Annotated in this window: 53 protein-coding genes and 3 pseudogenes (1 of these 56 running past the window's edge); 27 read left to right on the top strand and 29 right to left on the bottom strand. The window is 54.5% G+C overall.

Translation table 11 applies throughout. The features are described 5' to 3' along the window. The 7 genes from ACTCIA_RS02170 to ACTCIA_RS02140 form a co-directional block, all read right to left on the bottom strand. Positions 1-637: the start of a sigma-54 interaction domain-containing protein gene (locus ACTCIA_RS02170; RefSeq protein WP_463000165.1), read on the bottom strand. Its footprint begins 785 nt before the window's first position; 637 of the gene's 1,422 nt are visible here — the first part of the coding sequence; its start codon is at positions 635-637; the stop codon falls past the left edge of the window. A 20-nt stretch (positions 638-657) separates the two neighbouring features. Further along, a complete protein-coding gene (locus ACTCIA_RS02165) occupies positions 658-1,323 on the bottom strand; it encodes a class I SAM-dependent methyltransferase (RefSeq protein ID WP_463000164.1) in 666 nt (221 codons plus the stop codon). Positions 1,324-1,502: 179 nt separating this feature from the next. Next, positions 1,503-1,928, bottom strand: coding sequence for a hypothetical protein (locus tag ACTCIA_RS02160; RefSeq protein WP_463000163.1), 426 nt, complete (start codon positions 1,926-1,928; stop codon positions 1,503-1,505). Between the two features lie 28 nt (positions 1,929-1,956). Beyond that, on the bottom strand, positions 1,957-5,433 hold the full coding sequence (locus ACTCIA_RS02155) for an efflux RND transporter permease subunit (RefSeq protein ID WP_463000162.1): 3,477 nt from the start codon (positions 5,431-5,433) through the stop codon (positions 1,957-1,959). Between the two features lie 11 nt (positions 5,434-5,444). Next, positions 5,445-6,950, bottom strand: coding sequence for an efflux RND transporter periplasmic adaptor subunit (locus tag ACTCIA_RS02150; protein ID WP_463000161.1), 1,506 nt, complete (start codon positions 6,948-6,950; stop codon positions 5,445-5,447). Continuing rightward, complete coding sequence (locus tag ACTCIA_RS02145; protein WP_463000160.1) at positions 6,937-8,244, bottom strand: TolC family protein; 1,308 nt, start codon at positions 8,242-8,244, stop codon at positions 6,937-6,939. The genes ACTCIA_RS02150 and ACTCIA_RS02145 overlap by 14 nt, the downstream gene beginning before the upstream one ends. Before the next feature lie 396 nt (positions 8,245-8,640). Then, a complete protein-coding gene (locus ACTCIA_RS02140; RefSeq protein WP_463000159.1) occupies positions 8,641-8,871 on the bottom strand; it encodes a hypothetical protein in 231 nt (76 codons plus the stop codon). A 387-nt stretch (positions 8,872-9,258) separates the two neighbouring features. On the opposite strand from ACTCIA_RS02140, the gene ACTCIA_RS02135 reads away from it, so the two are divergent. From ACTCIA_RS02135 to ACTCIA_RS02125, 3 genes are all read left to right on the top strand, one after another. After that, on the top strand, positions 9,259-9,588 hold the full coding sequence (locus ACTCIA_RS02135) for a hypothetical protein (protein ID WP_463000158.1): 330 nt from the start codon (positions 9,259-9,261) through the stop codon (positions 9,586-9,588). A 110-nt stretch (positions 9,589-9,698) separates the two neighbouring features. Then, positions 9,699-11,390 carry a two-component system sensor histidine kinase NtrB gene (locus ACTCIA_RS02130; protein ID WP_463000157.1) on the top strand — a complete coding sequence of 564 codons (1,692 nt, stop codon included), beginning with the start codon at positions 9,699-9,701 and terminating at the stop codon, positions 11,388-11,390. Beyond that, positions 11,365-12,732, top strand: a complete 1,368-nt coding sequence (locus tag ACTCIA_RS02125; RefSeq protein ID WP_463000156.1) for a sigma-54-dependent transcriptional regulator — start codon at positions 11,365-11,367, stop codon at positions 12,730-12,732. Before ACTCIA_RS02130 ends, ACTCIA_RS02125 begins: the two co-directional genes overlap by 26 nt. 39 nt (positions 12,733-12,771) lie before the next feature. On the opposite strand, the gene ACTCIA_RS02120 is transcribed toward ACTCIA_RS02125, so the two are convergent. Then, a complete protein-coding gene (locus ACTCIA_RS02120; RefSeq protein WP_463000155.1) occupies positions 12,772-13,464 on the bottom strand; it encodes a Crp/Fnr family transcriptional regulator in 693 nt (230 codons plus the stop codon). A gap of 102 nt (positions 13,465-13,566) precedes the next feature. Here ACTCIA_RS02120 and ACTCIA_RS02115 point away from each other — a divergent pair, with 102 nt between their 5' ends. After that, complete coding sequence (locus ACTCIA_RS02115) at positions 13,567-14,388, top strand: 4Fe-4S dicluster domain-containing protein (RefSeq protein WP_463000154.1); 822 nt, start codon at positions 13,567-13,569, stop codon at positions 14,386-14,388. Positions 14,389-14,392: 4 nt separating this feature from the next. Continuing rightward, positions 14,393-15,424, top strand: a complete 1,032-nt coding sequence (locus ACTCIA_RS02110) for a uroporphyrinogen decarboxylase/cobalamine-independent methonine synthase family protein (protein ID WP_463000153.1) — start codon at positions 14,393-14,395, stop codon at positions 15,422-15,424. Positions 15,425-15,540: 116 nt separating this feature from the next. Here ACTCIA_RS02110 and ACTCIA_RS02105 read toward each other — a convergent pair whose 3' ends face one another. Both ACTCIA_RS02105 and ACTCIA_RS02100 read right to left on the bottom strand, forming a co-directional pair. Continuing rightward, positions 15,541-16,470: a nucleotidyl transferase AbiEii/AbiGii toxin family protein gene (locus ACTCIA_RS02105; protein ID WP_463000152.1), complete on the bottom strand. Its 930-nt coding sequence runs from the start codon at positions 16,468-16,470 to the stop codon at positions 15,541-15,543. Further along, positions 16,467-17,063, bottom strand: coding sequence for a type IV toxin-antitoxin system AbiEi family antitoxin domain-containing protein (locus ACTCIA_RS02100; protein WP_463000151.1), 597 nt, complete (start codon positions 17,061-17,063; stop codon positions 16,467-16,469). Before ACTCIA_RS02100 ends, ACTCIA_RS02105 begins: the two co-directional genes overlap by 4 nt. 329 nt (positions 17,064-17,392) lie before the next feature. Here ACTCIA_RS02100 and ACTCIA_RS02095 point away from each other — a divergent pair, with 329 nt between their 5' ends. The 7 genes and pseudogenes from ACTCIA_RS02095 to ACTCIA_RS02065 all read left to right on the top strand — a co-directional run. After that, entirely contained in the window at positions 17,393-18,169 is a 777-nt protein-coding gene (locus ACTCIA_RS02095) for a LamB/YcsF family protein (protein ID WP_463000150.1), read from the top strand. A gap of 22 nt (positions 18,170-18,191) precedes the next feature. Continuing rightward, positions 18,192-18,908, top strand: coding sequence for a 5-oxoprolinase subunit PxpB (gene pxpB / locus ACTCIA_RS02090; protein WP_463000149.1), 717 nt, complete (start codon positions 18,192-18,194; stop codon positions 18,906-18,908). Continuing rightward, complete coding sequence (locus tag ACTCIA_RS02085; protein WP_463000148.1) at positions 18,898-19,854, top strand: 5-oxoprolinase subunit C family protein; 957 nt, start codon at positions 18,898-18,900, stop codon at positions 19,852-19,854. Before pxpB ends, ACTCIA_RS02085 begins: the two co-directional genes overlap by 11 nt. Before the next feature lie 144 nt (positions 19,855-19,998). Then, positions 19,999-20,976: a TRAP transporter substrate-binding protein gene (locus ACTCIA_RS02080; protein ID WP_463000147.1), complete on the top strand. Its 978-nt coding sequence runs from the start codon at positions 19,999-20,001 to the stop codon at positions 20,974-20,976. 3 nt (positions 20,977-20,979) lie between these two features. Next, positions 20,980-21,459, top strand: a complete 480-nt coding sequence (locus ACTCIA_RS02075; RefSeq protein ID WP_463000146.1) for a TRAP transporter small permease subunit — start codon at positions 20,980-20,982, stop codon at positions 21,457-21,459. Then, on the top strand, positions 21,456-22,784 hold the full coding sequence (locus ACTCIA_RS02070) for a TRAP transporter large permease (RefSeq protein ID WP_463000145.1): 1,329 nt from the start codon (positions 21,456-21,458) through the stop codon (positions 22,782-22,784). The genes ACTCIA_RS02075 and ACTCIA_RS02070 overlap by 4 nt, the downstream gene beginning before the upstream one ends. Positions 22,785-22,970: 186 nt before the next feature. After that, positions 22,971-23,417 (top strand): annotated as a pseudogene (locus tag ACTCIA_RS02065) (MFS transporter); the annotation flags it as partial. Between the two features lie 159 nt (positions 23,418-23,576). Here the strand turns inward: ACTCIA_RS02065 and ACTCIA_RS02060 are convergent. The 6 genes and pseudogenes from ACTCIA_RS02060 to ACTCIA_RS02035 form a co-directional block, all read right to left on the bottom strand. Further along, entirely contained in the window at positions 23,577-24,725 is a 1,149-nt protein-coding gene (locus tag ACTCIA_RS02060; protein WP_463000144.1) for a response regulator, read from the bottom strand. Beyond that, on the bottom strand, positions 24,715-25,938 hold the full coding sequence (locus tag ACTCIA_RS02055) for an HDOD domain-containing protein (RefSeq protein WP_463000143.1): 1,224 nt from the start codon (positions 25,936-25,938) through the stop codon (positions 24,715-24,717). Before ACTCIA_RS02055 ends, ACTCIA_RS02060 begins: the two co-directional genes overlap by 11 nt. Positions 25,939-25,968: 30 nt before the next feature. Then, positions 25,969-27,570, bottom strand: coding sequence for a PAS domain-containing sensor histidine kinase (locus tag ACTCIA_RS02050; protein ID WP_463000142.1), 1,602 nt, complete (start codon positions 27,568-27,570; stop codon positions 25,969-25,971). Positions 27,571-27,773: 203 nt separating this feature from the next. Further along, positions 27,774-28,199, bottom strand: a complete 426-nt coding sequence (locus ACTCIA_RS02045; RefSeq protein WP_463000141.1) for a hypothetical protein — start codon at positions 28,197-28,199, stop codon at positions 27,774-27,776. 148 nt (positions 28,200-28,347) lie between these two features. After that, complete coding sequence (locus ACTCIA_RS02040) at positions 28,348-29,085, bottom strand: methyltransferase family protein (protein ID WP_463000140.1); 738 nt, start codon at positions 29,083-29,085, stop codon at positions 28,348-28,350. A 109-nt stretch (positions 29,086-29,194) separates the two neighbouring features. Further along, positions 29,195-29,296: pseudogene (locus tag ACTCIA_RS02035) on the bottom strand (methyl-accepting chemotaxis protein); the annotation flags it as partial. A gap of 105 nt (positions 29,297-29,401) precedes the next feature. On the opposite strand from ACTCIA_RS02035, the gene ACTCIA_RS02030 reads away from it, so the two are divergent. After that, positions 29,402-30,385, top strand: coding sequence for an ATP-binding protein (locus tag ACTCIA_RS02030; RefSeq protein WP_463000139.1), 984 nt, complete (start codon positions 29,402-29,404; stop codon positions 30,383-30,385). Between the two features lie 20 nt (positions 30,386-30,405). On the opposite strand, the gene ACTCIA_RS02025 is transcribed toward ACTCIA_RS02030, so the two are convergent. Beyond that, entirely contained in the window at positions 30,406-31,167 is a 762-nt protein-coding gene (locus ACTCIA_RS02025) for a 4Fe-4S binding protein (RefSeq protein WP_463000138.1), read from the bottom strand. A gap of 167 nt (positions 31,168-31,334) precedes the next feature. Here ACTCIA_RS02025 and ACTCIA_RS02020 point away from each other — a divergent pair, with 167 nt between their 5' ends. From ACTCIA_RS02020 to ACTCIA_RS01980, 9 genes are all read left to right on the top strand, one after another. Then, a complete protein-coding gene (locus ACTCIA_RS02020; RefSeq protein ID WP_463000137.1) occupies positions 31,335-32,450 on the top strand; it encodes a cobalamin B12-binding domain-containing protein in 1,116 nt (371 codons plus the stop codon). Continuing rightward, positions 32,426-33,388, top strand: a complete 963-nt coding sequence (locus ACTCIA_RS02015) for a GGDEF domain-containing protein (RefSeq protein WP_463000136.1) — start codon at positions 32,426-32,428, stop codon at positions 33,386-33,388. The genes ACTCIA_RS02020 and ACTCIA_RS02015 overlap by 25 nt, the downstream gene beginning before the upstream one ends. Before the next feature lie 246 nt (positions 33,389-33,634). Next, complete coding sequence (locus tag ACTCIA_RS02010) at positions 33,635-34,177, top strand: NapC/NirT family cytochrome c (RefSeq protein WP_463000135.1); 543 nt, start codon at positions 33,635-33,637, stop codon at positions 34,175-34,177. 57 nt (positions 34,178-34,234) lie between these two features. Beyond that, positions 34,235-35,632 (top strand): multiheme c-type cytochrome, encoded by a 1,398-nt coding sequence (locus tag ACTCIA_RS02005; RefSeq protein ID WP_463000134.1) that lies wholly within the window; start codon positions 34,235-34,237, stop codon positions 35,630-35,632. 235 nt (positions 35,633-35,867) lie between these two features. Then, entirely contained in the window at positions 35,868-37,499 is a 1,632-nt protein-coding gene (hcp, locus tag ACTCIA_RS02000) for a hydroxylamine reductase (protein WP_463000133.1), read from the top strand. Positions 37,500-37,620: 121 nt separating this feature from the next. Continuing rightward, positions 37,621-37,941, top strand: coding sequence for a cupin domain-containing protein (locus tag ACTCIA_RS01995; RefSeq protein ID WP_463000132.1), 321 nt, complete (start codon positions 37,621-37,623; stop codon positions 37,939-37,941). 12 nt (positions 37,942-37,953) lie between these two features. Beyond that, positions 37,954-38,925 carry a serine O-acetyltransferase EpsC gene (gene epsC, locus ACTCIA_RS01990; protein ID WP_463000131.1) on the top strand — a complete coding sequence of 324 codons (972 nt, stop codon included), beginning with the start codon at positions 37,954-37,956 and terminating at the stop codon, positions 38,923-38,925. Positions 38,926-38,947: 22 nt separating this feature from the next. Then, a complete protein-coding gene (gene cysK / locus ACTCIA_RS01985; protein ID WP_463000130.1) occupies positions 38,948-39,880 on the top strand; it encodes a cysteine synthase A in 933 nt (310 codons plus the stop codon). A gap of 26 nt (positions 39,881-39,906) precedes the next feature. Next, the gene (locus ACTCIA_RS01980) at positions 39,907-41,190 is read left to right on the top strand and encodes an O-acetylhomoserine aminocarboxypropyltransferase/cysteine synthase family protein (protein ID WP_463000129.1); all 1,284 of its coding nucleotides are present in this window, start codon (positions 39,907-39,909) and stop codon (positions 41,188-41,190) included. Positions 41,191-41,310: 120 nt separating this feature from the next. Here the strand turns inward: ACTCIA_RS01980 and ACTCIA_RS01975 are convergent, their stop codons facing one another. The 3 genes from ACTCIA_RS01975 to ACTCIA_RS01965 form a co-directional block, all read right to left on the bottom strand. Continuing rightward, complete coding sequence (locus ACTCIA_RS01975; RefSeq protein WP_463000128.1) at positions 41,311-41,469, bottom strand: hypothetical protein; 159 nt, start codon at positions 41,467-41,469, stop codon at positions 41,311-41,313. 22 nt (positions 41,470-41,491) lie between these two features. Further along, entirely contained in the window at positions 41,492-41,944 is a 453-nt protein-coding gene (locus tag ACTCIA_RS01970; protein ID WP_463000127.1) for a DUF4168 domain-containing protein, read from the bottom strand. 274 nt (positions 41,945-42,218) lie between these two features. After that, positions 42,219-43,589: an AmpG family muropeptide MFS transporter gene (locus ACTCIA_RS01965; RefSeq protein WP_463000126.1), complete on the bottom strand. Its 1,371-nt coding sequence runs from the start codon at positions 43,587-43,589 to the stop codon at positions 42,219-42,221. 190 nt (positions 43,590-43,779) lie between these two features. Between ACTCIA_RS01965 and ACTCIA_RS01960 the strand changes: the two genes are divergently transcribed. The 4 genes from ACTCIA_RS01960 to ACTCIA_RS01945 are packed head-to-tail and all read left to right on the top strand — an operon-like array spanning position 43,780 to position 48,015. After that, positions 43,780-44,376 (top strand): TorD/DmsD family molecular chaperone, encoded by a 597-nt coding sequence (locus tag ACTCIA_RS01960; protein WP_463000125.1) that lies wholly within the window; start codon positions 43,780-43,782, stop codon positions 44,374-44,376. Further along, positions 44,369-46,642: a molybdopterin-dependent oxidoreductase gene (locus tag ACTCIA_RS01955; protein ID WP_463000124.1), complete on the top strand. Its 2,274-nt coding sequence runs from the start codon at positions 44,369-44,371 to the stop codon at positions 46,640-46,642. The genes ACTCIA_RS01960 and ACTCIA_RS01955 overlap by 8 nt, the downstream gene beginning before the upstream one ends. Before the next feature lie 12 nt (positions 46,643-46,654). Further along, on the top strand, positions 46,655-47,221 hold the full coding sequence (locus ACTCIA_RS01950) for a 4Fe-4S dicluster domain-containing protein (protein WP_463000123.1): 567 nt from the start codon (positions 46,655-46,657) through the stop codon (positions 47,219-47,221). Continuing rightward, positions 47,218-48,015 carry a dimethyl sulfoxide reductase anchor subunit family protein gene (locus tag ACTCIA_RS01945; RefSeq protein WP_463000122.1) on the top strand — a complete coding sequence of 266 codons (798 nt, stop codon included), beginning with the start codon at positions 47,218-47,220 and terminating at the stop codon, positions 48,013-48,015. The genes ACTCIA_RS01950 and ACTCIA_RS01945 overlap by 4 nt, the downstream gene beginning before the upstream one ends. Before the next feature lie 40 nt (positions 48,016-48,055). Here the strand turns inward: ACTCIA_RS01945 and ACTCIA_RS01940 are convergent, their stop codons facing one another. Beyond that, on the bottom strand, positions 48,056-49,495 hold the full coding sequence (locus ACTCIA_RS01940) for a TrkH family potassium uptake protein (protein WP_463000121.1): 1,440 nt from the start codon (positions 49,493-49,495) through the stop codon (positions 48,056-48,058). 33 nt (positions 49,496-49,528) lie between these two features. Further along, complete coding sequence (locus tag ACTCIA_RS01935) at positions 49,529-50,299, bottom strand: MCP four helix bundle domain-containing protein (RefSeq protein WP_463000120.1); 771 nt, start codon at positions 50,297-50,299, stop codon at positions 49,529-49,531. A gap of 231 nt (positions 50,300-50,530) precedes the next feature. Between ACTCIA_RS01935 and ACTCIA_RS01930 the strand changes: the two genes are divergently transcribed. Beyond that, positions 50,531-51,556 carry a potassium channel family protein gene (locus tag ACTCIA_RS01930; RefSeq protein ID WP_463000119.1) on the top strand — a complete coding sequence of 342 codons (1,026 nt, stop codon included), beginning with the start codon at positions 50,531-50,533 and terminating at the stop codon, positions 51,554-51,556. A gap of 23 nt (positions 51,557-51,579) precedes the next feature. Here ACTCIA_RS01930 and ACTCIA_RS01925 read toward each other — a convergent pair whose 3' ends face one another. The 7 genes and pseudogenes from ACTCIA_RS01925 to ACTCIA_RS01895 all read right to left on the bottom strand — a co-directional run bounded on the left by ACTCIA_RS01925 (position 51,580) and on the right by ACTCIA_RS01895 (position 56,516). Continuing rightward, positions 51,580-51,744 (bottom strand): DUF3124 domain-containing protein, encoded by a 165-nt coding sequence (locus ACTCIA_RS01925; RefSeq protein ID WP_463000118.1) that lies wholly within the window; start codon positions 51,742-51,744, stop codon positions 51,580-51,582. 51 nt (positions 51,745-51,795) lie between these two features. Further along, on the bottom strand, positions 51,796-52,704 hold the full coding sequence (locus ACTCIA_RS01920) for a GGDEF domain-containing protein (protein ID WP_463000117.1): 909 nt from the start codon (positions 52,702-52,704) through the stop codon (positions 51,796-51,798). 63 nt (positions 52,705-52,767) lie between these two features. Further along, positions 52,768-54,090 carry an ATP-binding protein gene (locus ACTCIA_RS01915; RefSeq protein ID WP_463000116.1) on the bottom strand — a complete coding sequence of 441 codons (1,323 nt, stop codon included), beginning with the start codon at positions 54,088-54,090 and terminating at the stop codon, positions 52,768-52,770. A 24-nt stretch (positions 54,091-54,114) separates the two neighbouring features. Beyond that, positions 54,115-55,062, bottom strand: a pseudogene (locus tag ACTCIA_RS01910) (PAS domain-containing protein); the annotation flags it as partial. Positions 55,063-55,074: 12 nt separating this feature from the next. Further along, the gene (locus tag ACTCIA_RS01905) at positions 55,075-55,686 is read right to left on the bottom strand and encodes a PAS domain-containing protein (RefSeq protein WP_463000115.1); all 612 of its coding nucleotides are present in this window, start codon (positions 55,684-55,686) and stop codon (positions 55,075-55,077) included. A gap of 288 nt (positions 55,687-55,974) precedes the next feature. Continuing rightward, entirely contained in the window at positions 55,975-56,193 is a 219-nt protein-coding gene (locus ACTCIA_RS01900; RefSeq protein WP_463000114.1) for a hypothetical protein, read from the bottom strand. After that, on the bottom strand, positions 56,190-56,516 hold the full coding sequence (locus tag ACTCIA_RS01895) for a DUF4258 domain-containing protein (RefSeq protein ID WP_463000113.1): 327 nt from the start codon (positions 56,514-56,516) through the stop codon (positions 56,190-56,192). The genes ACTCIA_RS01900 and ACTCIA_RS01895 overlap by 4 nt, the downstream gene beginning before the upstream one ends. Positions 56,517-56,825 lie beyond the last annotated feature (309 nt).

Here is a 56,825-nt window from a genome sequence, read left to right as displayed (position 1 = left end):
ATTCAAGAAGGGTTTCCGGCAGGGCGCCGCAGTTGATTTTGACAAACGGCCCCCTGGCCCGGCCGGAATTTTCGTGGATGGCCCTGGCGGCCCGGTCTTTTCCCGTGCCGGTCTCCCCGGTAATCAGCACCGGGGAGTCATTTCCGGCGATCAGGGGCAGGGTGCGGAAGATGTTTTCCATATCCGGGCTGTTGCCGATCATTCCGGCAAAGCCAAATGCCGGATGCATTTGCGCTTGTGGCTGAGCCGTGCCCCGCAGGTCCTCGATGGCATCCACGTAACCCAGGCATTTGCCGGCGGGATCAAAAAGCCCGATCATGGTAATGCGCACGTCAATGCGCAGTCGCTCCCGGTTGATCAGATCGCTTTGCACGCACACCGGTCCGCTGGCCGGTGCGATTTTTGAAACCGGGCCGTCTTTGAGATAGGCCCGGGTTCGCACAATATTGTGACAGGCAATGTTTTTTGCTTCTTGTAGGCCATAGCCGGTAAGGGCGGAAGCCGCCCGGTTCATGTACCGGATTCGCCGCCGGGCATCGAGCAGGATCAGGGCGGTGGGAATCTCTTCCAGAATGGCTTCGGCGGTGACCGGATGGTCAAACAGCCCGGAAATCAGATGTGGGAAATGATCATCCAAAAATCAATGCTCCCGGCGCCCTATGCTTTATGTTTCAGGGTATGGATGATGATCTGTTTTTTTTCTCCCATGCCGGTAAAAGCCATGCCCTTGTGGGAAAGATCAAATTCCTTTTCCGCTTCCATCAGAAATTCCATCATGGACATCCGGGCGATATCATGGGCCAGATAGGCTGTTCCGCCGGATCTGAGCTTTTTTTTGAGAATTTCGATGACCGGGTGCACGTCGGATTTTCGGTATATCAGTTCCGAGCCGCAGATGATATCCCAGGTTTCATGGGTGTCGGGTTCATGCCAGTCAAGGGCCGAGACCCGCACGGTGTCAATTTCGTTGTGGGCCGCGTTTTTTTTCATCAGCGCCAGGGCGTCAGGCTGATTGTCAGTGATGGTGACCCGGTGGCCAAAGGCGCCGAGAAACAGTCCGGTAATGCCCATGCCCGCACCGATTTCCAGGATTTCCTGACGTTTATCCAGTCCTGTGTGAACCAGCCAGTCCGTGAGCACGATGCTGGCCTCCCAGATTTTCACCCAGAAGGGAAAATGCGCAATTTCCTGCCGGCCCTCTGCTTCGAGTTCGGCAATCAGGGGTTCAAGATTTTTAACGCACAGGATCTCCAGGCGCCGGCCCCCTATGGCAAGGGCCTTTGGCTCCAGTTCAATATTGGGGCGAAGCAGCAGTTGCGTCATAACAGTCTTTTTGTTTGTTTTGGCAGAAAACGGGCTTTGTGCGACCCATGGCCGCGGCCCGTGCCGCGTGAAATCATAAGTGTTGCTGATAAACTAATAATTCTAATCTAAAAAGTCGGCAGCGGTCAAGAACATTCCGAATGGCCCGGATCCGGACTGGTTGACAGGATCGTGCCGGTTCATTGAACAACGTGATCAAATGAATGGATCAGGGATTTGTCTCCTGCCACGGCTTTTGTCTTGATGGTGTATGTGCCGGGCGGATCAAGTGAGACATCAGCACCGTAGCCGTCTGCCATGCCCATGGCCATGACCTTTTGCTGTTTTCCGTCAGGACCCTGGATCAGAAACCCGGTCCTGGCTCCGGTAACCGCATCGCCGTTCTGGTCCCGGATAAAGACCATCAGATGGTGGGTGGCCTCGCTGTCGCTGCCGCGCTCCTTTAATGCCTGGCGCATGTCAATGAGTTCATAAGTCAGCTCATGGTTATCCACGGCTGCCTGGTGGATTGTTTCTCCATCGCTGCCGTGCTGGGCGGCCGCAGGCGCGATGACCAGACAGATCAGCATCATTGGCGCGATCATAAAATGCATCAGTTGTTTCATAACGTTTCTCCTTGTTGGCTTTGTGGTTTTATTGTTTTTCTTTGATTTCCCGGCGTTTCCAGATATCATAGACCGCCGGGATGATAATCAGGGTTAAAATGGTCGAGGAGATCAGCCCACCCACCATGGGCGCGGCGATTCTCTTCATGACCCGGACACCCGTTTCGGTGCCGAACATAATGGGCATCAGGCCGATTAAGGTGGTGGCCACGGTCATGAGCTTGGGCCGCACGCGTTCCACCGCCCCTTCGATGATCGCACCCTTGAGATGCTCTGTGGTTTGCATTTCTCCCCGGTTCGCCCATCTTTTGTGGGCCTCGTCAAGATAGACCAGCATCACCACACCGGTTTCCGCCGCCAGCCCGGCAAGGGCGATAAAGCCCACCACCACGGCCACTGAAACGTTATAGTCCAGCAGATAAAGCAGCCATACCCCCCCGACCAGGGCAAACGGCAGCGATGCCATGACCACCATGGCTTCGGTGATGTTTTTAAAATGAATATAGAGCAGCACGAAAATCAGCAGGATTGTCACGGGAACAATCAGGTTCAGGGTTTGCCTGGCCTTTTGCATGTATTCAAACTGCCCGGACCAGACCAGGGAATAGCCTGCCGGTTTGTCGATGTTTTCATCCACGATTTTGCGCGCCCGCTCAACATAGGTTCCCAGGTCCACGTCTGCGATGTCCACGTATATCCATGCGGTTCTTCTGGCGTTTTCGCTTTTGATCATGGGCGGCCCTTTGCGGATTTCAAGGTCGGCCAGCTGGGCAAGGGGCACCTGGGCTCCGGTTGGCGTGGCCACCAGCACCCGCCTGAGCTGCTGCATATCGTCTCTTAACTCCCGTTTGTAGCGCAGATTCACGGGATAGCGCTCCAGGCCCTCCACTGTATAGGTGATGTTCATGCCGCCCACCGCGGTCATGATCACTTCCTGGACATCATCGACAGTCAGGCCGTATCGGGCGATTTCATGACGCCTGATGTCAAAATCCAGGTAATTGCCGCCGGTTGTGCGCTCGGAATAGACCGACAGGGTTCCCGGAATATCGCGCACCACCTGTTCAATGCGGGTGCCCAGCTCGGATAGCACCTCCAGATCCGGGCCCATGAGCTTGATGCCCACAGGCGTCTTGATGCCGGTGGACAGCATGTCAATGCGGGTTTTAATGGGCATGGTCCAGGCATCGGTGAGCCCCGGAAACCGGATGGCATCGTTTAAGTCCGCTTTTAGCTCTTCGATGGTCATGTGCCGCTGTTCCGGCCAGATCCAGGCAAGCGGGGCTTTCAGCCAACCCGGCCAGGAAGAAAAAAAACGGTCTGTTTGTTTTTTGCGCCACTGGTGCACGATTTCGCCCTTTTTTTTCTCCGGCCAGATCAGGGTCAGGGGCCCCTTGAGCCAGTCGGGCCAGGATGAGAAAAAGCGCTGGACTTCCAGGGTTTCATATTCCACTTTGGGCCGCAGCATGATGGTGGTTTCAATCATGGTCAGCGGTGCCGGATCCGTGGCCGTATCGGCCCGGCCGATTTTGCCGTGCACGCTCTGGACTTCCGGGAAGCGTTTGATGATCTTGTCGGTCTGCTGGAGCAGTTCCCGGGCCTTGGTCACGGAAATGCCCGGCAGGGTGGTTGGCATGTAGAGCAGATCGCCTTCGTTTAAGGGGGGCATGAATTCGCTGCCCAGTTGTTTGGCCGGATAATATGTCACCGCGGTGATCAGCACGGCAATCAAAATCGTTGTCTTGCGCCAGTTGACCACCATTGCGATCATCGGCCTGTAGACGCGGATAAAAAGACGGCTCAGCGGATTTCTGTGTTCCGGCAGGATTTTCTGGGGCACAAGGCAGATCACGGCAAACACGGAAAGCGCGATTGCCGCAATTAGGCTCCAGCCCGGAAGGTCCACGCCTGCAATGCCGGCTGCAACAACTATCATCGGCGGACCCGCTGTGGCGGCAATCCAGATCTGGCGCCGGCGTTTTTTGGAAGTCTGCGGGTCAATGGGCCGCTCGGTGATAAAAAAGGTCATCAGCACCGGGATGATGGTGATCGCCAAAAGCGATGAGGCGGCCATGGCAAAGGTCTTGGTATAGGCCAGGGGTTTGAACATCCGGCCGGACTGCTCCTGTAAGGCAAATACCGGGACAAACGACACCGTGATAATCAGCAGGCTGTAAAACAGGGCCGGGCCGACCTCCTTGGAGGCCTCCAGGATGATTTCATTAAACGGCTTTTTGTCCCGGTCCCGCTCCAGGTGCTTGTGGGCGTTTTCCACCATGACCACCGAAGCGTCCACCATCACGCCGATGGCAATGGCAAGGCCGCCCAGGCTCATGATATTGGCGTTAATGCCCAGCGGATACATGACAAGAAACGACATCAGCACCCCCACGGGCAGGGTGAACAGGGCCACGAACGCGGATCTGAAGTGCAGGAGAAACAGCACGCAGATAATGGCCACCACCGTGATTTCTTCTACGAGCTTTTTCTGCAGTGCATGCACGGCCCGCTCGATCAACCCGGAGCGGTCGTATCCCATTTCTATGGTCACGCCCTCGGGAAGGGATTTTTCCAGCTCCGCCAGCCTGGTTTTTACCCTGTTGATGGTATCCAGGGCGTTTTCCCCGTAGCGCATCACCACGATGCCCCCGGCGGTCTCGCCCTCGCCGTTCCACTCCAGCACCCCCCGGCGCAGTTCAGGGCCGCGGTGGATATTGGCGATGTTTTTCAACAAAATCGGGGTGCCCCGGTCATCGACGCCAACGGCGATTTCTTCCATGTCGGCGATGGATTGGATATAGCCCTTGCCCCGCACCATGAATTCGGTTTCAGCCATTTCCACGAGCCGACCGCCCACATCATTGTTGGAGCGCTGGATGGCGCGTTTGACCCTGGAAAGGGGGAGATCGTAGGCAAGCAGCTTATTGGGGTCCACCTCCACCTGGTACTGGTTGACATAGCCGCCGATGCCCGCCACTTCGGCCACTCCCTGCACGGACATGAGCTCGTATCGCAAAAACCAGTCCTGGATGCTTCTGAGCTCGGCCAGGTTGTGTTCTCCGGTGTGGTCCTTGAGCACGTACTCGTATACCCAGCCCACGCCCGAGGCGTCCGGTCCCAGCTCCGGGGTTACGCCTTCGGGCAGATCGGATGCCGCGCCGTTTAGGTATTCGAGCACCCGGGACCGGGCCCAGTAAAGGTCGGTGCCGTCTTCGAAAATCACGTAGACAAAAGACAGGCCGAAAAAGGAATATCCCCGGACAGTTTTGGCGTACGGCACGCTGAGCATGGTGGAGGTCAGCGGGTAGGTGACCTGGTCTTCGACCACTTCAGGGCCCTGGCCGGGATATTCCGTCATAACGATAACCTGCACGTCGGACAGATCCGGTATGGCGTCCAGGGGGATGGACCGGATGGCCAGAATGCCGCCGGCAATCACAAAAAGGGTTGCCAGCACCACCATGAACTTGTTTTTTATGGACCATTCAATTATTTTTTCAATCATTCCGGGCCCCTTTATTCCAGATCCTCAAAAAATCCATTCCCGTTGTCCCCGTTTTCCAGTCCATCAAAAAAGCCCTCTTCGGTTTCCTTTTGTCCGGAATCCTGCTCTTTTTCCCCGGGCGCCGGTTCGGTCATTTTCCGGGAGGCCTCCCGGAGCTTGGATTCGGAGTCGAGCATGAACTGTCCGGAGACTACCACCTGTTCGTCCGGTGCCAGGCCTTCGAGCACCTGGATCCGGTCGTTGTCAAGGGGCATGCCTAGTTTTACCTCCCGGGGGGTGAATTTTCCGGCGTCACGCCGGACGAACACGACATCGCGCTGCCCGGAACGGATCACCGCGGATCTCGGTATGTGCAATCCGGTTTCATCGCTGCTGGTGGCGATTTTCACATCCCCGTACATATCGGGTTTCAAAAACATATCCGGGTTTTCAAATTCCAGCAGCACGACCACGTCCCGGGTCTTGCGCTGAAGATAGGGATAGATGTATGCCACCTGTCCGGTGTATTTCTCTTCGGGCAGGTAAGGCAGGGTCATTTCGGCTGTCTGGCCTTTCTCCACCCGGGCCAGTTCGTATTCGTAAATATGGGCTTCGACCCAGACGCTCGACAAATCGGCGATTTCATAAATCGTGGCCCCGGATTTGACGTAATCGCCTTCAAGTACGTTTTTTTTCGTCACCACCCCCGTGTACGGAGAGCTGATGGTCAGGGCGTGCTTGATGGTCCCCTTTCCGATGACCTCGTCGATCTCGGATTTGGCAATACCGTAGTAGGCCAGCCGGCTTCTGACGGATTCGAGCACTTTTCTGTTGGTTTCATCGGGCCGGCGGCTGTAGTTGCGCCGGGCTTCGAGCAGATCCTGCTGGGCGGTGATCAGCTCCGGTGAATAAAAATCAAACAGCGGATCACCCTTTTCTACCCGGGCGCCGGTGAAATCCACGTGCAGTTTTTCGATCCATCCGCTGAATTTCAGGTTGAGCCGGGCCATGTTGGTTTCATTGTAGGTCACGTGACCGTAGGTCCGGATGATGTGGGAAAGCGACCCCCGCTTTACGGCTGCCGTGCGGATCCCCATGTTTTGTTCCATGACCGGATCAATGGAGATATTCACACCCCCTACCAGCTGGTCTTCGTATACCGGCTCCAGATCCATGCCCATGGCACTTTTGCCGGGTTCGTCATAGATTTCCTGGGGGTTCATGGGCGCGCGCCAGTATGCGATTTCGCGCTCCCCGTCGTCTGCGTCGTCTTTTTCATCCACCGAGTCCTTTGGCACAAGCTCCATGCCGCAAATGGGACAATCCCCGGGCTCATCTGTGACCACCTGGGGATGCATGCTGCAGGTGTACTGGATGTCGTTGTCCTGCTGCACTTCCTGGTGCTCGTGGTCCGCAAAGGAAAGCAGGCCCGAATACCAGGCCAGGCCTGCCGCGGCCGCCAGGGTCAGCACGGCGGTGAGAAAAATGGCAAGAATCGCAATGCGTCCTGATTGCCCCCGGGCTTTATCTCTGGTCATAGGATTGTCCTTTGAATGCATGGGAATTGTCCTTCAATGTTTTGCCTGTCGCGGTCCCGCCGACCCAGGCTTCGAGTTCGGCGCGTTTCTGGTATATGTCATGAAAAAGGCGGCTGGCTTCCCGCCGGTATTTCAAAACCCGTATGCGGGCGTCGATCATCGTGTCAAATTCCACCCTGTCCACCTCATAGGCCTCTTTTGCCGATCTGGCCCACTGGCCCGCCTGGGGTATGAGTTCTTCGGTATAGAGACGGTATCTGCGCCGGGTGTCGTTTATTTCCGCGACCAGGGATTGGATCCGGTAGGGCAGCCGGTTTTGCAGATCCCGGTACCGGTTCTGGGCGGAAAACTGATTGCGCGATGCTGCGGCAACCTCGTTTGACTGTTTGCTTTTATGCCAAAGCGGGATATCCATTGCCACCGCGGCTGAGACGAAGTCCGGCAGGTCTCTTCCTGTGCGGTCTTCTTCGCGCTGGCCGTAGGTCAGCCGGATATTGAAGTCAGGATAATAATCCTTTTGCGCAAGCTGCTTTTGGGTCCTGGCGGTTTGGATCTGCGCCTGCATGCCTTGTAAGTCCGGGTTTTTCTCCAGTGCCGCCGCGGCCAGTTTTTCGGCTGAAATCACAAACCCGAGCCCGGACAGATCTGCGGGCGGGTCAATGGATGTGGGCTCGACCCTGTTGGTTAGTTCATGCAGGCGGTCTTCGATGGTGGTTCTGCGGTTTTCCAGCCTCACGGCCTCGTCTTTTAATCTGGACAGTTCAACTCCGGCCTGGAAAATATCCTGCTGCAGACCGTCTCCTACGGCATAGCGGCTTTCCGTGTCCCTTCTGATGCGTGCCACCAGATCGGTTAATTCGTCATTGATCCGCAGGCTTTCGACCACATACCCGAGCTCATACCAGGCCACAGCCACGTCCCGGGCCAGCTCCAGTCTGGCAGCCTCCAGCTCGGCCTTCTGCTGTCTGGCCTCTGCCGCAGCCGCCTCGGAGCGCAGATCCAGTTTGGACAGCCAGGGCACGGTCTGCTCCACGAAGATCTGTTTCTGGGTCATGGGTTCCTGGTCAAGTGTGAAGCTGTCTGTGGGAATGCTCTGAAGAGCAAATCCGATTTTCGGGTCCGGAAGTGCGCCTGCGGCCGGAATGCGCTTTTTGAGGGCTTCTGCCCGGTCTGCCTTGCTTTGCAGCAGGCGGTTGTTTTCCAGGGCCTCGTCGATGAGCTGCTGCAGTGCAGGTGGTGCCCATATGAACTGCTGGGCGGAAACCGTGCAGAAAAAACCCGAAAATAAAACCATGAAAACAGCAGCGGGTAAAACGGCTCTGCAGTTTGCCGGCAATAAATTTGTCATGATTCCTGTCCCGATATCTAAAGGTGTTGTTTGTATCTTCGTACGGGCAATAAAAGCCCTGTCTTTGCCTTATTCAACATTCGTGCCGTTTTTTCCCGGAGTGCAAAAAAAGGTCCGTTGACTCCGGTCTCGGTTAAAAAAAGCCTTATACTGCGCCTGGCGGCATGACCTGCACCCCTGCCGGAATCTCTCTTAAAATTGTAATGCTTCTATTATATAAAGCAAAAAGTTTGCATCGGATGTGAAAATAATGCGCACCTACGGCAAATCGGAACTTTTTTTCGCACTTATCAATCGCCCGTTTTTTGAAGAAAAATCATTTTTTTCTTTTTTATCAAGTCGTTATTTGTTTTTTTCCAGCTCTGGCACAATCATTGCTAAATCTGTGTAGCGTGTCACTGGAGAAAGAATCACAAGGATAAATTTTGATGGCATCGTAAAAAGCTTTTTACCGCGTCCGCTGTTGTTGCAGGAAGGAGGCCCTGCGGCCGGCGCCGGTTTTTTCGCTCCTGATCGTTTCCGGGTTTCTTCCATCCAGCCCCGGGCAATTTGAAATTTTACTCGCTCCGGCATTGGCTGAATTTATCCCGGAAACGCTCAATGTCGCTTCACAAACCGACCCCGCCCCCGGGCTTCCTTGGGAGGATTCTTTCCGGGCCAGCCCACGGGAACGGGAATGAAAACAACGCTTTTTAAGACGTCAATGTGTTGCTTCCGGACTCCCTTGGTGTGAAACCTTGCACACTGTCGGCCATGATGCCGGCCCGGGGGTGGTTTGCGAGTCGCATTGAGCGCGCAGGCGGTCAGCAGGGAGCAAACTTCCACCGGGCCGGCATCATGCGAAAATTATAGAACCAGGCACTATCAGCAACTTTTTTGAAGTTAAAACTTAACACTGCCTGTAAAAAGCTTTTTACAGGCCAATCAATTTAATTCAACGAGTAAAAGGAGGCTTTTGAAATGAAAAAAATCGTTACTTGCCTGTTTGTTCTGACCGTATTGGCACTGGCTGCAGGACCCGCAGCAGCAGAGGATCACGGCAATCACAGCCATTTTTCCGGACAGGACCGGCAGGACAATGCAGAACGGCAAAGAGGGGATGTTTATGGTGATGAAATGCACCAGCAACATGATGCATATGGGGATGAAATGCACCAGGGACATGATGAGTCCGGTATGACCCGCGATCACGACAATTATGAAAGAACCCGCCGCCCGGGTTATGGCGATGACCATCACGACAGGCAGCACGACACCCGCAGCGGCGGTTACCGGGGCGGCGGCTGCTGATTTTGCAAGCCTCGCTGTTGTGCTTAACTTTTACACAAACGAAAACGGCCCGGATCCGGACACGGGTCCGCGGCCGTCAAATCAAAACATAAGGGAGCAAGCCCGCGCAAATGCCGCAACCAGCAAAATTGTACCTGCCCGCCCTGGTCATCGTGGTGGTGATTCTGACCCTGCTTGTTTTCATCGGTTTTTCCACCTACTGGAATATCGATCGGGCCAGAAACAATGCCCTGGATTTTGTTCATCAGCAGGGGGTGGCCATCATGGAGGCCGTTGAAGCCGGAATCAGCGCGGTTAGCTATGAATCCCGCAATGAATCAAGGGCTGTAAATGAGCTGATATCCCGGACGGCCGATAACGACTCCGTGGCCTATATTTACCTTTCATTGCAGGACTCCGGCGCATTTATAAGCTCGCCTTCTTACAAAAAAAAGCGTTTCGGGCGCTGGATGCCCGAAACGCTTTCCGGCGGCATTGCAAGCCGGTTCCGGCGGCTTTCAGACAACACTCCCGTCTATGAGCTGGCCAAGTCCGTGCAGGGCGCTGTCCTTGTTGTCGGCCTTAAGATGTCCACCTTTGAAAACGCCCGGCAGGAGGATTTTCACCATGCCATTATAATGGTTTCGATTCTCGGGGCCCTGGGTGCGGGAGCCGTGTTTTTTATTTTTGTGATTCACCGCTATCACAGGATGAATCAGGTATTGCGCCGAACCGAGGCCTATACGAACCAGGTGGTGGAAAGCATGGCCAACGGGCTGCTCAGCATAGGCCCGGACGGGCGGGTGCTGTCCTGGAACACCCCGGGTCTTGAGCTGTTGGGGTTAAGCCACCAGGACCCGGGGGAGATCCGGCTTGACCGGGTGCTTGATTTCGAAAAAACCGGCATTTCCGAAACATTGTCAGAAGGCCGGCCGGTGATGGACCGGGAGATTTGGTTTTCGGGGTCAGACGGCGACAACATGCCCCTGGCCGTAAGTGTCACCCCCATTGGCACCGGAGACGAAAACGCCGCCGGAGCTGTTGTGATTCTGCGGGATCTGCGGGAGATCAAGCGGCTGGAGGAAAAAGTCCGGAGATCTGAGAAATTTGCGGCCCTGGGAAAGCTGGCGGCTTCGGTGGCCCATGAAATCCGCAATCCCTTAAGCTCCATCAGGGGATTTGCCAGATTTCTGAGCCATGCCTTGACAGATCGTCCCGCAGAGGTAGAGTATGCGGAAATAATGGTCCGGGAGGTTGACCGGATCAACCGGGTGGTAACAGATCTGCTCAATTTCGCACGGCCCCTTGTGCTCGAGCCCAAACCTGAAAACCCCGGGGATCTGGCCGAGCATGCCGTCCGTCTGGTTTCCGGAGATGCCGGGGCCCGGGGAATTGCGCTGCGTTTAAATACCCGGTCCGCGCCGGCATCGGTTGTGCTCGATGCCAACATGATGGCCCAGGTGCTGCTCAATCTGGTGCTAAATGCCATGGAAGCAGTGGAATCCGGCGATTTCGTGGAGGTCGGTGCTGCAGAGGTGCCGGAATCCGAAAGCATGGTATTCTGGGTGGAGGACAACGGACCGGGCATTTCGCCTGGGGATCTGAACAAAATTTTCGACCCGTTTTTTACCACCCGGGCAAAGGGGACGGGACTGGGCCTGGCCATTGTCCAGAAAATCGTGGAAAGCCATCAGGGAACGGTGCGGGTGCAAAGCCCGCCGGAAGGCCAATCCGGCGGCAGCCGCATTGAAGTGCACATACCCATGACTTTGGAACAAAGGGCGGAGAAAAGAGGCCATGAAGCCGCAAATACTGATAGTTGATGATGATGAATCCCACCGGCGGATGCTCGATGCGGTTTTGAGCGCAGAGGGCTATGCCGCTTCTCACGCCGCAGACGGCCAGCAGGCGGTTGCCGCGGTTGAAAAGCAATTCTACGATCTTGTGCTGCTCGACATCCGGATGAGCCGCATGGACGGCATAGAGGCCCTGCAACAGATAAGGCGCATCAGCCCGGGCATCGCCATTATCATTATGACCGCCTACGCATCCGTGGATACGGCTGTGGATGCCCTCAGATCCGGGGCTTACGATTACCTGACAAAGCCGCTGGACATCGATGAGCTAAAACACCTGGTTGAAAAAACCCTCCGGCATTTTCACCTTGAAAGGGAAAATCTTTACCTGAAACAGCGGCTCAACGACCGGTTTGATTATGCCAGTATAATCGGGCAGAGCCCGGCCATGACAAAAATGTTTGAAACCCTTTCCCTGGCGGCGCCTTCGGATGCAACCGTGTTGATTCTGGGGGAAAGCGGCACCGGAAAGGAGCTGGTGGCCAATGCCATACACCAGAACAGCCCCAGAAAGGAAAACCCTTTTATCAAGGTCAATTGCGCGGCCCTGCCAGAGACGCTTCTGGAAAGCGAGCTGTTCGGCCACGAAAAAGGCGCCTTTACCGGCGCGTCAAGTACCCGGCCGGGCCGCTTCCGTCAGGCGCACACAGGTACGGTTTTTCTCGACGAGATTGCGGAAATGAGCCCGGCAACCCAGGCCAAAATCCTGCGCGTCCTGCAGGAACAGGCTTTTGAGCCCCTGGGCGGCGGCAGCACCGTTGAGGTCGACATCCGGGTTATTGCGGCCACCAACCGGGTGCTGGAAGAAGAAATGGAGCAGGGCCGTTTCAGGGAGGATCTCTATTATCGCCTGAATGTCATTTCCGTGACCATTCCCGCACTCCGCGAGCGCAAGGATGACCTGCCGCTTTTGGCCGAACATTTTCTCGAAATTTACGCCCGGAAAAACCGCCGTATCATCAAGGGGTTTTCCCCCCGGGCCATTGACCTGCTCATGCGCTACTCCTGGCCGGGCAATGTGCGGGAGCTTGAAAACGCAGTGGAACGGGCGGTGATTCTTGCAAGAGGAGAAACCATTTCACCCGATGAACTGCCCCGGTCAATCCGTGCAATGGATCCCTGCGCCTCTGAAACGGCACCGGACAATGCCTCATGCGTTCCTGGCAGGGCTTTAAAGGATGTGGAAAAAGACATGATCCTAAGTACCCTGGAGCAGACCGGCGGCAATCGTACCAGGGCGGCCGATATCCTGGGCATCAGCCGGCGCGCCCTGCAGCTGAAGCTAAAGAAATATCAGATAAACAAATGAAAACCCCTGGATAACGGTTGCGGATCAAGCCTTTTTGGCTCAGGGCGGCTCCATCTTCCCGAACTCGGCCAGATCTTCCAGGCCTTGTCTGTCCAGCAAGCGGATGGTCCGGCCCTGGACCTCAACCAGGCCCTGCTCGCTCATCTTGCGCAGCATTCTGGAAAGGGTCTCCGGAATGGTGCCCAGAAAGCTGGCCAGGTGCCCTTTGGAAATGTTTAACCGGATCGTGTCCGCATTGTTCTGCTCCTCTGCCTGGAGCAGGAAATATCCGGCCAGGCGTGCCGGGACTTCCTTTAATGACAGGTTTTCCACCTGGATGGTGAAGTTTCTGAGCCTGCGTGCCAGCACGGCCAGCATGTTCATGGCAACAGAGGGGTTGCGGGCGATCAGTTCCCGGAAATCTTTTCGCGGGAAAAACAGTACACGGCTTTTTTTCATTGCTTCGGCGCTGGCCGGAAAGACCTTTCCCGAAAACACCGGCACTTCCCCAAATGGCTCGCCGGGTCCGAACATGTGCAGGATCTGCTCTTTTCCCTCGGTGGAGAGCTTATAGATTTTGACCATGCCTTCAGTGGGAACGTAAAACCCGTCTGCCGGATCACCCTCAGAGAAGATCAACTCGCCGGATGCCACGGATTTTTCCACGGCAATGGCCATCAGGGCCTCCATATCCTGCTCTGGCAGCCCTGAAAAAAGGATGGATTGGGACAATATTTCTTTTGACCGGCTCATGCATGCCTCCTATAACAGTTTTTGATTTAAATCAAGGAAACAGTCGGTTGCAAGTGGCAGGTTAAAAGGGATAAGGTTCAGGGTGAAAGAAAGGAGAAGGAGATGGAGTGGAGCAGCGAGGCCGGGGCCGTGATGAGAAAGGTTCCCTTTTTCGTGAAAAAGCGGGTCCGCAAAAAGGTGGAGGAATATGTGGCGGCTCAGGGGCGCGGCACAGTCACCGTGGATGACGTGTATGCGGTGAAAAAGGGGTATATGGAAAACATGGAAAAAGAGGTGGCCGGTTTTCGGGTGGAAAACTGCTTCGGCCCCGGCGGCTGCCCGAACCGCGCCGGGCCGGATGCGGATCTGGCCGGCCGCATTGAATCGCTTCTGGCCCAAGCGGATCTGCGGGGGTTTTTGAAAAAAACCGTTAACGGGCCCTTAAAATTTCATCACGAGTTCACCGTCACTTTGGCTGATTGCCCCAATGCCTGCTCCCGGCCCCAGATCCGGGATATCGGCATTATCGGTGCAGCCGTGCCCGGGCTCACGGACAACCCGTGCTCCATGTGCGGCCAGTGCGTGGAGATCTGCAAGGAAGATGCCGTCACCCTGGATGAAAACCGGCAGATGCCCCGAATTGATGCATCCCGGTGCCTGGACTGCGGTCAGTGCGCCGGTGTGTGCCCCACCCAGACCATCGAAACCCTACAAAAATGCTACAAGGTTTTGCTCGGGGGCAAACTGGGCCGTCATCCCCGGCTGGCCCGGCCCCTTCCGGGCTGCTACAGCGCAGATCAAGTCCTTGACATTGTCCGGAAATGTGTTGATTTTTATAAACAGCACAGCACCGGGGGGAAACGCTTTGCCCAACTGGCGGCTGACAACGGTCCGGAATTGATGGCCGCCTTGGCTGATCTGATCCACGATCAAAAGAAAGGATGAGGACATGCCCATTCCAGGAAACCTGCTGACAACCGCCATGGCGGTGATGCCCCACACGGATGCCGACCGGGCCCTTGAGGCGGCCATGTCGCTTGACATCCCCTTCTGGCCACAGCTTCCCCGGCTCAATTATTACGAGGACATGTATGTCCAGGCAGCCGAGCATTTTCCGGGCATTGTGCTGGATATGGAAAACCGGAAACTGTCTTTCTCCGGTGAAAAATTCGCAGAAGAACTCGGTGATGTCATGGCCCGGTTCGATGACCCGGAAGTCTTTGATGTCAGCCCGGATTATTCCGTGGTGTATCACAAGTTTCTGGAGATGGATTTATCAGACCGCCCGGCCATCCGCGGCCAGTTGGAGGGGCCGGTGAGTTTCGGGTTTAACGTGGCGGATGAAAACGACCGCTCCATATTGTTTGACGACTCGGTGCGCCCGTTTATGTTCGAGTTCATGGCCCGGCGGGTCAATGTGCAGTTAAACCGGCTCAAGGAAAAAAATCCAAACGCCTTCATGTATGTGGATGAGCCCGGCCTGCAGTTTCTGTTTTCGGCCATGTCCGGCTACGGCGATGTCCAGGCAAAGCAGGACATGGAGATGTTTTTCTCCCTTATTGACCGGCCCCGGGGGGTTCACTTGTGCGGCAACCCGGACTGGGATTTTCTGCTCAACTTAGACATTGATATCCTGTCTCTGGATGTCTACACCAACGGCGAGGTGTTTTCCTCCTATGCCAAATCCGTCCAGCGCTTCCTGGACCGGGGCGGAGTGCTGTGCTGGGGGCTTGTGCCCACCAATGTGGAGCCCTTTGAAAAGGAATCCGTGGACAGCCTGGAAAACATGCTCGAAAACCTCTGGAAAAGCCTTTACGCAAAGGGTGTTGACCGGGACCAACTGCTGGCCCAGAGCCTGCTGTCCCCGGCCACCTGCTGCCTGATCAATCCCGATATCGAAAAAACCGTGGAAAAGGGCTTTGCCGCGGTAAAGCACCTGTCTGAAAAACTGCGGGACAAATACGGGCTCACGGGGACATAGGGTCGGATTTGTCCGTATTGATTCTGATAATGCTCTTCACAGATCATCTCCAGGACTTCGAAAGGATTTGGCACGCACTGCAAAATAGACAAAGTTTTGAGGGGCTTCCGGGAGTGTTACTGATACGATTGAAGACACCACCCCTGATCAGGCATCCATACGTCTTCAAAAGAAGCATTGGATTGCAGGCTTTCGATGACAGGTGCGAGGAAGACAGCTATGTCGGCGATAACAGCAGGCAGGTCGCCAACCGGAATGTCGGGCTTTGATTTTTTGACAAAGGCTGTCCATTGGACTGTTTTCTGAGGGTCTTGGTAAAAAGCGGGCGTGAACGCAAAGGGTGTTGACGCCGGAATTGTTGTGCGCCGCCGGTCTAACGTATTATCCAGCGCTTTTCGCAAAACATTTCCATTGAACGAGAAGAGTCTGGATAGCAGCCAAATATCATAAAAGTCCTTCATCCGGCTGTTCGCCACGCCGAGTTTGATCACTGCTTCCACCTTTTCGGCCACCAGCGTATATCGAGGATAGGCTTTCAACCGCGGTGGGGGAGCTTCAAAAAGGGTTGGATATTCGATTTGTTCAGGGGCTGGTGTTATCGCATCCCCAAAGCCGATATCAACCTGAAGAGGAATCCGGGCCTGATTGAGCAAACCGATTAAGGTGATTCTTACGCCATCGTATTCCTGATCGTCGCGGATCTTCTCTGCATTCAAGGACTCCGGCAAATAGAACATGCCATCCCTCTGAAACTCGACGCGGCAGATGCCGCGGAACACTTCCGCAAGCTGTTCGACATCGGAATTGCCGAACCCCAGAAGATCCGCATCCCTGGTAACACGGTAACTTTGTCCTTTCCAGACCAGAAACAGGCTGGCCCCTTTCAGAATGAACCGATCATTGTGGGGCGAGGCGCTGAGCCGATAAAGGAATCGCTCCATACCGTAACGGGAGAGCAGAAGGTTGAAATCTTCCTTGTTGCTTTTGGCACGGTTCAGAAGCCGCTCAAAGATTGAATGGGCAATGTTTTTTTTGTTCTGGTTCATACGGTCGCTTCCAGGTATGGGCGCATGATTTTCGACACTCTATCGATTCCACCAGCTTCCACCAACTCATCCATGGTGACTTTACGTGATCGCCATGCCTCCTGGAGGGCTTCAATGGCCACATCAAGACCGACCTTGTTGCGGAATTTGAAGCAATCAGCAACCGTCTTTGCAGGGTTGTATATTTTAACCGCCACACCGTTTATGAGATGCTCCTGAACACCGAACGAATAGGCCGGTCCGGAAACATAGGTCAGGTTAATCGGTGGGTATGCTACATCCGGCCGCCAAGAGCCTCTCGGGATGGTCAGCCATATTTCATGGGGGATCTGGGTGGTAATTCCGTGGTAGTTCAGGGCGGAGATAAGACAAACAACGGCCTGAGGCACCCTTTTCGAAACCTCTGCCAGAGACGAGTTTTCAGTCACAGGAGCGTCCGGAAGGGTGTAGAGCCCCACAGCGATCTTCTCCAGAAGTCCCTCCTTGTGCATGCGATACAGGTAGTTTCGGGAAATACCCACCGCTTGAACATCCCTGGCCTGGATAATCCCTTTTTTTCTGGCAAGATCCAGTATCTGTTGTCGTCGGGTCATGGAAACTCCTTGTGCAAATCCTCTTCAAATATACATAAATAAATGGGATTTGCAACAAATATTTGGCCGGGATCCTGATGATTCCGATTAGATCAACACTGGCCACAAAAAGATCCGGTTGCGCCTCAAATAGTTTTTCATTACGCGAAGCGTTTTTTAGATCTGGGAAAACCGTGAGACAAATACGGGCTCACGGGTTGACTTGCCGGCACAATCGTGCCATGGCATCCAGAGTCAGGCAGACGGGCAGATATCCGGTCATTTCAATTGCATTTTCTGCAAGATACGATAGGGTAGCGCTTCAAAAAGGGCCATTCAAGGAGGATGATTTGCAGATAGATCTCAATTGTGATCTTGGCGAAGGATTCGGGATATACACTGCGGGGTTGGACGGCGATGTAATGCCCCATATCACTTCGGCCAACGTGGCCTGCGGCTGGCACGCAGGTGATCCGGTGGTCATGCAGGCCACTTTGGAGATGGCCGGGAAATTTAACATCATGGTTGGGGCTCATCCGGGATATCCCGATTTGATGGGCTTTGGCAGGCGTGATATGAATTGCAGCCCAAAAGAGCTGGAAAGCTATATCCTGTATCAGGTAGGGGCCCTGCAGGCGTTCTGCCGCAGCCGGAACCTGAAAATGCAGCACGTAAAACCCCACGGCGCCCTGTATCATGCGGTCCTGGCAGACCCCGAACTGGGCGGGGCCCTTGCCCGTGCGGTGCAAAAGGCTGATCCAGAACTGATTTTGCTCACGCTGTCCGGCCCTAAAGGAAATGTCATGGCCGAAATTTGCCAGGACCTGGGTCTGCGGGTGGCCAGAGAAGCTTTTCCTGACAGGGCCTACAACCCCGACGGCACCCTGGTGGGCAGAAATATGTCCGGAGCCGTGCTTGAAGATCCGCAGGAAGTCGCTGTGAGGGCGCTTTCCATGGCCAGGGACAAAATAGCACTGACGCCTGAAGGTGAAAGTGTCCGCATAGAAGCCCACACGCTTTGCGTACACGGAGACAGCCCGGCCGCAGTGGCCTCCGTGCACGCGATCCGTCATCTTTTGGAGGAAAACAATATCGGCCTGGTCCCTCTACAGGAACTGCTTAACTGATGCTTCAGGGAAATTTTTGCTCATGTCTTTGAAAATCAACAACCCGCGGATCAGCCATTGTGCGGACTGGGGGCTTCTGGTGGAATTCGGCGAGCGTATCGATCCGGAGTTAAACGCCTGGACCAGACTGGTGGCCGACCGCCTTCGGCAATGTCTTACAGACGGCGTCCTGGAGGTGGTTACGGCTTATTCATCTTTTCTGGTGATCTATGATCCGGCACTGCTTGATACAGCGGCGCTCAGAAAGACTGTTTTTGCCTGCTGCAGCGAAAAAAAAGAAGACGAAGCCTTTCAATTGTCATCCACTGCGGAAATACCCGTCTGCTACGAGCCGCAATACGCACCTGACATTGAAGATGTGGCCCGGCTAAACAACCTGACCGTGGAGGAGGTCATCGATATTCATTGCGGCACCGAGTATCTCATTTACATGCTTGGATTTGCTCCGGGATTTCCCTATCTGGGGGGTCTGGACCAGCGCCTCCACACACCCAGGCTCGACACCCCGCGCAAACTTTTGCCTGCCGGAGCAGTCGGCATCGCAGGCTCCCAGACGGGAATATATCCCCTGGCCAGCCCCGGGGGATGGCGTATCATCGGCAGAACGCCTTTGCAGCTGTTCGATGCCGGCCAAAACCCGCCTGTACCTTACTACGCACCGGGAGACAAGCTGAAATTCAAAAGAATAAGCAGCCGGGAATTTCAACGCATGGCCGGGGAGCAAAGCCATGGCAAATGATACCTTTTTGGTACTGGATCCCGGGGCTTTCACCACGATACAGGATTTGGGACGTTTCGGCTACCAGACGCTGGGGGTTCCCATTTCAGGCGCCATGGATTCCTACTCCGCAAGGGCGGCAAACATACTTGCCGGCAACAGCCCGACATCTGCGGTTCTGGAGATGACAATACGGGGCTGCACCCTGGCGGTAATGCGCAATGCCCGCGTGGCACTGACCGGCGCCATGGCCGAAATCAGGCACAACAGCATCCAAAGACCTTCCTGGAGCGCCTTTGAAGTGGAACCGGGTGATCTTTTGCGTATCAGCCAGGTCAGTCTTGGGTGCCGGATCTACATGGCTGTTGGCGGTGGATTTGAAGTGCCGCTGATCATGGGAAGCCGATCGACATGCACCCAGGCCGCACTCGGCGGGCTCAGGGGCCGGGCCCTGCAAAAGGGCGATTTTCTGCCTGCAGGACAGGCGGAAAATGTTCCCGGACAAAATGCAATTCCCGGGGAATTCATCCCGGAAATGGGGCAGGGCGCTGCACTCCACTGTGTGCCCGGCCCCCAGGATCATATGTTTCGGGACAAGGGCCGGGACCTTTTCACTTGCCCATACACTGTGACCCAAAGAGCCGACAGGCGCGGCATACGCCTGGAAGGCCCGCAAATTCAGCACTCGCACCAGTCGCCCGGCGCAATCGTGTCTGAGCCGATTTTGCCGGGCAACATCCAGGTCCCGGCAGACGGACAGCCCATCATTCTTCTGCGGGAACAGACAGCAGGCGGGTATCCCAAGATCGCAACCGTGGTTTCAACGGATTTGTCCAAACTGGGCCAGGTCATACCGGGCGACAGCATAACTTTTATCTCAGTTACGGCTCAACAAGCAAGGGACATGAATCTGGCGGAACAGGAGAAATTAAAGTTGCTGCAAAACAGTGTTTGGCAGAAATCTTGAAACACATTTAAACCACAGGCCGTGTCAGGACTTTACAAAAAAAACGATTTTGGCTAAATTCAGATTCATGTTAACAAGGGCCTGGTTTGAATAAAGGGCTTGGATGTACTGAACTCCATTCACCCGAAGATTAAGGAGTGCGCCATGTACAGGAAATTTTTCATATTAACCATTCTTCTGGGTTTCTTTTTTGCCCCGCAGGCAATCGCCCAAAACATGAAAATGAATCTCAACGCAGTTTATCCCGCCTCCAACTTCCATACCCGGGGTGCAGCGCAATTCGGCGGGCTGGTGGAACAATACACAGACGGCGACATAAAGATTACTGTGCATTCCGGCGGCAGTCTGGGATTTAAGGGAGAGGAACTGCTCAAGGCAGTAGGTGATGCCTCGGTTCCCATGTCAGACATCCTGATGGGCGTGGTCTCGGGCAGCGAGGAGATATTCGGCCTGAGTACTTACCCTCGCATCGTAACTTCTTATGAAGAGGCAAGAGCGCTTTATGAAGCAGCTCTTCCCTATTACCAGGACGCCTGCCGGAGATGGAACCAGAAACTTCTGTATGCAGCTCCCTGGCCGCCCAGCGGATTGTTCACAAAGGACCGGGTGGACTCCATAGAAGACATCGACGGACTGAAAACCAGGACCTATGACAAAAACGGGGCCAAATTTCTCAGAAAGGCCGGCGGCAGTCCCCAATCCATGCCCTGGGGCGAAGTCTATTCCGCTTTGAACACCGGCCTTATCGACTCTGTGCTCACTTCGGCAACCTCGGGCAAGGACGGCAAATTCTGGGAGGTCCTTGACCATTTCACAAAAATTAATTTCGCCTATCCCCTCAATATGGTCACAATAAACCTGGACTACTGGAATTCCATGAGTGAAGATCAGCAGGAAGCAATGCTGCGCGCTGCCCGGGAAACAGAAAAGGCCCAGTGGGAAGCCTCCAGGCAGAGCAACCGGGACTCCCTTAAAGCCATAGCGGAAAACGGCATTCAGATCACAGAGGTCAGCGAAGAATTCGGTGAGCAGCTCGACGAGATATCTGAAGAAATCTTTAAGGAATTTAAGGCCGAGGCCGGCAAGGAAACCAAAAAAGCCCTGGAATCCATAGGAATGTAGATATTGTCCAGAGTCAGCGCATTCATCGAAGGCCTCTGCAGGGCAGGGGCCTTTCTTTCTGCAATCTGCATGGCCGCCATCGTGATTCTGATCGTGGTGGAGATATTTCTGCGCATGTTTTTCGGATTTTCCACCATGGTCAGCAGCGAGTTCAGCGGGTATCTGCTGGTGGGCCTGGTGGCAATGAGCCTGGGCTACACGCTCCAGCACGAGGCGCATATCCGTATAACCCTGATTTGGGGGGTTTTGCCGCTGAAATGGAAAAACAGGGTCGATATTGCCGTGGCGGCCGTTTCGGCGGCTGTAACCGGTTTTGCCCTTTACCATTCAGTGCTGCTGGTCCAACAGACATACAGCCGGGGCATGACTGCAGACTCCATGTCTGAAACCCCCCTCTGGATACCGCAGACCGCAATACCTGTCGGCCTGTTTCTGTTTCTGCTCCAACTGGTAAACTTCATCCTCCGGAGGGTCAGGCAATGATCAGCAGTCCCCTGACCCTGGCACTGGTGCTTTTGCTGGTAATGTTTGGTTTTCTTCTTTCCAGCAAATGGATAGGGTTTTCCCTGATCAGCACCGGTATCATAGGGCTTGTTCTGTATGACGCCAATCTGCCCCCTGTTTTGTCCATATGGGATAAAGCGGGCACTCTGCTTGCCAACTCCATATGGAACAGCCTGAATTCCTGGGCGTTGAGTGCCCTGCCGCTTTTCATCCTCATGGGAGAGATCCTGTACCGGACCGCCATCTCCACCAAATTGCTAAACGGCCTGGTGCCATGGCTGACAAGAGTTCCGGGAAAACTCTATCATATCAATATTCTTGCCTGTTCCTTGTTTGCGGCAGTATCGGGTTCCAGCGCGGCCACCACTGCAACCGTGGGAAACATTACTTTAAGCGAACTCAAAGAGCGCGGCTATGACAAGAAACTGGCCCTGGGCTCCCTTGCAGGGGCCGGGACCATGGGGTTTTTGATCCCGCCCAGCCTTATCATGATTATTTACGGAGTCCTTTCAGACACCTCAATCGGCAAGCTTTTTATCGGCGGCATTATTCCCGGGCTGATGCTTGCTTTTTTCTACTCCGCCTACATCGCCCTGCAATGCCTGCTTCATCCGGAATATGTACCTGTTAAGCAGGACAATTACACCTGGGGCCAGAAGCTGAGGGCGCTAAAGGAAATTGTGCCGGTTTTTGCCCTTATATTCGTGGTGCTGGGCGGAATATACCTTGGCATGACAACCCCCACGGAGGCGGCTGCAATAGGCGTTGTCGGCTCCCTGGTGCTGGCATGGGGCTTTCGCAATCTGACCCTGAAAAATCTCATGGAATCGTTCATGGCTGCAGTCCGGACCACTGCCATGATCTGCTTTATTATCGCCGGAGCGGCTTTTCTGTCCCAGATGGTCGGATTCGTTGGTATTGCCAACGCACTGAGCCGCTATATCGTAAGCCTGGAACTTTCCCCCTATGTACTGATTCTGGTGGTTGGATTCATGTACATTCTGCTGGGCATGATACTCGACGGCATCTCCATTGTGGTCATGACCCTGCCCATTGTTCTTCCCATAGTTGTCAATGCGGGCTTTGACCCCCTGTGGTTCGGCATTTACCTGGTATTCATGGTGGAGCTGTCCCAGATTACGCCCCCGGTTGGGTTCAGCCTCTTTGTGATCAATCACATCTCCAGGGAAAACATGTACACCATACTAAAGGCCACCTTTCCTTTTTTTCTGATCATGATCCTCATGGTGGTTTTGATCACCATGTTCCCGGAAATTGTGTTCTTCCTCACAGACAGAGTATAATCTGAACTGAGCGATTTCCAATTTTGATGGCGTCGTAAAAAGTCCTAAAACGGATATCACCGTCAATCACTAAAGATGCAAGTTATTGATTTTACTTAACACTTAATCACTTAAAACTTAACACTGCCTGTAAAAAAGACTTTTTACAGGCTTATCAATTTTACCGCATCTACTGTGAAATAAACCATGCCTGACACCAAAATATTTTACGGCTGGTACATTGTCGGCGCCTGTTTTCTGCTCTGTTTTCTGTTTGCCGGGGCGGGGTTTTATTCCTTCAGCATTTTTATCGAGCCCATTGAAAAACAATTCGGCTGGGACCGGGCGGCCATATCCCTGACCATGTCCATTTACCTGGTCACAGGCGGTTTGATGGGCCCGGTCCACGGCCGGCTGATCGGCCGTTTCGGGCCCCGACGGGTCATGCTGGTCTGCGCTGTGGGGGCCGGGGCATGTTTTGTTCTGGTGAGCCTGACCCGGTGGCTGTGGTATTTTTACCTGGTTTACGCCCTGCTGGCGGCAACCGTGTGCGGCATGGGGGTGGTGCCGGTCTCCAGTCTGATTTCCAACTGGTTTGACCGCAGCCGGGGCACGGCCACCGGAATCGCCCTGGTGGGGATATCGGCCGGCGGCCTGCTGCTTGCGCCCATGGTGGGACTGGTGACCGCAGTCTGGGGCTGGCAGGCATCCTTAATGCCCTGTACCTCTTTGTTGCCGCCTACATGGTCGCCATTGCCGCATTTTTTGCAGCAGCCATTCCCGGGCGCACCGGCGGCCGGTCGCCTCTCTGATTTAAACGGGCCTGTGTACCGGAGCGTGCACGTGGATGGGCTCTGCCACGCCCTGCCCGGAGCGGGCGTAGTTGCCGAGCCGTTCAATGGTGGCATCCCCGACTTCCTGGCCCTTTGTGATCAGCAGGATACCCTTCAGGCTGCGCACCTCCTCGCGGATGATCATTCCCGGCTCAAGCTGTTTGACGCTGACCTGCCTGGGCTCGTAGGTCTCCCGGCGGCGGACGATTTTTTCCAGGGAATCCATTACTTGTGCCGGATAGCGCGTCGGGTCCGCCCTGAGCTTTTCCAGTGCTTTTTCCGGGTCTTTTTCCCGGCCCGCGTGCACGTCATAGTCACATACCGCCTTGAGGATTGCGGTTTCCATGTACAGGTCGGGCAATGACTCGCTGTCTTCAAAAATCTCAAGGGGCTTGTCCCTGTCCCGGATTATTCGGGCCACGTCCTGCATCCGGGGGATGTGGGAGATCAGGTTGTAGGCCACGTCTGCGTGTCTGGACAGAAGATCCTTTTGGGCCGGGTCGGTATCCCGGCTGGTGTACAGATCCGCCACGCTTGTGCCGGGCAGCACCGCAAACCCGATCTGGGAGAGCAAAGCCGCGGTTTCGATTTTCCACAGATCGCCCAGTTTCATGTCCACTGCGGTTTCCACGGCATGCCGTTTGATCCGCGAGGCCCGGCCAAAGGCCTCCGGCGCCACCATGGAAAGGATTTCTGTCATCATTTTGATACTGCCCCTGAGGGTTTGTTCGAGCAGTTCTTTTTCCGAGCGGACCAGGCGGTATTGTTCGATGCCGGCCCGGATCATCTCCATTAATTGCTCGGCGGGGCAGGGCTTTGTCATGAACCTGAAGACATGGCCGGCATTAACCGCCTTTATGGCGTTTTCAATGTCTGCGTTTCCGGTCAGGACCATGCGCACGGTTTCCGGTGCGGCCTGCCTGACCCGGGTTAAAAACTTGATTCCGTCGATAAGCGGCATACGGATATCGGACACCACCACTGCAAAGGGGCCGTTTTTGTTAACCGCTTTTAAGCCCTCCACCGGACCCAGGGCGGTTTCCGCCCGGATTTTGTTTCTAAGCTGGCGTCTGATACCGTCTAATACATTTTGCTCGTCATCGACAAACAATACCTTTTCATCCATCATTGCCGTTTTCCCCCGCCAGCATGTTTCTGCGGATTTCGTCATAGGCCTCAAGGTGTTCCAGCATTCCCGCTTCCCGGAGATAATCAGGGTTTAAGGCGGAGATCAGCTCGGAAATCTCCGTTTCCGCTTCATCGTATAGGGCAAAGGCGTTTGCCAGGTATACGGCCTGCAGGGTTCTGTTGGTGCTGTCGGGCAGATCTTCGGGCATGTGGTGGAAACCCACGGTTTCAACGATGTTGCCCGGCAGCCCCCATATTCCCAGAAGATAGGCGCCGATCTGGCAGTGGGTGGCGCCGAAAATCCGGATTTCGGCCTCATGCAGGGGGATTTGTTCCTGCCCTGCCATTGCCAGTGCCTCCTGGTAGGGGTCAATGAAATTGTCCATGAAAACCAGTTTTCCCACGTCATGGAGAAGGCCGGCCATGCAGGCATTGTCGATGGTGGTCTTGTCCATGTCTCCGTGGGCGGCGATCTGTCTGGCCAAAGTGCCGGTTCGCACGCTGTGATCCCATAATCTCTCGATGTCGAAAACTTCGAGTTTTTGCCTGTCGAATTTGGAAAAGATTTCCAGTGTCAGCACAAGTGAGGTCACCGTATCGAGTCCCAGCAGGTTGACCGCCTCGGCCGGGCTTTTGATGGTCCTGGGCAGGCTGAAAAAAGACGAATTGACAATCTGCAGGATTTTGGCCGTCATTGCCGGATCGCGGGAAATCATCTCCCCGATTTTTTTCATGGAAGCCTCTTCTTTTTCCAGTTCCCCGGTTATTTCGAAAAACATGTGGGGAAGGGTGGGAATGGCCTCCATGCTCGAGACAATGCTGCGCAGGGCGGGCTTTTCCAGAAGCTCCAAAAGGGCGCATGCGCGATTGATCTTTTTTTTGAGTTCTTCCGGGGAAACGGGCTTGGAAATATACTGGTGGGCCAGCTGTACCGAGCCCATTATCAGCTTTGCATCCGAATAGCCCGACAGGACCAGGCGCACGGTTTCCGGGTATCTTTCCCGGATATGGGCCAGCAGGACATCGCCGCTCATCTCCGGCATCCGCATGTCGGTGACAACAACGTCAAAGCCGGACTGCTCCATTGCCGCAAGTGCAGCAGCCCCGCTTTGAACAAACGCCATGTGCCATTCCCGCCGCATCCCGTGCAGCATTCTTTTAAGGCCCTGGAGCACGTTTGGCTCGTCATCCACGAAAAGAATGTTTTTTTTCATTTTCAAAAGGTCCTTTTTCCCCTTTGCGCCTTAGAAGGGCAGCCGCAGGACAAATGTGCTTCCCTTTCCGGGCTCGGACGTGCAGTAAAGGGTGCCGCCGTGTTTTTCAACAACCGTGGCATAAGAAAGCGACAGGCCCTGGCCTGTTCCCTTTCCCACTTCCTTGGTGGTGAAAAACGGGTCAAATATATAAGGCAGGTCCTTTTCGGGTATGCCTTTGCCGGTGTCAGATATGGCGATTTCAGCCGCATTCCCGGTGTTTCGGGTCCGGACGGTGATGGTGCCTTTGGCGCCGGTGTCGCCATTTATCGTATCGGCAATGGCATGGGCGGCGTTTATGATGATGTTTAAAAAAACCTGGTTGATCTCACCGGCAAAGCAGTTGACTGGCGGCAGGTTTTTGTCAAAGTCGGTTACGGCATCAGAGACGTACTTGTACTCATTGCGCGAGATGATCAGGGTGCTTTCCAGGGCCTTGTTGATATCAAGGGCCACTTTTTCCTCGCTTCCCGGGTGGGAGAAATCCTTCATGGATTTGACAATGCCTGAAACCCGGTTGACGCCCTGGAGGGTCTGCTCCACAGCGTCGGGCACTTCCCGGCGGAGAAATTCCAGGTCTGCATCCGCGATCGCTTCATTGATTCCGGCAATGCAGTCCCGGGGATCGCCGCCGTTAATGACTGTGTCTGCGAGATGTCCGTATTTTTCCAGTACATGGAAAATGTCTTCAAATGCCTGTTTCAAAAACTGGGTGTTGTCGCCCACGTACTGGATGGGCGTGTTGATCTCATGGGCGATTCCCGCGGCAAGCTGGCCTATGGATTCGAGTTTCTGGGCCTGGGCCAGCTGACTTTCCAGGTTTTTGCGGTCTGTTATGTCAGCACCCATGATCAGTATCCCTGAAGCGCGTTTCTTGTTGTTGTAAAACGGTGAAAACGTCAGGCCCAGAATCCCTTTGCGGCCGTCCTGGCGCGTGAATCCAAGATCGTTTAACCGGTAGGTCTGTCTTGTGTCCCGGCAGATGTTGATTCCCTCCTGGATCTGGCCGGTGTCCCAGTCAACGGGCAGCTCCATTATGGCCATGCCCGATGCCTCTGAGCTGAGAATGCCGAATGTCTCAGCAGCCTTGCGGTTCCACCGGATAACCCTGTCAGCGGTGTTGATTTCGATTAAAATCGAGGAAATGGCAGACAGCAGGGCTTCCATCTCGTTATGGGATTGCTGGAGGCTTTTTTCGGTTGCCTTGATTGGCGAGATGTCCACAAAGCTGATCAGCAGGTAGCGGGTCTGCCGGATATAAAAGGGTGAAATGGTTTTAAGGATATGTTTTTTTGTGCCATCCGGGCCCGGGATTGTCTGCTCGTGGTTTTTGATTTCAATTGTTTCGTCTGAAATCGGGCAATGCTGCCGGTTGCCCCTGCAGAAAATCTCCCGGCAGTGACGGCCCAGAAGATCCCGGCTTTGCGCTTCGAGAATTTCCAGGGCCGCGGGGTTGACTTCGGCAATCAGGCCGCTGCTGCCGTTGATGACAACAATGGCCGTATGCACGGAGTCTATCATTGTTTTGAGTTGTTTGCGGGAGCCGGCAAGGGATTTTTGTTCCTCCCGGCTGTTTTCCTGGTGCGTTTTCATTACAAAATCCCCTGCCAGTGGGTTGATAAGCCTGTAAAAAACTTTTTACAGGGGCACTCCGGCACATATTGCCCCTTATTGATGTAATCGGCATGTTTGCAAAAAGATTAAATGAAAGCCTGCGGGGAGATGAAAAAAAGGGCGGTGCCGGAAACAGGTGTCAGTCCGGCGACGCCCTTTTTGTGCTGGGGTTGTGAAGGGATTTATTTGTCAGGGAATTTCAGGGAAATCTTTTCTTTGTCGTCCTGCTTTTTGATTTTTGCCTCCAGATCCAGGCTGCTGTCGCGGACCCCGATACTGAGGGAAAGCTTGCCCTTGTCGTCTTCAATGTGGGTCATTTGACGCATGGCCTCGAAAATTCCCTCAATGACGTCGTCGCCCGGCGAGGGAAGATCAAAGTCTCTGAATTCTGCCACAAGGCGGTTTGTGCCGTCCTGGTTTTTTTCTATTTTGATCTTCTTGGCGTTTTCGTTGATGCCGTAAAGGATTGCCAGGGCAAGCCACTGAAGCGGCGCCTGTTCCTTGTCCGGTTCGTTTTTGACCGCACCGAGCTTGGTGAGATAATCCGTGCCGGCAAAGCAATCGATCTGTTCCTGCATTTTTTTCTGAAGATTTCGTTTGTCCTGCATTGGCGGGCCTCCTTTTGCGATAATATTTGCCTTGAAAAACACGCTTGCCGTATTCGTCTTCCATACTTGCAAGGTAATCGCTTGCCCGGTGCTGTCAAACCGGAGTGCAAAAGGGGCCCGGTGCAGTGTCTGCCGATTTGCGGGCAGGTCAACGCCGGGTCAGTGTTTTCCATGGAATCAGCATTGGTACCTGCCTTTGGTAATTTCGGTACTGCCCGCCGAAATCGCGCACCAGATCTTTTTCCTCAAGCCATGCTCCCGTGACGATCCATGCGCTCCAGAGCACGTTAAAAACCAGCCTGTCAGCGGAAACATCCGGGCATGACCAGATCATCAGGAGTGTGAAAAAATACAGGGGATGCCGGACATGTTTGTAAGGCCCCCGGATTGTAAGGGCTGCCGCCTTCTTTGGCCTGTTGCCGGTGTGGCGCAAAAGGGTTTTTGCGCCAAAGCTGTCAAATGAACCAAGGGTTTTTACCCCCCATGCAAATCCTGCAACCGAAGCCCAGAAAAGCAGCCGGCAGCCAAGCCGATACCAGCCTTCGGCGGAAATCAGAACATGCGGACTTGTCTGCCATCCGGCAAGCACAATAAAAAGGGCGATAGCTGATGACAGGCCATAGACGGCACCGTGGAAAGGCCGGGCCGCGTATTTGTCCAGCCGCGCCTTAAACCACCTTCGCTGCATGGTGCTGTGCTGGAGGAAAAATACCAGGCTCAGCCCGGCATCGGTGAATAAAACCGGCAAAGGCCCAAAGCCGAAGTCCCATACGGAAAAAGATCCCGCATAGACAAAGGCCCCGAACCAAAGCAGCGCCCCCGAGCCCAGCACAACAGAGGCATATGCCACGGCTACGGCCGTGTATTTGTTTCCATGTTCAGGCATTTGCCGCAGTATATCATATTTTTTTATTCTGTGTATATATCCTGATGGGTTAACGCCGGGACCCGGCCGCTGCTTTGCTGCCTTGACCGATATTGCTTATTTCCGGTTTTCCGGTCTCGCCTGCCCGGACGGTTTCCACTGCAGCATTGAGGGCCGGTAGATTGGTTTGAAAAGCAATGTCACCAATGGTTTTTATGATTTTGGAAGGCTCTGGTTTGGAAAGTGGCAAAAAAAATTTTTCCTGTTAATTTTTATGCTTACAGGTAAGCGCGCATTTTTGTGAGATAGAGCCAATATAGTTGTTGGAGATTAAAAGATGGCCGGTGAGCGCAGTTCTTCTTTTTTATCCCCGGGCCTGATCGAACCGCCGGGAAAGCCGCTTAAAATCGCCTTTGCGGCCTGCGGCGTTTTTTTTGCCGCAGGGGTGGCATATATTCTTTTTTCAAGCCATATTGCGGCCCTGGCGGCGCCGAGCGTATCAGAGCTGGAATCCATTGAAAAATTCAAGGGCCTGGTGTTTATCGTCTTTACCACTGTGCTGCTGTTTTGCATCATTTACGGCATGCTCGCCCGCCTTGACCGGCAGCACCGGTGGCTGCTCAATTTCGGAAACCGTCTGATCGCCGCAGAAAGGCAGGCATCGGCCCTGGTGCTGGCAGATTCCGTGGCGCATGAAATCAGCAGCCTGCTCATGACCCTGGAATACAACATTGAGGAACTGGCGGATGCGGCAGGAGAGCAAAAGCCCGGGGCCCTGAAAAAGGTCAATGACGCCCAGGACCGGCTGAAAAATCTGGCCCGAAAGCTGGCCCGGGCCAGCAGTCTGCAGGCCACAAAAGAGTATTTCAATCTTTTCGCCGCCGTAAGAGACGCCCTGACATTTGCAGGGAAACACCGCAGTCTGCGGTTTTGCGAAATCGACCTCAAAGGGCCCGAAGACCTGATGTTTATGGGCAACCTTTTTCTGGTCTATCAGATGGTTCTCAATCTGGTTTTAAATGCAGCCCAGGCCGCGGGTGAGCAGGGCCGCATCGAGGTGCGCCTGTTTGAGCAGGATGATTTTTTGGTAGCGGAAGTACACGACAACGGCCCCGGCATTGCCGCTGACATGCGCCAAACCGTCATGGAACCCTTTTATACCACACGCCAAGACGCAAGCGGCCTGGGCCTGCTTTCGGTCCAGGCATGTGCACGGGCCCACCAGGGTGATGTGGAAATCCGCGATTCAGATCTGGGCGGGGCCTGCTTTGCAGTATGGCTCAAAAAAGCCCCTGCGGTGATCGATGATCAAAAGCCGTAACCCCGCGTTGATGCGTTTTTTTATCCTGCCGCCGGTTTTCGGGGCCGGTTGTTGGGACAGGCCTTCAGGCATTCGTCACAGGCCAGCCAGTAGTCGTGGCCGGCGGTGTTGACCACCCGCTCGATGTATTTTAACGCATCAGCACCTTTCAGGGCCAGGGGATAGATGGCGTGCTTGACAGAGTGGGGCAGGCAGGTCATTTTCTGAAAATTTCCGTCCTCTGTAAACGCGCCCGCAGGGCATTTTTTTTGGCATGCAGTGCAGCCCTCCGGGCAGGGGTCTTTGTCAATGACCGGGTCGGCCGGCATTTCCGCGCTTGTGACCACCGCTGCCAGGCGCAGAAGCGAGCCGTATTCCGGGTGATACATCTGGCCGCTTCTGCCGAAGGCCCCCAGGCCGGCATTGACCGCCGCATGTTTCAAAGAAAGCAGCCCCCAGGGTTCGGCCCCGTGGAAAACCATTGGCGCGTAGCTGGGCACGGAAAATGCGGCATACGGCCCCCTGGATTCGATGAAGTTGCTCAAAGCCAGGCCGATTTCATCGAGCTGCCGGTACACGGTATGGTAGGAGCGGTGGATGCCGTAGAGATTGTAGTCCGGGGATGAAAGAATACCCCGGGAAATGGGGATTCCAAATACAATGACGGTTCGGGCGTCTTTGCAGATACGCGATGGGTGGTGTTTTTCCGGTGCGCTGTCAAAGCGCTGCACGGGTGCAAAGCCCACTGTCTGGACCTGCCGGCCCAGAAATTCCGTCACGTCCTGTTTTAAGCTGTCGTTCATTGTGCCTCCGGGTTGTTTTGCAGGCAAATGGATAAATCCTTCTTGATTCATTTGCCCGACGCTGTAAAATAGATTCGTCCAAACCAAGTCAAACGGGGTCTTTTGTCCATGCAGTTTATATTTTATTTGCAGGACCGCAAGGGGTTTTTTGCCGCCTGAGAGGGATTATGGATTCTGATCTGCAATATGAAATCGGACAACTGCCCGAAATTCCGGAAAAAGCCGCACTGTCCCATAAGCAGCATCTGGGCGAAATGGTGGAGAAGGTCAACAAGCGCATGAGCCGCCGGCCCGATCTCAATCTTTTGATCGGCAACAACCCGCTGAGCATGATGTTTGAGAATCACAAAAATCATGCCGTGTTTATGAGCAACGTGTTTATTCTGAATGAATACCCCCTGCTGCTCAACACCATTCCCTGGATGTACCGGGCATATCACGGCCACGGATTTTCCTTTGACTATTTTTCCGCGCATCTCCGGACCTGGCGCCAGGTTCTGGAAGAGACCCTGGCGCCGGAGGACGCCGCCTGTCTTGTGGCGGTATATGACTGGATCATCTCCAGGCACGGGCAATTTATCCGTCTCTCAGAGCAATCTGTTTCCGGTGCCCCTGAGCCTGCCCAACAATGGCAGCCGGTTTATCAGGCGTTTCTCCAAAGCCTGCTCAATGCAGACCGCCATGGGGCCATGGCCCTGGCCAGGGATGCTGTACCGGATCTGTCCGGACTCAATGCGTTTTATGTCAATGTTGTCCAGCCGGCCATGTATGCCGTGGGTTCCATGTGGGAGTCCGGAGAGTTGAGCGTTGCAAGGGAACATCTGGCCTCGGCCATTGTCAACCGGGTCATGTCCGCGCAGTATATCGAGCTCATGGAGTCGCCGGAAAATTTCAGGGCAAGGGCCGTGGTCACGGCCGGGGCCAATGAATTCCACGAAATCGGGGCCACAATGGTGGCAAACGCCCTGGAGGCGGATGGATGGGAAGTCTTTTTTCTGGGTGCCAACACACCGGTGTCAGAGCTTCTGGAGTATGTTTCAGCCCGGGAGTTTGACCTTGTGGCCATTTCCGCCACGATCCCGTTTAACCTCGAAGCCATTCAAAACATTATCCAGGGCATCAGAGCCTGGCCCCGGGACAAGCAGCCCAAAATCATGGTCGGGGGCCAGGCCTTTGCCGATTACCCGGAACTGGCCCGGAAATTCGGGGCTGACGGGTTTGCTGAAAATTCAAGCCAGGCCGTTGCCCTGGCGGAAAAATGGCTGAAAGCGGCCGGAAAATGACCCTTTTTGAAATAATCCAGCAGAATTCTGCAGCCGTACGTGTATTTTTCAATGTTGCCGGCAGCGTTCTTGCGGTGGTCACGGACAAAGATTATCGCATCACGGCCTGCAACGACAATCTTGCCAGAAACCTCCACCTTCCGGAAAGGCCCCTGGGCAGAGCCCTGGGCGATATCCTGTGCCCCCTTGAAGATGAATCCTTTTCACTGCTGGTATCCAGGCAGGACGACACCCTGCTGCCCCAGATTTTCAAGGTCTGTTACTCTGAGATTCTCTACAAATGCTATTGCTTTGGTCTGGAAAACGGGTTTCTCGTCTTCGGGGATCGTCTGGGGGGCACTGACAACGAAGTGCTGCAGAGCATGTCGCTTCTCAACAACGAACTGTCCGGGCTGAGCCGGGAGCTTGCCCAAAAAAACCGGGAGCTTGAAAAAGCCAACCGGAAAATCAGGGAGCTTTCCCGTACAGATTCCCTCACAGGCCTTGCCAACCGCCGCTATTTCCAGGAGCGCTACGAGCATGCATTTTCCCTGGCCAGGCGCCATAATGCGCCGCTGTCAGTTGTCATGCTGGACCTGGATCACTTCAAGTACGTAAACGACACCTACGGCCATGATGCCGGAGACACTGTTTTGAAACACTTCGGCCAGCTGGTGCGGCAAAACTGCCGGCACGAGGATTTTGCCGCCAGGTTCGGCGGCGAGGAATTTATCATGTATCTTTCCCATACAACGGCAGAAGAGGCCCTGGAACTTGCCGAACGGGTAAGACAGATCGTCGCCCAAGCCGACATGCTGGAAAACCGGCACCAGGTCACTGTCAGCATCGGGGTTGCCCATATATCCGAAGCCGATTCCCCCGAAGCCCTGATCAAAAGAGCGGACCAGGCCCTGTATGCGGCAAAGAAGGCCGGCCGCAACAGGGCCTGGGCCCTGTAGATATCCGGCCGGGAAGAAACAGCATGGCCGGGAAAAACCCTTCCGCAATAAGGCCGATGCGGTAAAAAAAGTTTATTTTTCCGTCCATGGGCTGCTTTTTCCGGGTTTGTGGCGGCACCGTTTTGATAAAACGGCTTTAAAAAAATTGACAAGTATTGAAAGGGCCGGTATCTTTTTCTGAAATAAAATAACAGCACCCGTTCCGGCCGTTTACTTTAAAAGACCGCACCTGCGCACAGGAGGCTTATGAAAAGGAAACGACCCTATCTCAAGGCTTTTCTGCTGGTGGCCGTAGGCATTGTTATCGCTTTTCCGATTTTTTCAATGACCTACTATACAATGGTCCGCACCTCAACCCCGCAGTTCTGTGCTTCCTGCCACGAAATCGAATACGCCTACAATACGTGGAAAACCTCCACCCACGTCAATAACGCCCAGGGCTTTGTGGCCGACTGTATGGACTGCCATCTGCCGGCGCCCCACGATACTGTTGATTTTTTCTACAAAAAAACACTGCACGGCATCAAGGACATTATCGTTCATTTTACCATGGATGAATACGACCGGGAAAAAAACCGGCAAAAGGCCTATGATTCCTTTGACAATGCCCAGTGCCAGAAATGCCATCGCAATATTTTGTATATCCCGGACAAACGCGGGGCCATGCTGGCCCACCGTTCGGTGATACACGCGCTTCCCGGCCGGGAAAAACGATGCGTGGACTGTCATAAGGACCTGGTGCACAACCCCACCGAGGTCTACCGCTACAAACAATATGAGCTGAATTGATCAACGTGTGCATAAATATGAATCATCACCTTTTTTTGACACGCATGGAGGGCGGGTATGAAAAAGTTATTATTCGGCGCAATGATCAGTGTCATGTTATTTTTACTGGCCTTGCCTGCCATTGTATCATCGCAGGACGACCAGGACATGGCAAAGCAAAAGGAATTCCGCATTGAGCGCTCCATTTCAGAGCCCGGCATGGCCTGCATCCAGTGCCACAAGCAGGAACATCCCGGCATTTTCGGCGACTGGGCCAACAGCCGGCACGCCAACGCCAACATCACCTGCATTGACTGCCACCGGGCCGAGGAAACCGATGCGGACGTGAACCGGGACCATTTCAAGCAGTATGAAAAATCCGATTCCAAATGGGGCCGGAAACGATACCGGGTGCCCGTGTCCGGCGTGGTTTCGCCAAAGGACTGCTCCCGGTGCCACCCCGACGAGGCCGAGCAGTACAAGCGCAGCAAGCATGCCAACACCCTTGAGATCATCTGGAAAATCGATCCGTGGTTAAACAAGGGCATGAACAGCGATTTTGAGCGGGCTTCCGGGTGTTTTTACTGCCACGGTACTGTCCTGGAAACCGATGAGGAAGGCAACCTCACCCCGGAAACCTGGCCCAATGTGGGCGTTGGACGCATAAATCCCGACGGCAGCAAGGGAAGCTGCAGCTCCTGCCACACCCGGCACCGATTTGCCTTAATGGAGGCCAGAAAGCCCCAGGCCTGCGGCCAGTGCCATCTGGGTCCGGATCACCCCCAGATCGAAATCTACACAGAGTCCAAGCACGGCGCCATTTACGACAGCTTCGGCGATGAGTACAACTGGGACGCAGCCCCGGGCACCTGGTCTCCGGGCGTGGATTACCGGGCACCCACATGTGCATCCTGCCACATGAGCGGCGCCGGCACCACACGCACTACCCATGACGTCACAGAACGTCTGTCCTGGGAAATTCAGGCCCCGCTAACCGTCCGCCCGTCTGATTTCAAAGCGTTTCCCGCCAAAACCAACTGGGAAGTGGAGCGCAAGAAAATGAAGGAGATCTGCCTGCAGTGCCATGGCGACAACTGGGTGGACGACCATTACGCCACATTTGACAAGGTGGTGGAGGAATACAACGAGGTTTATTTCAAGCCGGCCATGGACCTGATGAACGAGCTTTATGAAAAGGGACTGGTGGATGATGAAAAGATGTTTGATGAAAAAATAGAGGTTGAATACTACGAGCTGTGGCATCACGAAGGCCGCCGGGCCCGCATGGGCGCGGCAATGATGGCCCCGGATTATACCTGGTGGCACGGCTTCTACGAGGTCAAAAAACGGTATAATTCCTTTATGAAGGAAGGCCGGGAGTTGATCGAGCATAACAAAAAGGCCGAAAAGGCTACGGATTTTCCCAACGCCACGGGAAGAACCACAAAACCGGAGGCCATTTTCGGCAGCCAGTAACCCCCGGGTGTGCCGGATTTGAAAATTGATCCGGCATTTTTTGCAAATTCAAAGCCTCGGTTTTATCTTTGTTAACAAGGATAGAACCGAGGCTTTGTTTTTTGGATAAAAAATTTTTCCTGTCTTGACCTAAGTCAAGGTCTGCATTTTCCTGCCGGGCTATAACAGGGCCAAAACATAGACAACGTTTTTACGAACCAAAACCAAAAGACAACCCCAGCAAAGGAGGCATTCCATGTTTTGTTTTCAGTGTGAGCAAACGGCAAAAGGCGAGGGCTGCGAAAAGATCGGTGTCTGCGGAAAGCAGCCCGATGTGGCCGAACTTCAGGACGTTTTGATCTACGCGGTCAAGGGCCTGGCCCAGGTGGCCAACGAGGGCCGCAAGGTCGGCGTAAAAGATCCCAAAATCGATCATTTCGCCTGCGAGGCCATGTTCTCCACCCTCACCAACGTGGATTTCGACCCTCCGCGGTTTGTGGAGCTTATCAAACAGTGCGTCAATCACCGCGATGAACTGAAGAAAAAGGTGGAGGCAGCCGGGGGATGGACCGATTACACCAGCGGGCCGGCAACGTTCGTACCGGCAGAAACCACAGAGGAACTGGTTGCCCAGGGAGAAAATTTCGGCCCTGAGGCCGATGTCAAGGTCAGAGACCAGGACATTCATTCCTTAAAGGAGACCCTGACATACGGCATCAAGGGTATTGCCGCCTATGCCGATCACGCCGCGATTCTGGGCAAGACAGACGACCGGATTTTTGATTTCATCTACGAGGGTCTGGCAGCCACCCTGGACGAGAATCTGGGGGTCAACGACCTGCTGGGACTGGTTCTCAAGTGCGGCGAGACCAACCTTTTGACCATGGAACTGCTTGATGCGGCCAACACCGGGGCTTACGGCAACCCCGAGCCCACGGAAGTGCCCCTGGGCGCCAAAAAGGGCAAGGCCCTGCTGGTTTCCGGTCATGATCTCAAAGACCTTGAAACCATCCTCAAGCAGACCGAGGGAAAGGGTATTAACGTTTATACCCACGGCGAGATGCTGCCCTGCCACGGATATCCGCAACTCAAGAAATACGGGCATTTCTACGGTCATTACGGTACGGCCTGGCAGAACCAGAAAAAGGAGTTTGCCGAGTTTCCGGGCGCCATTGTCATGACCACCAACTGCATCCAGAAGCCCCAGGAGGTCTACCAGGACAATATTTTCACCACCGGCCTTGTGGGCTGGCCCGGGGTAACCCATATTGCGGACAAGGATTTCACCCCGGCCATTGAAAAGGCGCTTTCCCTGCCGGGATTTGAGGCAGACGCCGATCGCGGATCGGTCATGGTGGGCTTTGGTCACAACGCGGTGCTCGGTGTGGCCGACAAGGTCATCGAAGGGGTGAAAAACAAAGACATCCGCCATTTCTTCGTGGTGGCGGGCTGCGACGGGGCAAAACCGGGCCGCAACTACTACACCGAGTTTGTGGAAAAGGCCCCGGAAGACACCATGGTGCTGACCTTTGCCTGCGGCAAGTTCAGATTTTTTGACAAAAAGCTGGGTGCCATCGGCGGCATTCCGCGTCTGCTCGACCTCGGTCAGTGCAATGATGCCTATTCGGCCATCAAGATTGCATCGGCCCTGGCAGATGCCTTTGACTGCGGGGTAAACGATCTGCCGCTTTCCATCATATGCTCCTGGTATGAGCAGAAGGCCGTGGCCATCCTGCTGACACTGCTTTACCTGGGCATCCAGGACATCCGGCTCGGGCCCAGTCTGCCGGCTTTTGTCTCGTCAAATGTGCTCAATGTGCTTGTGGACAAATTCGACATCAAGCCCATCAGCACCCCGGACGAGGATCTGAAGGCCATTCTGGGATAAGCCGTACCAAAGAACAGGGTTGTCCTCCCGCAACCCGGTGCGGGCACCGGACGGGATCCGGGCCCGCACCCCCCGGGGGGATTTTGCAGACATACCAACGGCATTGGCGAAAGGAGCCGACATGCTCAAAAAAGTTGAAGTGTTTAAGGAAAACGATTTTTCCGAAAAATCATTGAAGAAATTTCTGGTGCATGATTCGCCTTATTTCAAGGTGATCAATTTCAATTTCAAGGCCGGCCAGGAACTGCCCGTACATTCCCATGATATCGACGGGCAGTTGAGCATCACCGTGCTCGAAGGCACAGGCGAGTTTCTGGGCGCAGAAGATGCCGGCATGCCAGCGGCCCCGGGCGACGTTCTGATCTCCGATATCAGCGAGCCCCACGGCATCCGCGCGGAAACCGACATGCGGGTGCTGGTTACCATTGCCCCGCCCATATGAAAAAGGCAGATAATGGAAAGTGATACCCGGCATCCCAAAGCTATGACCTGCAAGGACGAGGTGCGCGACTACTCCGGATACAGACAAAAACTGCCCGGGGTGGTGGAGGACATCCTTGCGGGCTGCGGCCAGGAGCAGTCCTATACCCATATCGATTACGAGCCTGCTCCTTCTGAGGCAGAAGTCATTGATATCCTACAAAACCTGCGGGAAATGCTGTTTCCCGGTTTTTTCAGCCGGGAAAAAATCGATCCGGTGAATCTCAAATACAACATGGGCCGGCAGGTGACCCTGTTATATGACATGTTGGCCGAGCAGATCACGCGGGCTGTTCGCTATGAATGCTTCAAGTTTGACCTGGAATGCAGCGACTGCCGGAAGCGCGGATATGAAACCGCCCTGGCGTTTCTCAAATCCGTGCCGGATTTGCAGCATCAGCTGGCAAAGGATGTTGTCGCGGCATACAAGGGTGACCCGGCTGCCAAGAGCTACGATGAAATTATTTTTAGTTATCCCGGCATGTTTGCCATCATGGTCTACCGCATTGCCCACTGCCTCCATGCCCTGTCTGTTCCCCTGGTTCCCAGGATCATGACCGAGCACTCCCACCGGATTACCGGCATTGACATTCATCCGGGCGCGGTCATCGGTGAAAGCTTCACCATTGATCACGGCACCGGTGTTGTGGTGGGCGAAACCGCCCGGATCGGCGATAACGTGCGGATTTACCAGGGGGTTACCATCGGGGCCCTTTCGGTGCCCCGCAGCAAGGCCGATGAAATGCGGGAAACCAAGCGCCATCCCACCATTGAAAACGACGTGGTCATTTATTCCGGGGCCACGATCCTGGGCGGGGACACCATTATCGGCGCCCGTTCAGTGATCGGCGGCAATGTCTGGATCACCGAGCCGGTTCCCGCCGACACCACGGTGCTTCTGGAATCGCCGCGCCTGATTTACCGGAAAAACCCGCTAAGGGTTTGATGCCATAAAGGAAGCGCAAAAAATGCCCCTGTTTGCCGATATCTCCGAGACCATGGGAAACACGCCCCTGGTGCGGCTAAATAGCTTGTCTGAATCCGGCCCGGCATCTGCCGGGGCTGAAGTCTATGCCAAGCTTGAATTTTTCAACCCCCTGGGAAGTGTGAAGGACCGGATTGGAGCGGCCATGCTGGATGCGGCCGCACGAGAGGGAAAAATCGGGCCGGGATCACTGATTGTGGAGCCCACCAGCGGCAACACCGGCATTGCCCTTGCCTTTGTATGCGCGGTTCGGGGCTACCGGCTGTGTCTGACCATGCCCGAGACCATGAGCATCGAGCGGCGCAAGCTGCTTTCACATCTGGGTGCGGAGCTGGTGCTCACCCAGGCGGAATACGGCATGAAAGGCGCCATTCAGGCGGCCGGGGAAATGGTGGCCACCTATGAAAATGCCTTTATGCCCGATCAGTTTTCCAACCCGGCCAATCCGGAAATCCATCGCAAAACAACCGCAGAAGAAATCTGGCACGACACGGGCGGTCAGGTGGATGTCCTGGTGGCCGGCGTGGGCACAGGCGGCACGATCACAGGCGTGGCAGGGCTGTTAAAGCAAAGAAATCCGCAATTTTATGCCGTGGCCGTGGAGCCGGCCGACTCGCCGGTGCTTTCCGGCGGAGCTTCGGGATCCCATAAGATCCAGGGTATCGGCGCCGGGTTTGTCCCGGAAATCCTTGACCCGGGCCTGATCAACGAGGTAATCACGGTGACAAATGATCAGGCCTTTGAAACAGCCAGGGCCCTTGCCAGCCGGGAAGGCATCCTTTGCGGGATTTCCTCTGGTGCGGCGGCCTGGGCGGCCCTGGAACTGGCCGGGCGGCCGGAGTTTGCCAAAAAGCGCATTGTCACCATTTTGCCCAGCACCGGCGAACGCTATATCAGTACTGAATTGTTCCTCTAAACCCGAAAAAGTGCAAAAGAGGGGATATGTCTGACCAGAAACGTTTTGAAACCATCTGCCTGCATGCCGGCCAGGTCCCGGACCCGACCACGGGCGCCCGGGCCGTGCCCGTGCACCGGACCACCTCGTATGTGTTTGAAAACTCGGATCATGCGGCCCGGCTGTTTTCCTACCAGGAGCCGGGCAATATTTACACGCGCATCATGAATCCCACCCAGGATGTCATGGAAAAACGCATGGCCGCCATGGAAGGCGGGGGCGCGGCCCTGGCCCTGGCCTCGGGCACGTCTGCAATTTTTTATTCCATTATCAATATCTGCTCTGCCGGCCATGAGATTGTTTCCGCCAACAATCTCTATGGCGGCACCTACACCATGTTTGACAGCATCCTGCCCCAGATGGGCATCCGCACCCGGTTTGCCGATGCCCGCAACCCGGAGAGTTTTGAGGCGGCCATCAATGAAAACACCAGGGCCCTGTTTGCCGAAACCATCGGCAATCCCGCCCTGGAGTTTACTGATATCACGGCCGTGGCCAGAATCGCCCAGAAACACCGCCTTCCGCTGATCATTGACAATACCTTTACAACACCGTATCTGCTCCGCCCCATTGAGCACGGGGCCAATGTGGTGGTCAATTCGGCCACCAAATGGATCGGCGGCCACGGCACGGGCATCGGGGGTGTGGTGATTGACGGGGCCAATTTTGACTGGACAGATCCCAAGTTTGAGATGTTTAATACCCCGGATCCGAGCAATTTCAATTTGCGGTTTGCATCTGATCTCGGGGAAAACAATCCCATTGCCTTTGTCATGCGCATGCGGCTGGTAGCTCTTCGCAATCTTGGGGCCTGTATTTCGCCGGACAATGCCTGGATTTTTCTCCAGGGCATGGAGACACTTCCCCTTCGCATGCAGCGGCACTGCGAAAACGCCATGGCCGTGGCCAAATATTTAAAGACGCATCCGCAGGTGAGCTGGGTGCGCTATCCGGGCCTTGCAGATGATCCCGCATATCCGGTGGCCTCACGCTACCTGGAAAACGGCTTCGGCGCCATGGTGGTATTCGGCATCAAGGGCGGAAGGGATGCGGGAAAGCGGTTTATTGACAGCCTGAAACTGTTTTCCCACCTGGCCAATGTGGGCGATGCCAAGAGCCTGGCCCTGCATCCGGCCAGTACCACCCATTCCCAGTTAACAGACGCCCAGCAGATCGAAGCCGGGGTCAGCCCGGACATGATCCGGCTGTCTGTGGGAATTGAGCACATTGATGACATTGCCGCGGACCTGGACCGGGCCCTGCACGCTTAATTGATTTTCGCAAATGGCCGGCTGATGTCAATTTGCAAAAAAACCGGGGTCCGGATGCCTGCCGGCACCCGGACCCCGGACTCGGAGGGGGGAAATGATGATGATGAAACAGCTGCTGGTTTAGAAGGACTCCTCTTCTCCACCGGGCTGCTGGCCCGGCGCCTGCTGCTGTTGCTGGTCATAACCGCCGCCCTGGCCCGACTCTTCGGGTGCTTCACAACCAAGGCTGAAACCCATGGTAAACAGCACCAGGAGAATAAGGGTGATGTATTTCTTCATACTCTGCCTCCTTTGGTAAGTGTTACATCATGTCTTCGACTTTTTCCCGCAGGTCGGAATCGCGCTGCATGGCCATACTGATCTCGTTGTATTTCTGCACGCTGAGATCGTTTTTCTCAATCACATCCATGATTTTTTCCCGATACTTGCTTTGCAGGTCCCGGGCCTGGTTTTCATCATTGGCTTCCTGCAGCTCAGAGGAGTAATCAGACTGCAGATCGCGGACTTCCTTGTGGGCCTCGGCGAATTTTTCAACGGTTTTGTCTTCAAAATCCGCCTTCTGTCCGGGCTGCTGGCCGTACTGGCCCTGTCCCTGCTGGCCCTGCTGGCTCTGCTGACCCTTCTGGCCGCCGTAGCCGCTGCCGCCGTCCTGCTGGGCCATGGCCGGGGTAACCGCCAGGGTAAAGCACCCGATGAGCAGGGGGCACAGGATTTTCCAGAAATTGGTCCTGAAAGTCGTTGTTCTGGTTTGCATTGTTGCATACCTCCTTGTTGCTGAGATTCATGATTGCGATGGAGTGAAATATCCAGATTTCGCAATATTCGTCTCTGCTACAGCAGGATGCATGCCAGGTGGGATAAAAATTTGAATTTAAGTATAACTATTTGAATGTATGAAAAATTTTTTTGAAGCGGGCGGGCCGGTGTCCCGGAGAAAAAGGTGTTTAAAAACGTCACATGTTCTTCTTTGTCACGTGCACTTTGTCAGCAGGGTCTGTCCGGGGCGTTTAGCGGGCGGGCTGCCAAAGTCAGTCCGCAATGCCCGGCCTGGGCCTGTGATCCGGGTGGGCGATTTTGATCAGCACCAGTGCCAGGACAATGGCCGGAATGCCCATGACAGCGGTGATCAGAAAAAAGCCGGCCCAGCCGGTGTGCTGTGCCAGCACACCTGTAAATCCCCCGGCAAATTGGCCGGGAAGGGTCATCAATGAGCTGAGCAGGGCGTACTGGGTGGCGGTGTAGGCGCTGTTGGTCAGGCTGGACAGATAGGCCAGAAACACTGAAATGGCCAGACCGCCGGTGATGTTGTCGGCAATAATGGCAACGGCCAGCCCATGGATCTCCGGGCCGGTGACGGCCAGCCAGGCAAAAAGCAGGTTGGTGGCCGGGGCCATGAAGGCGGTAAACAAAAGCATGGCAGCAATGCCGAAGCGCGCGGTCAAAAGGCCGCCCGCGGCCGCGCCCAAAAGGGTCATGGCCAGGCCGAAAGCCGCTGCCACGTTTGCGATCTGGGTTTTGTCAAATCCGAGATCCAGGTAAAAGGGATTGGCCATGACCCCCATAAAAATGTCGCTGATGCGGAACAGGGCCACAAAAACCAGTATGGCGGCAGAGGCCCTGCCGTAGCGCTTGAAAAAATCGGCAAACGGGCAGATCACCGCGCTGATGAGCCACGCGGTGACCCGTCGCCGGATCCCGGTATCCCGGGTGGTTTCCAGGTAGCGGATGACGGTTTCCTCCAGCGCCCGGGTTTTGCCGTTGATACTGACCTCGGGCTCGCCGGTGACCAGGGTGGTGATGATTCCCACGGCCATCAACACCCCCATGACGGCATATGCCAGTGACCAGCTTCCCACAGCTGCAATATGGAGCACCCCGGCCCCGGCCACAAGCAGGGCGATTCGGTAGCCGGTGACGTAAGCCGCAGCCATGGCCGCCTGCAGATGCCTGGCCACGGCTTCGACCCGGTAGGCGTCAACAGCCACGTCCTGGGTGGCTGATCCCAGCGCGGCAATCACTGCCCAGACGGCCACCAGCCAAAGCTGATCCACGGGGTCGGCGGCCGCCATGCCCAGAAAAGACAGGCCCACAGCCGTCTGTGCCGCCAGCATCCAGGCCCTGCGGCGGCCCAGCACCCGGGTCAGCCAGGGCAGGGGGGCCCGATCCACCACAGGGGCCCAGAAAACCTTTATGGAATGGGCGATGCCCACCCAGGAAAGAAACCCGATGGCTGCCAGTTCCACGCCCAGATCCCGCAGCCAGGCGGTAAACGTGCCGCCCACCAGCAGCAGGGGCAGGCCTGCTGAAAACCCGAGAAACAGCATTCCCGTCACCCGCGGATGCAGATATACCCGCCAGCCGCGGAAAGGGTCGGGAGAATTTGGAAAATCCTGTGTCAAGACGGTTTTATCTCTTGGTTGATTATGGCCAGCCCAATCTCTATGGTGTGGATTTGTCAGCTTACGACAAGTCCTGATTCCATGTCAATGGGGGCTTGGTGGTCCATGCAAGGGCCGGGTTTCTCCTTGCTGTTTCACCGGCAATGGTTAAATTTTTATAAAACAATCAATCTTTAATCACGGAACACAAATGAACCCTGACCCGATCACAAACCCTCTTGGCCCGGCCCTGCGGGATTTTTTTATCTCTTCTGATGCCTCCGGGCACAAGCGCGCATACCTGCAAATCAGTGAAGCCCTGCAAAACCCTCTGCCCCGGGTCAACGACTGGCGACAGGTTGAATATGCTTTTACCCGACTGTTTGTGGGGCCAAAATCACTGGAGGCCCCGCCCTTTGCCTCGGTGTACCTGGAAAACGAACCGCTTGTCATGGGGCCCACCACCATGATGGTCCGATCGGTCTATGAAATGATGGGCCTGGTCTCGCCCTGGAAAAACGCGCTGCCGGAAGATCATGTCAGTCTGGAGCTGGATGCGGCCCTGGTCTTGGAAAAGGCGGCAGAGCAGGGCGGGTCCGCCGAACTCGACGAGCTGCGGCAATTTTTCGTGTGCCGGCACATGGCCGCCTGGATACCCGCATTTGTCAAACGTGTCAGCCGGGCAGAGTCCGCGCATCCGGCCATTGTCCGGGCCGCAGCGCTGGCCGGCCAATGGGTGGAAAACCAGGCCGTGCTTATCAATACGCAGAGAAATCAACACCTGAAACAGGGAGGATGGAATGGATAAACGGGATGCAGACAGCGTAAAACAGGCCATCGGATGTCCCATGTCGCGCAGGAAATTTTTCCGGTGCCTGGCTGCGGCGGGCGCGCTGGCCGCGATGCCGGGCGGCCTGCTGAGGCCTTTTGACGCCAAAGCCGGGAAAATTATCTACGAGGGCGACTATGAAATATACCGCAACGCCTGCCCGCGCAACTGCTATGACACCTGCTCCATTAAAAGCTATGTAAAAGACGGCGTGCTGCAGTTCATAGAAGGTGCTCAGGCATCGACCTTCACCGACGGCGGCCTGTGCGTCAAGGGCTATGCCTACACGCGCCGGCCCTACAGTCCGGACCGGATCAAGTATCCAATGATCCAGGACGGCCGGGGCTCGGGCAACTGGCGGCGCATTTCCTGGGACGAGGCCATGGACATGATCGCCAAAAAGCTCGTGGAGATCAATGACAAGGACGACTCCATGCTCGGCCTGGGTCTGACCAAGTATTCCGGCAACTTCGGGATCACCAACTACGCAGTGGAGGGCATGATGACCTCCCTTGGCTACACCACGCGCCTTGTGGGAACACCGTGCTGGCCCGCGGGCATTGATGCCCAGAATTACGACCTGGGCGATATGTGGTGCAATGATCCGGAGGACATGGTCAACTCGCGCTATATCATCCTGTGGGGCGCCAATCCGGCCTGGAACTCCGTGCATACCATGAAATACATTTACGCGGCACAGGACCGGGGCGCCAAGGTGGTCTGCATCGACCCGGTGTTCACTCAGACCGCGGCCAAGGCCGACGTTTACTGGCAGGTTGACACCTCCATGGACGGCGCTCTGGCTTTGGGCATGGCCAAACACATCCTGGACAAGGGACTTTTTGACAAAGCCTGGGTGGATGCAAATTCCGTGGGCTTTGACGAGTTTGCCGATTATTTGCGAAATGAGATCTCGGTGCAGTGGGCCGCGGAAAAATCAGGCATTCCCCGGCAGCAGATTGTTGAGGTTGCAGAAGAATTTGCCACAGCAAAGCCGGCCACCATATGGATCGGCTACGGCCTGCAGCGCCATGTCAACGGCGGGGCCACGGTACGCTCCATTGACGCGCTGGCCGCCATGACCGGAAATGTCGGCAAGACCGGCGGCGGTGCCCGTTACGGCCATATGCGCACCTGGGGCTTTAACTACCACGCCCTGCTCCAGAAGCGCCCCGAGGGCGCAAAGGGGTTTCTGGGGGGCAAAGGCCCCAAGGGCGACTTTGACTTTTCAGGCGATGAGGAGGCCGAATACACGGATCGGGCATTGAACATCAACAAGACCGCGGAGATGCTTCTGACAGCCGATGATCCGCCCATCCGGGTGCTCTGGATTTCGTGCAAGAACGTGCTTTCCCAGGACTTTGACCGGCCCAAAATGCTTGAGGCCTTCAAGAAGCCCGAACTCATCGTCAGTGTGGAGCAGTTTTTCACCCAGACAGTGGAACTCTCGGATATCGTGCTGCCGGTGACCACGTTGTTCGAAGAACACACCATCAACGCAAGCTACTGGCATTACTGGCTTTCTGTCAACGAGCAGGCCATAAAGCCCATGTATGAGGCCAAGTCCAACACCGAGATCGCGGCCGCGCTTTCCGCGCGCATGAACAAACTCAAGCCCGGCTCCTGCACTTTCCCCACGAAAGTCGATACCCGGCAGTGGATGATCAAGGAGTTTAACCAGGACATTTACGACCTGTTTGGCATCGATTCCTGGGAGGACCTGAAAAAGGGCCCGGCCAAGGCCAAAATGCATCCGGCCTCCTGGCATGACCTGGAATTCGGCACGCCTTCGAAAAAATACGAATTCAGGTCCGATCTCTGCGCACAACACGGCCACCAGGCCCTGCCCAAATTCAAGGCGGCCCGAAAACCCTATGACAAGCTGCGGCTGCTCACGCCGCACACCAAGTTCGGTATTCACTCCCAGTTTATTAATATTGACTGGATGGAGGATTTTAACAAAAAGCCGTATTGCTACCTGCATCCTTTGGCCGCACGTGAGCGGGGAATCGGCGACGGTGATCAGGTCCGGGTTTTCAACAAGGTCGGGGAGGTGGAACTCGAGGTCAAACTTACGCAAAATGTGCCCGCAGACGTGGTCATGATGTATGAGGCCTGGTTTCGAAACAATGCCTACAACTGCCAGAACGTGGTGGACGACACCTCATCGGATATGGGCAAATACAAGACCGGCGCACCCGGTGTGGCCATACACGACCAGTTCGCAGATGTGGAAAAGGTATAAGGAGGGGCGATCATGAAAAAACAGCTTGCATTCTATATTGACGCCAAACGCTGCATCGGCTGCTTTACCTGCGCCATGGCCTGCAAGAATCAGTATCACCAGGAAAGCGGCGTGATCTGGCGCGATGTTTACGAACTCAAGGAAGAGATCTACCCCCACCGGGAGCGGGCGTTTTATTCCCTGGCCTGCAACCACTGCGAAAATCCGACATGTCTTAACGTCTGCCCGGTTGTGGCCTATTACAAACGCGAGGCCGACGGCGTGGTCGTCCACGAGCAGGAGAAATGCATCGGCTGCGGCAACTGCATCCGCTCCTGTCCCTACGGTGCCCCGCGGTATAACCCGGTGCTCAAAAGGGCGGAAAAATGCAGCTTCTGCTGGCAGCGGCTCGATGACGACCGCAAGCCGGCCTGCGTTTTGAGCTGTCCCACAGATGCGCTGCAGATCGTGGACCTGGCCGAATTCGACGAGGCCAACGCGGTGCAGTACCCGGCCGGATTTCCGCGCTATCCTTCCCTGAATCCGTCCGTGCGGTTTCGCCTGCCGGCCATGCCCAAAATGATAAGGAGGAAATTATGAGCCAGATGGAACTGCCCCTGGTCATATTTACGGTTTTGAGCCAGACCGCAGTGGGCCTTGTGGCCATCAGCGCCATACGCCAGCACGCCGCAGACGGCCCGGCCGGCAGTGTCCGGCCGGAGTGGATGACAGCCGCGCTTTTGCTCATTGCAGGGCTTGTGGCATCATTGTTTCACCTGGGCCACCCCCTGGGCGCGCCTTTGGCGATCAAGCACCTGGGCAGGGCCTGGCTTTCCAGGGAGGCCCTGGGAATAGGGGTGTTCACGGCCCTGGTGATTGTCGGGTTTCTAACCGCCAGGGGCAGGGTCAATGCCGGGCTGTCATTTGCCGCAGCCGCCGTCGGGCTGATCGCCCTGTTTTTTACGGGCATGACCTATTCGCCGCCGGGTTTTCCCGCGTTAAACAATGTCCTGCCGTTTGTGTTTTTCCTGCTCACCGCTGCCATGGTGGGGGCGGGCTTTGCCGCGTATTTCACGCCTGCAGAAAAAATGCCCATGATCACCCGGATTCTGGCCGTAAGCCTCATTGTCGGGCTCGTGGTCTACCTGGTGGTGCCGTTTCTCTGGCTTTCGGGCGGCACGGTGATGCGCCAGACCGGCCTGAACTACATTTCCTCGCCGCTGTACTGGGCCAGGATCATCGTGGGCCTTGTTGTACCGCTTATGGCCATATGGCGGATGAGAACCGTTGCCGCCTGGGTGCCGGTTCTTGTGCTGGCCGGAGAAATCATGGGGCGCATTGCCTTTTTTTTGCTTGCCGTGCATGCCTCGGCAAACATGGGCGGTATTTACTAGAAATAATGCCCGGAGAATCCGGGGCAACCGCCAATAACTTCTACCGGATCATGCGGTAGAACAGAAACATCAGCAGGCCGAAGATTTCCAGGCGGCCCAGCAGCATGACAAGGGTGAGTGTCCACTTGGCGGCATCCGGCAGCATGGCGAAATTGGAAAGCGAACTGACCATGCCAAAACCCGGGCCCACATTGCCCATGGCCGCCACGGAACCGGAAAAAGCCGTCATCAGGTCAATGCCCATAAATGTCAGCATCAGCGCCGAGATGCAGACCACGCAAAGATACAGGACAATATAGACAATCCCCGCCTCAACAATTGCCGGATCCATCACGGTTCCGTCCAGCTTCAGGGCCACCACGGCCCTGGAGTGTTTCATTTTCCGGAACTGGCTGAGAAAGCTTTTGCCGAACACAACCACCCGATCAACTTTGATGCCCCCGGAGGTGGAACCCGCACAAGCGCATTGCAGGGAAAAAAGAATCAGGATCAGCTTTGAAAAGCCCGGCCATACATTGGTGTCAGCGGTGGCAAAACCCGTGCTCGTGCCCAGTGAGACCACCTGAAAGGCCGCAGCCCGAAGGGCCTGCCAGAAATCGGCATACACATCGCCCCAGATATTTAGTGAAACCACGGCCACGCCGACGGCCATGGCCACCAGGTAATAGCGGACAATTGCGGATTTCCAGATTCTTTTGATGTTTTGGGTGAGGGTTAAAAAAATCAGGGCAAAATGGATTCCGGACAGGATCATAAAGACAATGATAATGCTTTCAATCAGCGGACTGTTAAAATATGCAACCGAGTTGTTTCGCGGGGAAAAGCCGCCAGTGGCAATGGTGGCAAAAGAGTGGGTGAGGGCGTCGAAAAAGCCCATTCCCGCAAGCAGCAGACAAAGGGTTTCCGCTGCAGTCAGGCCCAGATAGACGACCAGCAGAATCTGCAGGGTCTTACGGGTGCGGTAGCGGAAATTTTCCACGGCAAGCGAGGAAATTTCGTTTTTGTAAAGCACCATTGCCGCCTGGCCGGTCCATGGCGCCACGGCCAGCATGAAAACCACAATGCCGATGCCCCCGATCCAGTGGGTTAAAGACCGCCACAAAAGCAGGCCCAGGGGAAGGGCTTCAATGCTTGACAGAATTGAGGAGCCAGTGGTGGTAAATCCTGAAACGCTTTCAAACCATGCATTTGTGAAAGTAAAGGGCCCGCCCCACATGATATAGGGCAAGGTCCCGATCAGTGCGGACATCACCCAGCCGGCCACCACAATGGCCAGGCCTTCATCGTTGTGGATGTTTTCAACCGGCGGGACATATATTATCGGAAAAACCCCGATTAAAGCCGTAACCCCGGCACTGTATAAAAGCGGCAGCCGTGCCGTGTCCCCGTTTACTGCTGATACAATGGCAGAAATCAGCAAAAACAGGGCATTAAACAGCAGTACAAACCCCATGTACCGGATGATGATCTGCGGTCGCATCACAATACCTCTTTTGCGGCTTCGCTCATTCCGTCAACGCCTTGAGTCATTGCGGTTTCTTTGCACCATGGCCACCAGGTTGGACACAGATGCCGCCAGGTCATTGATTTCATCATTTGTGGCGATTTTCAAATGAACGGGTTCATTGGTTTTCAAAAAGGTTTCAATGGCGCTGATGATCGAAAGAATGGGATTGACAATATAAATATTGACAAAGTAGCTAAAGAGCAGCGAGAGCACCAGGGCCGACAAAATCGCCACAATGCCCGGCATCACGGCCCTGTGCGCTCTGGTTTTGAGACTGGATGCGGTTTTGTACATGGCACTGTCGTTAATGGCCATCAGTTCCTGCACTTCCAGTTTGACAAGGTTAAAGGCCTTGTGCGCGTCCTCGAAGTACCATCCCAGGTTGCCTTCCCGGGATGTGCCGGCAATGGGCTGGTCCCACAGCAGGCGGTATTTTTGGTAAGCCTTGTGAATCCGCTCCACATAGCTTTTTTCATCCGGGATGGTCAAATTGTTTTTTGCAGTCTCCAGGGCGTCCGTGAATTTTTCATCCGCGGCCTGGATGGTTTGCCGGCCTTGTTTCCATTTTCCGGAAAGCAGCAGGAGCATGCCGCTGTCTTGGCGCTCCAGGGCTTCAATCATCTTTTTTGCGGCCTCAATGCTTCGGTAGTTGTCATCCAGAAGGCCCTGGACCGAGGTGCCCACGGATCGCAGCTCGTAAACGGAAACCGCTCCGGCCACTGCCAGCATCACCGCAAGGATCAAAAAACCCAGCATGATTTTGATTCTGATTTTCATCTTTGCACCTGAATTATTTTGCTGTTTTTGCACAAAATTTCGCGCATCAACAATTCTTCCCAAAACCGCAGGTTGACCAAACCCCCGGAATGTTTTATAAAAGGTATTTCCCCGCTTTTGTGGGGATTTGTTTTTTCTGGTGCATCAACATGATCTGATATACACTAACATCCTGCGGCTTCCAAGACTTAATAACCGGACTGTATCCAACGCAAACAGGTTGAAAACCATTTGACCGACATTTCCAGACATCTTCGTTTCGCCCTTGGCCTGCTGGCTGTCACCACGCTGTTCGGAACCTTCGGATACATGATCATCGAAGGCTGGAGTCTGCTGGATGCCACCTACATGACCGTTATCACCATGACCACCGTGGGCTATGGCGAGGTCCATGCCATGGGCTACACCGGGCGGGTGTTTACCATATTTCTGGTGGCCATGGGGGCCGTGTCTTTTCTGTATGTCACCAGTGCGCTGGTGCAGTTTTTGGTGGAAACGCAAATCCGGACCATTTTCGGGAGGCGGGTATTGGACAAAAAAATCAAAAAAATGACAGATCATTATATCGTTTGCGGATATGGCCGTATCGGCCTGGTGCTGTGCAACAGCTTCCGGGCCCACGGCATTGAGCCCGTGGTGATTGAAAAGGAGCAAAGCCGCATCGAGCAGATGGAATCTGAAAATATTCTGCACATATCCGGGGATGCCACCGAGGAGGATGTTTTGCTGCGGGCGGGGGTTTCCCATGCCAGGGCCCTGATTGCCGCCCTGGCAACGGATACGGACAATGTGTTTCTGGTTCTGACCGCCCGGCAGCTCAACCCGGATATTTTCATCCTGGCCCGGGCCAGCAGTGTCAAGGCCAGGGCAAAACTTTTTGCTGCAGGCGCCAACCGGGTGGAATCACCGTACGAAGTCGGCGCGGTGAGCATGGCCCAGCGCCTGCTGCGGCCCTCGGTGACCAGTTTTCTGGACCTGGTGTTTACCTATAACCGAAAAGATATTCAGATGGATGAAATTCCGGTGGAGGAAAGCTCCCCGCTTGCCGGGCTTATGCTCAAAGATTCAGGAATCCGGCAAAAATACAATCTGATCATCATTGCCGTGAAAACCCCGGATGGGGAGATGCTGTTCAACCCCTCCCATGAGACCCTGATCCGGGCGGGGGACACGGTGATTGCCATGGGCAAAACAGATAACCTCGCGGAACTGGAAAAAGAGCTCCAGCCAAACGGGGCCAGAAAAGTCTATCAATGAAGCAGAAACCAACCCACCCCTTGTTATTTTTCGCTTATCACCTGCCCCCGGGAGGTAAAAGAAACACCTTGCTGTATCTGGGTTCCGATCATTATGGTCTCTGCAATGGGCGGATTGACAGATGTGTTTTTTCCGCTGCAGCCGGCCCGGGGGCGGCCAGCAGATGAAAAGACAAAACAAATACCCACATTAAGCCGATACAGATCTTTTTCATGATTTTTTTGCTCCTTGAAAGCTGTTCAATCTCCCACCACGCGGTTGCGGCCGTTTCCCTTGGCTTCATAGAGGCGGGCATCGGCCCGTTTCATCAAATCCTCTATACTGGTATCCGCATCCGTAAATTCACTCACCCCAACGCTGATGGAGATTTTAACCGGCGATTGCCGAACCTCAACCCTTAACTGCTCTGATACTTGCCGCAGTCGCTCTGCCTGTTGGCATGCATTTTCTGCATTTGTTTCCGGAAGCAGCACGGCAAATTCCTCGCCCCCGATCCGGTAGAGGGAATCGACTTGCCGGAGCTGTTGCGCACAATCTTTTGTAAGCCGGCACAGCACCTTATCGCCTGTACTGTGGCCAAAGCTGTCGTTAATCCGCTTGAAATGATCAATGTCAAATATGATCAGGGCTGTTGGCCGGTTATAACGCTTGAATTTGCGAAAACACCTGTCAAGCTGCTCCAGAAATTTGCGCCGGTTGAAAATCCCTGTCAGGGGGTCGGTTTCGCTCAGCTGCTGAAGCTTCATTTCCAATTCACGCTGGGAGGAGATATTGCGCGCCGCCCAGACCACGGCGCGTTCGCCCCGGAGGGTTATGGGCAGGGGCTGTAGCCGGCCTTCAAAATGGATATTCCCGTCCGGTCCGGGTGCTTGCTCCAGGCCTTTGACGTCATTTTGTGAAAGCGCGTACTGGACCGTCTGCAGCCGGTTTTGCTCCAAAGTTTCCCTGATCTGCTCCAGAAACCAGTCTGCCTTGTCTTCCGGCAGCACGTCATGTAGAGACAGGCCTTTTAAATCACCACCGTCATGATAATAGGCCGGGTCCTTGCCGCCGGCGATTTCCAGGTAATGCCCGGTTTCTGTAATCACAAACACCGGGTCGGGCAGGGCTTTTATCATTGCCCGGAGCAGTTCAATTTCAGAATCCATAAGTTCTTTTTTTCCGCTTTCGCATCCGCGTAAAGCTTTTATCCTTTCAAAACTTTTTTAAAATTATATCCCTTGCTGTTCGAGCGCCTCGCGCACCTTCAGTCCCAGATCCTGTATGGAAAAAGGTTTCTGAATGAATTGAATGCCCTTGTCAAGCACTCCGTGATGGGCAATGGCATCTTCGGTATAACCTGAAATGTAGATGGTTTTGATATCCGGCTGCAGAAGATGAATCTGCGCGGCAAGATCGGGTCCGTTCATTTCCGGCATGATCACGTCGGTGATGAGCAGCTCTATTTCACCCTCATGTTCTTCGGCCAGTTGTAATGCAGCCGACGGCCTGGCCGCCGTTAAAACCGTGTAACCCAGGTTTGCCAACATCTCTTTGCCCATCTGCAGAATCGCCGGCTCATCTTCTACCAGAAGGACGGTCTCAGAGCCGGTGGGCGTTTGTCTGCCGGATTTTTCTGTGGGCGCGGGGCCGGATTCTGGCGATGTATGGCCGGGCAGGTATATTTTAACCGTGGTTCCCGCTCCGGGTTCGCTGTAGATATTTACAAAGCCGTTATTCTGCCTGACAATACCGTAAACCGTGGGCAGGCCCAGGCCGGTTCCCGCGCCGACATCCTTGGTTGTAAAAAAGGGTTCAAAGACTTTGTCAAGAACGTCCTTGTCCATGCCGCAGCCGTTGTCGCTTACCGCCAGCATGACATAATTGCCCGGAGTGGATTCCACGTGGGTTTTGCAGCAGTCATTGTGAAAAACAACATTTTTTGTCTCTATGGTCATTTTTCCCACGTCAGATATGGCATCCCTGGCGTTGACGGCCAGGTTGGCCATGATCTGGTCAACCTGGGAAGGGTCTGTTTTGACCGGCCACAAATGGCTTCCCGGATGCCATACAAGCTCAATATTTTCGCCGATGAGACGCTGCAGCATTTTCAGCAGGCTGCCTATGGTGTCATTTAAATCCATCTGCATGGGGCTGATTGTCTGTTTACGGGCAAAGGCCAGCAATTGTCTGACAATGTCGGCTGAATGCATGCCGGCACGGTGGATTTCCCGGATATTGTCATAAAGGGGATCTGATTTTTCGAGCACGTCAAGCGCCATCTCGGCATAGCCATTGATGATGGAAAGCTTGTTGTTGAAGTCATGGGCCACACCGCCGGCCAGGCGCCCAATGGACTGCATTTTTTGGGCCTGATAAAGCTGGACCTGCAGTTTTTCACGTTCTTTTTCCGCCTGCCTGCGCTCGGTTATATCCCTTACATATTCCACAAGACCGGTGATTTTTCCGTCGTTTTCCTGTTTTATGGGAAAGGTAAACAGCTCCACCCATTTCAGGGGAGAATCCTCGTAAGGCGCCCCCGGAATGACTTCCATTTCAACCCCGCCGGATTCAAGACATCACAGGGAAGGACAATTCGGGCAGGGTTTATCCCTGTTATGATAGGCTTGATAGCATTTTTGGCCTTCAAGCGGCCCGGACTGAGAATACCATTTTTGCATTACAGAATTGGTGTAACGAATGGTCAAATCGTTGTTTAACACACTGATGCCATCCTGGATGCTCTCAAAAACCGCGGTCAAAAAAGCCTCGTTTTTCTGCAGTTTTTCCTCGGATTTTTTGCGCTCCGTGATATCGTGCATGTCAACAACCGCACCAACTATCTGGCCTTGTTCGTTGGTCAGCGCCTGTCCGTTGCAGACCAGGGAATATGGCCGGCTGTTTTTGGGCACCACCACAATTTCTTCATTTATAACAGGCAGGCCCTGCAGTGCTCGAAACAGCGGGATTTCCTCCCTGGGCAGCGGCGTGATGCCGTCCTGCTGATACAGATCATAGTGCTCGGCCCATTGTTCCGGTAAAACAGACTGTTCAGGAAGGCCGTGCAGCCGCCGGGCCGTTTCGTTGAAGCGCGAAATCCGGCCTTCTGCATCGCAGATAACAATGGCCTCCCCGATATTGTCGATCACTGCCGACAGATAGCTGCGCTCGTTTTCAATGGCCGCTTCTGCTTTTTTCAGATCTGTGATGTCCACAAGAGAAACCAGGCTCTGGGTTGTGTCTGCAATCATGTTCACGGTCAGGTAGCCGTGGCGCAGCTCACCGTTTCGAATAAAAAAACGGAATTCATAGTTGAAGGGGGCGGCTTCAGGAGCCTGCCGGCGCAAATCGTGGTTTTTCCTTATCCTTTCCAAATCTTCGGGATGCACCAGCTCGGTCCAGCATTTTTGGCCCTCTGCCTCCTGTCTGGAATATCCGAACAGTTTCTCAAAACGGGAATTTACATGAGAAATGCGGGTGTCTTGTTCAATAATCATTATTGCAGCGCCGGATGTTTCAAATATGGCACGGTAGTAGTTCTAAGAGCGCTGCAGTGCTTCTTTTCGCCGGGTGATATCCCTTGAACTGAACAAAATCCCGCGTGGATGGCCGTTTTCATCCTTTAATAAAGTGCCCCTTGTTTCAATCCAGAGATAGGAGCCATCCTTGCATCTGAATCGATATTCGGTTCTGGGCGGAGCACCGGATGCAACAAGATCCTTGAAAGCCTCCAGAACCCGGGGGAGGTCGTCAGGATGCACGTAATTCAGAAAGTTTTCTCCGATCAGGGAGTTTCGTTCATAGCCGAATATTTCATGGGATTTCCCCACAAACCCGAGGTTTCCTTCCAGGTCTGTCAAAGCGACCAGGTCAAGAATGTTTTCAGTTATTGCAGTAAAAAGTTCCTCATGGTCACCGTATTGTTCAAGTCCTTTACGCAAATGCCGGTTTTCCAGCTCGGTTTCGATCTGCCTGACCCGGGTTTCATAAAATGCCTGCTGGATTTCAGGCTTGGTCATGGAATCGAAATCCGGAAGGCGCATGTCTTTTGCTTTTTGCTCGGCTTGTTCCCGGAGGGCGGCCGGGTCGGGAATCCAGGTTGTACTTGATTGCCCGGGGGTTTTGTTCTGGCTATGGTTCGGCTTTTTCATGTTTTCTCCGAAAATAGGAGGAGGCGGAAACAGCCTTTGACATGCCGTTGCAATTGATCCGGTAAGCGTTTCCGTATTTTCTGTAACTACCAAAATATATGGTAAAATGCAATAAAACTACAGCAGGGCGTTTGTGTCTGGTGCAGGTGGAATGGGCTTTGAGATGATGGCGGGGCGGTTTACTCTTTCCATTTCTATAAAATCCACATTCCGGGCCTCTGAGAAACTCCTGTTGCTAACATGGTTACAAATACAAACAGAATTTGAACATAAAAGAGTTAGAGCAGTTCACTGATGTGCCACAGGCCGAAGTTCATAAATACGGCCATATTTTGCTGCTGATCTCAAATCGCCTTTGCGCAGAGCCTCTCGGGCATCATCCAATCTGTAAGCATCATTGATGCTAAGATATGGAGACCATCCCCCTTCATCTTCCAATACCTCCACTTCAATTTCAGCCACGTAGCAGCCTTCATGGAGATATTTGGTTTTTTTACGCTTTTTCATGATTGTCGCCTCTTCAAAAAATTTTTATCCCATCTTTCCGGGTCCGGCCTGTATGCCGTGACGAGAACAACAGGTTTGCTATTTCCTTTTGGAATCCCCCATACGACATGGACAGGACGTTCTGATCGGTCTTGCTGCAAGGTTAAAACACATGGCCCTTTGCTATAATCCGGGTATTCTTCAACAATTATGGCATTTTTTACACCGGCAAGCAATTCCCTTGCGGTTAGTTCATCTTCAGACAATTCATCATATCCATGCTCAGATATCCGAACATCTCCGATATCTATAAGGTCTTGTACTTGCTTTAAAAAATTGTTCAAGCCATACGCTCCATATTAATCATCGCAAAAAGAATTTCCAAGGCGAATTACCTGGACAAACCATTTCAAGGCTATTTTTTAAACCTTGACAAGAAGTTACAATACTCGGTCGATAAACTGCAAGCTTTTCGTTCTCCGCAACTACTGAATAAAATTTCGCGCGGATGGCCGTTTTCATGCTTTAGTCAAGTTGCTCTTGTTTTAATCCAGTGGTAAGATTCAAATAGTGTAACGGTATTTCGCATTACAGAAGCAAAATAGTGTAACGCCCCTTATCCCGCAGCAATAACCCGCCCCAAAAAATTGCAG

The sequence above is a fragment of the Desulfosalsimonas sp. genome (assembly GCF_055149105.1).
This window is presented reverse-complemented; position numbering and strand designations above follow the sequence as displayed.

Bases quoted from the DNA above. Each gene is read 5' to 3' on its own strand.
- ACTCIA_RS02030 (WP_463000139.1), top strand. From the start codon at position 29,402: ATGGCCGGTGAGCGCAGTTCTTCTTTTTTATCCCCGGGCCTGATCGAA.
- ACTCIA_RS02055 (WP_463000143.1), bottom strand. From the start codon at position 25,938: ATGAAAAAAAACATTCTTTTCGTGGATGACGAGCCAAACGTGCTCCAG.
- ACTCIA_RS01945 (WP_463000122.1), top strand. From the start codon at position 47,218: ATGAGCCAGATGGAACTGCCCCTGGTCATATTTACGGTTTTGAGCCAG.
- ACTCIA_RS02070 (WP_463000145.1), top strand. From the start codon at position 21,456: ATGATCAGCAGTCCCCTGACCCTGGCACTGGTGCTTTTGCTGGTAATG.
- ACTCIA_RS02160 (WP_463000163.1), bottom strand. From the start codon at position 1,928: ATGAAACAACTGATGCATTTTATGATCGCGCCAATGATGCTGATCTGT.
- ACTCIA_RS02155 (WP_463000162.1), bottom strand. From the start codon at position 5,433: ATGATTGAAAAAATAATTGAATGGTCCATAAAAAACAAGTTCATGGTG.
- ACTCIA_RS01980 (WP_463000129.1), top strand. From the start codon at position 39,907: ATGTCTGACCAGAAACGTTTTGAAACCATCTGCCTGCATGCCGGCCAG.
- ACTCIA_RS02105 (WP_463000152.1), bottom strand. From the start codon at position 16,470: ATGAACCAGAACAAAAAAAACATTGCCCATTCAATCTTTGAGCGGCTT.
- ACTCIA_RS02145 (WP_463000160.1), bottom strand. From the start codon at position 8,244: ATGGTTTTATTTTCGGGTTTTTTCTGCACGGTTTCCGCCCAGCAGTTC.
- ACTCIA_RS01960 (WP_463000125.1), top strand. From the start codon at position 43,780: ATGAACCCTGACCCGATCACAAACCCTCTTGGCCCGGCCCTGCGGGAT.
- pxpB (WP_463000149.1), top strand. From the start codon at position 18,192: ATGTCTTTGAAAATCAACAACCCGCGGATCAGCCATTGTGCGGACTGG.
- ACTCIA_RS02005 (WP_463000134.1), top strand. From the start codon at position 34,235: ATGAAAAAGTTATTATTCGGCGCAATGATCAGTGTCATGTTATTTTTA.
- hcp (WP_463000133.1), top strand. From the start codon at position 35,868: ATGTTTTGTTTTCAGTGTGAGCAAACGGCAAAAGGCGAGGGCTGCGAA.
- ACTCIA_RS01900 (WP_463000114.1), bottom strand. From the start codon at position 56,193: ATGAAAAAGCGTAAAAAAACCAAATATCTCCATGAAGGCTGCTACGTG.
- ACTCIA_RS02165 (WP_463000164.1), bottom strand. From the start codon at position 1,323: ATGACGCAACTGCTGCTTCGCCCCAATATTGAACTGGAGCCAAAGGCC.
- ACTCIA_RS02025 (WP_463000138.1), bottom strand. From the start codon at position 31,167: ATGAACGACAGCTTAAAACAGGACGTGACGGAATTTCTGGGCCGGCAG.
- ACTCIA_RS02020 (WP_463000137.1), top strand. From the start codon at position 31,335: ATGGATTCTGATCTGCAATATGAAATCGGACAACTGCCCGAAATTCCG.
- ACTCIA_RS02150 (WP_463000161.1), bottom strand. From the start codon at position 6,950: ATGACCAGAGATAAAGCCCGGGGGCAATCAGGACGCATTGCGATTCTT.
- ACTCIA_RS02130 (WP_463000157.1), top strand. From the start codon at position 9,699: ATGCCGCAACCAGCAAAATTGTACCTGCCCGCCCTGGTCATCGTGGTG.
- ACTCIA_RS02050 (WP_463000142.1), bottom strand. From the start codon at position 27,570: ATGAAAACGCACCAGGAAAACAGCCGGGAGGAACAAAAATCCCTTGCC.
- ACTCIA_RS01970 (WP_463000127.1), bottom strand. From the start codon at position 41,944: ATGCAAACCAGAACAACGACTTTCAGGACCAATTTCTGGAAAATCCTG.
- ACTCIA_RS02045 (WP_463000141.1), bottom strand. From the start codon at position 28,199: ATGCAGGACAAACGAAATCTTCAGAAAAAAATGCAGGAACAGATCGAT.
- ACTCIA_RS02060 (WP_463000144.1), bottom strand. From the start codon at position 24,725: ATGATGGATGAAAAGGTATTGTTTGTCGATGACGAGCAAAATGTATTA.
- ACTCIA_RS01915 (WP_463000116.1), bottom strand. From the start codon at position 54,090: ATGGAAGTCATTCCGGGGGCGCCTTACGAGGATTCTCCCCTGAAATGG.
- ACTCIA_RS01935 (WP_463000120.1), bottom strand. From the start codon at position 50,299: ATGAAAATCAGAATCAAAATCATGCTGGGTTTTTTGATCCTTGCGGTG.
- ACTCIA_RS01975 (WP_463000128.1), bottom strand. From the start codon at position 41,469: ATGAAGAAATACATCACCCTTATTCTCCTGGTGCTGTTTACCATGGGT.
- ACTCIA_RS02135 (WP_463000158.1), top strand. From the start codon at position 9,259: ATGAAAAAAATCGTTACTTGCCTGTTTGTTCTGACCGTATTGGCACTG.
- ACTCIA_RS02110 (WP_463000153.1), top strand. From the start codon at position 14,393: ATGCCCATTCCAGGAAACCTGCTGACAACCGCCATGGCGGTGATGCCC.
- ACTCIA_RS02085 (WP_463000148.1), top strand. From the start codon at position 18,898: ATGGCAAATGATACCTTTTTGGTACTGGATCCCGGGGCTTTCACCACG.
- ACTCIA_RS02010 (WP_463000135.1), top strand. From the start codon at position 33,635: ATGAAAAGGAAACGACCCTATCTCAAGGCTTTTCTGCTGGTGGCCGTA.
- cysK (WP_463000130.1), top strand. From the start codon at position 38,948: ATGCCCCTGTTTGCCGATATCTCCGAGACCATGGGAAACACGCCCCTG.
- epsC (WP_463000131.1), top strand. From the start codon at position 37,954: ATGGAAAGTGATACCCGGCATCCCAAAGCTATGACCTGCAAGGACGAG.
- ACTCIA_RS01940 (WP_463000121.1), bottom strand. From the start codon at position 49,495: ATGCGACCGCAGATCATCATCCGGTACATGGGGTTTGTACTGCTGTTT.
- ACTCIA_RS02015 (WP_463000136.1), top strand. From the start codon at position 32,426: ATGGCTGAAAGCGGCCGGAAAATGACCCTTTTTGAAATAATCCAGCAG.
- ACTCIA_RS02120 (WP_463000155.1), bottom strand. From the start codon at position 13,464: ATGAGCCGGTCAAAAGAAATATTGTCCCAATCCATCCTTTTTTCAGGG.
- ACTCIA_RS02100 (WP_463000151.1), bottom strand. From the start codon at position 17,063: ATGACCCGACGACAACAGATACTGGATCTTGCCAGAAAAAAAGGGATT.
- ACTCIA_RS02140 (WP_463000159.1), bottom strand. From the start codon at position 8,871: ATGCCGGAGCGAGTAAAATTTCAAATTGCCCGGGGCTGGATGGAAGAA.
- ACTCIA_RS01950 (WP_463000123.1), top strand. From the start codon at position 46,655: ATGAAAAAACAGCTTGCATTCTATATTGACGCCAAACGCTGCATCGGC.
- ACTCIA_RS01920 (WP_463000117.1), bottom strand. From the start codon at position 52,704: ATGGATTCTGAAATTGAACTGCTCCGGGCAATGATAAAAGCCCTGCCC.
- ACTCIA_RS02080 (WP_463000147.1), top strand. From the start codon at position 19,999: ATGTACAGGAAATTTTTCATATTAACCATTCTTCTGGGTTTCTTTTTT.
- ACTCIA_RS01955 (WP_463000124.1), top strand. From the start codon at position 44,369: ATGGATAAACGGGATGCAGACAGCGTAAAACAGGCCATCGGATGTCCC.
- ACTCIA_RS02125 (WP_463000156.1), top strand. From the start codon at position 11,365: ATGAAGCCGCAAATACTGATAGTTGATGATGATGAATCCCACCGGCGG.
- ACTCIA_RS02040 (WP_463000140.1), bottom strand. From the start codon at position 29,085: ATGCCTGAACATGGAAACAAATACACGGCCGTAGCCGTGGCATATGCC.
- ACTCIA_RS02115 (WP_463000154.1), top strand. From the start codon at position 13,567: ATGGAGTGGAGCAGCGAGGCCGGGGCCGTGATGAGAAAGGTTCCCTTT.
- ACTCIA_RS01905 (WP_463000115.1), bottom strand. From the start codon at position 55,686: ATGAAAAAGCCGAACCATAGCCAGAACAAAACCCCCGGGCAATCAAGT.
- ACTCIA_RS01995 (WP_463000132.1), top strand. From the start codon at position 37,621: ATGCTCAAAAAAGTTGAAGTGTTTAAGGAAAACGATTTTTCCGAAAAA.